This window comes from Shinella sp. WSC3-e, from assembly GCF_945994535.1.
Lineage (GTDB): Bacteria > Pseudomonadota > Alphaproteobacteria > Rhizobiales > Rhizobiaceae > Shinella > Shinella yambaruensis.
The window spans coordinates 674,616-730,918 of record NZ_OZ000531.1 but is presented as its reverse complement, the minus strand read 5'-3'; the positions used below and the strand labels follow the sequence as shown (position 1 = coordinate 730,918).

General features: G+C 66.5%; 53 protein-coding genes (2 of these 53 cut by a window edge). 40 read left to right on the top strand and 13 right to left on the bottom strand.

Annotated elements, in window-relative coordinates; translation table 11 throughout:
• The 10 genes from AABF56_RS26565 to AABF56_RS26520 all read left to right on the top strand — a co-directional run.
• Window positions 1-858: the 3' portion of a glycosyltransferase gene (locus AABF56_RS26565; RefSeq protein ID WP_272808070.1), read on the top strand. 63 nt of this gene lie to the left of the window's left edge; the window shows 858 of its 921 coding nt (coding positions 64-921); the start codon falls outside the window, past its left edge; it ends in the stop codon at window positions 856-858.
• Window positions 858-2,066: a glycosyltransferase family 4 protein gene (locus AABF56_RS26560; RefSeq protein WP_272808071.1), complete on the top strand. Its 1,209-nt coding sequence runs from the start codon at window positions 858-860 to the stop codon at window positions 2,064-2,066. The genes AABF56_RS26565 and AABF56_RS26560 overlap by 1 nt, the downstream gene beginning before the upstream one ends.
• The gene (locus AABF56_RS26555) at window positions 2,063-3,385 is read left to right on the top strand and encodes a hypothetical protein (RefSeq protein ID WP_272808072.1); all 1,323 of its coding nucleotides are present in this window, start codon (window positions 2,063-2,065) and stop codon (window positions 3,383-3,385) included. Before AABF56_RS26560 ends, AABF56_RS26555 begins: the two co-directional genes overlap by 4 nt.
• A gap of 88 nt (window positions 3,386-3,473) precedes the next feature.
• Complete coding sequence (locus tag AABF56_RS26550) at window positions 3,474-4,781, top strand: nucleotide sugar dehydrogenase (protein WP_244766082.1); 1,308 nt, start codon at window positions 3,474-3,476, stop codon at window positions 4,779-4,781.
• Complete coding sequence (locus AABF56_RS26545) at window positions 4,762-6,015, top strand: glycosyltransferase family 4 protein (RefSeq protein ID WP_272808073.1); 1,254 nt, start codon at window positions 4,762-4,764, stop codon at window positions 6,013-6,015. Before AABF56_RS26550 ends, AABF56_RS26545 begins: the two co-directional genes overlap by 20 nt.
• The gene (locus AABF56_RS26540) at window positions 6,012-7,973 is read left to right on the top strand and encodes an alginate lyase family protein (RefSeq protein WP_272808074.1); all 1,962 of its coding nucleotides are present in this window, start codon (window positions 6,012-6,014) and stop codon (window positions 7,971-7,973) included. Before AABF56_RS26545 ends, AABF56_RS26540 begins: the two co-directional genes overlap by 4 nt.
• Window positions 7,970-9,232, top strand: coding sequence for a glycoside hydrolase family 5 protein (locus AABF56_RS26535; protein WP_272808075.1), 1,263 nt, complete (start codon window positions 7,970-7,972; stop codon window positions 9,230-9,232). Before AABF56_RS26540 ends, AABF56_RS26535 begins: the two co-directional genes overlap by 4 nt.
• Before the next feature lie 81 nt (window positions 9,233-9,313).
• Window positions 9,314-10,633, top strand: a complete 1,320-nt coding sequence (locus tag AABF56_RS26530; RefSeq protein WP_336314400.1) for an O-antigen ligase family protein — start codon at window positions 9,314-9,316, stop codon at window positions 10,631-10,633.
• Window positions 10,634-10,716: 83 nt separating this feature from the next.
• On the top strand, window positions 10,717-12,219 hold the full coding sequence (locus AABF56_RS26525) for a GumC family protein (RefSeq protein WP_272808077.1): 1,503 nt from the start codon (window positions 10,717-10,719) through the stop codon (window positions 12,217-12,219).
• A gap of 146 nt (window positions 12,220-12,365) precedes the next feature.
• On the top strand, window positions 12,366-13,211 hold the full coding sequence (locus AABF56_RS26520) for a hypothetical protein (RefSeq protein WP_244766088.1): 846 nt from the start codon (window positions 12,366-12,368) through the stop codon (window positions 13,209-13,211).
• Between the two features lie 103 nt (window positions 13,212-13,314).
• Here AABF56_RS26520 and AABF56_RS26515 read toward each other — a convergent pair whose 3' ends face one another.
• Complete coding sequence (locus AABF56_RS26515) at window positions 13,315-14,157, bottom strand: MurR/RpiR family transcriptional regulator (protein WP_272808078.1); 843 nt, start codon at window positions 14,155-14,157, stop codon at window positions 13,315-13,317.
• A 159-nt stretch (window positions 14,158-14,316) separates the two neighbouring features.
• Between AABF56_RS26515 and AABF56_RS26510 the strand changes: the two genes are divergently transcribed.
• Both AABF56_RS26510 and AABF56_RS26505 read left to right on the top strand, forming a co-directional pair.
• The gene (locus AABF56_RS26510) at window positions 14,317-15,774 is read left to right on the top strand and encodes an MFS transporter (protein ID WP_272808079.1); all 1,458 of its coding nucleotides are present in this window, start codon (window positions 14,317-14,319) and stop codon (window positions 15,772-15,774) included.
• 7 nt (window positions 15,775-15,781) lie between these two features.
• A complete protein-coding gene (locus AABF56_RS26505; RefSeq protein WP_272808080.1) occupies window positions 15,782-16,465 on the top strand; it encodes an aspartate/glutamate racemase family protein in 684 nt (227 codons plus the stop codon).
• A gap of 53 nt (window positions 16,466-16,518) precedes the next feature.
• Here AABF56_RS26505 and pncB read toward each other — a convergent pair whose 3' ends face one another.
• Complete coding sequence (gene pncB, locus AABF56_RS26500; RefSeq protein WP_272808081.1) at window positions 16,519-17,823, bottom strand: nicotinate phosphoribosyltransferase; 1,305 nt, start codon at window positions 17,821-17,823, stop codon at window positions 16,519-16,521.
• Between the two features lie 609 nt (window positions 17,824-18,432).
• Between pncB and AABF56_RS26495 the strand changes: the two genes are divergently transcribed.
• From AABF56_RS26495 to AABF56_RS26435, 13 genes are all read left to right on the top strand, one after another.
• Window positions 18,433-18,687 (top strand): acyl carrier protein, encoded by a 255-nt coding sequence (locus tag AABF56_RS26495; RefSeq protein ID WP_244766093.1) that lies wholly within the window; start codon window positions 18,433-18,435, stop codon window positions 18,685-18,687.
• Window positions 18,684-19,856 carry an acyl-CoA dehydrogenase family protein gene (locus tag AABF56_RS26490; RefSeq protein WP_244766094.1) on the top strand — a complete coding sequence of 391 codons (1,173 nt, stop codon included), beginning with the start codon at window positions 18,684-18,686 and terminating at the stop codon, window positions 19,854-19,856. Before AABF56_RS26495 ends, AABF56_RS26490 begins: the two co-directional genes overlap by 4 nt.
• A gap of 4 nt (window positions 19,857-19,860) precedes the next feature.
• Window positions 19,861-20,775 (top strand): amino acid--[acyl-carrier-protein] ligase, encoded by a 915-nt coding sequence (locus AABF56_RS26485; RefSeq protein ID WP_244766095.1) that lies wholly within the window; start codon window positions 19,861-19,863, stop codon window positions 20,773-20,775.
• A gap of 2 nt (window positions 20,776-20,777) precedes the next feature.
• Window positions 20,778-21,746, top strand: coding sequence for a DUF1839 family protein (locus tag AABF56_RS26480; RefSeq protein ID WP_272808082.1), 969 nt, complete (start codon window positions 20,778-20,780; stop codon window positions 21,744-21,746).
• On the top strand, window positions 21,746-24,205 hold the full coding sequence (locus AABF56_RS26475) for a glycoside hydrolase family 2 protein (RefSeq protein WP_272808083.1): 2,460 nt from the start codon (window positions 21,746-21,748) through the stop codon (window positions 24,203-24,205). Before AABF56_RS26480 ends, AABF56_RS26475 begins: the two co-directional genes overlap by 1 nt.
• A gap of 198 nt (window positions 24,206-24,403) precedes the next feature.
• A complete protein-coding gene (locus tag AABF56_RS26470) occupies window positions 24,404-25,186 on the top strand; it encodes an ABC transporter substrate-binding protein (protein ID WP_443021190.1) in 783 nt (260 codons plus the stop codon).
• A 74-nt stretch (window positions 25,187-25,260) separates the two neighbouring features.
• Window positions 25,261-25,911: an amino acid ABC transporter permease gene (locus AABF56_RS26465; protein ID WP_272808085.1), complete on the top strand. Its 651-nt coding sequence runs from the start codon at window positions 25,261-25,263 to the stop codon at window positions 25,909-25,911.
• 2 nt (window positions 25,912-25,913) lie between these two features.
• On the top strand, window positions 25,914-26,573 hold the full coding sequence (locus AABF56_RS26460; protein ID WP_272808086.1) for an amino acid ABC transporter permease: 660 nt from the start codon (window positions 25,914-25,916) through the stop codon (window positions 26,571-26,573).
• A gap of 14 nt (window positions 26,574-26,587) precedes the next feature.
• Complete coding sequence (locus AABF56_RS26455; RefSeq protein WP_445190518.1) at window positions 26,588-27,334, top strand: amino acid ABC transporter ATP-binding protein; 747 nt, start codon at window positions 26,588-26,590, stop codon at window positions 27,332-27,334.
• A gap of 46 nt (window positions 27,335-27,380) precedes the next feature.
• Window positions 27,381-28,751 (top strand): aminotransferase family protein, encoded by a 1,371-nt coding sequence (locus tag AABF56_RS26450; protein ID WP_272808088.1) that lies wholly within the window; start codon window positions 27,381-27,383, stop codon window positions 28,749-28,751.
• 9 nt (window positions 28,752-28,760) lie between these two features.
• Window positions 28,761-29,690, top strand: a complete 930-nt coding sequence (locus AABF56_RS26445; protein ID WP_272808089.1) for a 3-keto-5-aminohexanoate cleavage protein — start codon at window positions 28,761-28,763, stop codon at window positions 29,688-29,690.
• 9 nt (window positions 29,691-29,699) lie between these two features.
• The gene (locus AABF56_RS26440) at window positions 29,700-30,191 is read left to right on the top strand and encodes a GNAT family N-acetyltransferase (protein WP_272808090.1); all 492 of its coding nucleotides are present in this window, start codon (window positions 29,700-29,702) and stop codon (window positions 30,189-30,191) included.
• The gene (locus AABF56_RS26435) at window positions 30,188-31,216 is read left to right on the top strand and encodes a histone deacetylase family protein (protein WP_272808091.1); all 1,029 of its coding nucleotides are present in this window, start codon (window positions 30,188-30,190) and stop codon (window positions 31,214-31,216) included. Before AABF56_RS26440 ends, AABF56_RS26435 begins: the two co-directional genes overlap by 4 nt.
• 98 nt (window positions 31,217-31,314) lie before the next feature.
• Here the strand turns inward: AABF56_RS26435 and AABF56_RS26430 are convergent, their stop codons facing one another.
• A complete protein-coding gene (locus AABF56_RS26430) occupies window positions 31,315-32,271 on the bottom strand; it encodes a LysR family transcriptional regulator (RefSeq protein ID WP_272808092.1) in 957 nt (318 codons plus the stop codon).
• 89 nt (window positions 32,272-32,360) lie between these two features.
• On the opposite strand from AABF56_RS26430, the gene AABF56_RS26425 reads away from it, so the two are divergent.
• Window positions 32,361-32,798, top strand: coding sequence for an acyl-CoA thioesterase (locus AABF56_RS26425; protein WP_272808093.1), 438 nt, complete (start codon window positions 32,361-32,363; stop codon window positions 32,796-32,798).
• A gap of 19 nt (window positions 32,799-32,817) precedes the next feature.
• Here AABF56_RS26425 and AABF56_RS26420 read toward each other — a convergent pair whose 3' ends face one another.
• Window positions 32,818-33,792 carry a threonine ammonia-lyase gene (locus tag AABF56_RS26420; protein WP_272808094.1) on the bottom strand — a complete coding sequence of 325 codons (975 nt, stop codon included), beginning with the start codon at window positions 33,790-33,792 and terminating at the stop codon, window positions 32,818-32,820.
• A gap of 508 nt (window positions 33,793-34,300) precedes the next feature.
• Between AABF56_RS26420 and AABF56_RS26415 the strand changes: the two genes are divergently transcribed.
• Both AABF56_RS26415 and AABF56_RS26410 read left to right on the top strand, forming a co-directional pair.
• Window positions 34,301-34,837, top strand: coding sequence for an NUDIX hydrolase (locus AABF56_RS26415; protein WP_272808095.1), 537 nt, complete (start codon window positions 34,301-34,303; stop codon window positions 34,835-34,837).
• A gap of 211 nt (window positions 34,838-35,048) precedes the next feature.
• A complete protein-coding gene (locus AABF56_RS26410) occupies window positions 35,049-35,255 on the top strand; it encodes a hypothetical protein (protein WP_244766108.1) in 207 nt (68 codons plus the stop codon).
• A gap of 188 nt (window positions 35,256-35,443) precedes the next feature.
• Here the strand turns inward: AABF56_RS26410 and AABF56_RS26405 are convergent, their stop codons facing one another.
• Window positions 35,444-35,611, bottom strand: a complete 168-nt coding sequence (locus AABF56_RS26405; RefSeq protein WP_272808096.1) for a hypothetical protein — start codon at window positions 35,609-35,611, stop codon at window positions 35,444-35,446.
• Window positions 35,612-35,719: 108 nt separating this feature from the next.
• Window positions 35,720-36,406: a GntR family transcriptional regulator gene (locus tag AABF56_RS26400; RefSeq protein WP_244766110.1), complete on the bottom strand. Its 687-nt coding sequence runs from the start codon at window positions 36,404-36,406 to the stop codon at window positions 35,720-35,722.
• A gap of 257 nt (window positions 36,407-36,663) precedes the next feature.
• Between AABF56_RS26400 and AABF56_RS26395 the strand changes: the two genes are divergently transcribed.
• From AABF56_RS26395 to AABF56_RS26365, 7 genes are all read left to right on the top strand, one after another.
• On the top strand, window positions 36,664-37,764 hold the full coding sequence (locus AABF56_RS26395; protein WP_443021182.1) for an ABC transporter ATP-binding protein: 1,101 nt from the start codon (window positions 36,664-36,666) through the stop codon (window positions 37,762-37,764).
• Window positions 37,765-37,766: 2 nt separating this feature from the next.
• The gene (locus AABF56_RS26390; protein ID WP_244766111.1) at window positions 37,767-38,690 is read left to right on the top strand and encodes an ABC transporter permease; all 924 of its coding nucleotides are present in this window, start codon (window positions 37,767-37,769) and stop codon (window positions 38,688-38,690) included.
• Window positions 38,683-39,486 carry an ABC transporter permease gene (locus AABF56_RS26385; RefSeq protein ID WP_244766112.1) on the top strand — a complete coding sequence of 268 codons (804 nt, stop codon included), beginning with the start codon at window positions 38,683-38,685 and terminating at the stop codon, window positions 39,484-39,486. Before AABF56_RS26390 ends, AABF56_RS26385 begins: the two co-directional genes overlap by 8 nt.
• Window positions 39,487-39,521: 35 nt before the next feature.
• On the top strand, window positions 39,522-40,562 hold the full coding sequence (locus AABF56_RS26380; protein WP_272808097.1) for an ABC transporter substrate-binding protein: 1,041 nt from the start codon (window positions 39,522-39,524) through the stop codon (window positions 40,560-40,562).
• A gap of 78 nt (window positions 40,563-40,640) precedes the next feature.
• A complete protein-coding gene (locus AABF56_RS26375) occupies window positions 40,641-41,822 on the top strand; it encodes a serine hydrolase domain-containing protein (protein ID WP_272808098.1) in 1,182 nt (393 codons plus the stop codon).
• Between the two features lie 20 nt (window positions 41,823-41,842).
• A complete protein-coding gene (locus AABF56_RS26370) occupies window positions 41,843-43,513 on the top strand; it encodes an amidohydrolase (protein WP_272808099.1) in 1,671 nt (556 codons plus the stop codon).
• Window positions 43,514-44,290: 777 nt separating this feature from the next.
• Window positions 44,291-44,575, top strand: a complete 285-nt coding sequence (locus AABF56_RS26365; protein ID WP_244766116.1) for a GIY-YIG nuclease family protein — start codon at window positions 44,291-44,293, stop codon at window positions 44,573-44,575.
• 164 nt (window positions 44,576-44,739) lie between these two features.
• Here AABF56_RS26365 and AABF56_RS26360 read toward each other — a convergent pair whose 3' ends face one another.
• The 6 genes from AABF56_RS26360 to speB form a co-directional block, all read right to left on the bottom strand.
• Complete coding sequence (locus AABF56_RS26360; protein WP_244766117.1) at window positions 44,740-45,522, bottom strand: carbon-nitrogen hydrolase family protein; 783 nt, start codon at window positions 45,520-45,522, stop codon at window positions 44,740-44,742.
• 64 nt (window positions 45,523-45,586) lie between these two features.
• Window positions 45,587-46,384 carry an ABC transporter permease gene (locus AABF56_RS26355; protein ID WP_244766118.1) on the bottom strand — a complete coding sequence of 266 codons (798 nt, stop codon included), beginning with the start codon at window positions 46,382-46,384 and terminating at the stop codon, window positions 45,587-45,589.
• The gene (locus tag AABF56_RS26350) at window positions 46,381-47,235 is read right to left on the bottom strand and encodes an ABC transporter permease (protein WP_272808100.1); all 855 of its coding nucleotides are present in this window, start codon (window positions 47,233-47,235) and stop codon (window positions 46,381-46,383) included. Before AABF56_RS26350 ends, AABF56_RS26355 begins: the two co-directional genes overlap by 4 nt.
• On the bottom strand, window positions 47,232-48,266 hold the full coding sequence (locus AABF56_RS26345) for an ABC transporter ATP-binding protein (protein ID WP_272808101.1): 1,035 nt from the start codon (window positions 48,264-48,266) through the stop codon (window positions 47,232-47,234). The genes AABF56_RS26350 and AABF56_RS26345 overlap by 4 nt, the downstream gene beginning before the upstream one ends.
• 78 nt (window positions 48,267-48,344) lie before the next feature.
• A complete protein-coding gene (locus AABF56_RS26340) occupies window positions 48,345-49,433 on the bottom strand; it encodes an ABC transporter substrate-binding protein (RefSeq protein ID WP_443021192.1) in 1,089 nt (362 codons plus the stop codon).
• Between the two features lie 68 nt (window positions 49,434-49,501).
• On the bottom strand, window positions 49,502-50,554 hold the full coding sequence (gene speB, locus AABF56_RS26335) for an agmatinase (protein ID WP_244766121.1): 1,053 nt from the start codon (window positions 50,552-50,554) through the stop codon (window positions 49,502-49,504).
• A gap of 184 nt (window positions 50,555-50,738) precedes the next feature.
• On the opposite strand from speB, the gene AABF56_RS26330 reads away from it, so the two are divergent.
• The 5 genes from AABF56_RS26330 to cueR all read left to right on the top strand — a co-directional run bounded on the left by AABF56_RS26330 (window position 50,739) and on the right by cueR (window position 56,235).
• A complete protein-coding gene (locus AABF56_RS26330; RefSeq protein ID WP_272808102.1) occupies window positions 50,739-51,755 on the top strand; it encodes a LysR substrate-binding domain-containing protein in 1,017 nt (338 codons plus the stop codon).
• A gap of 16 nt (window positions 51,756-51,771) precedes the next feature.
• The gene (locus tag AABF56_RS26325; protein ID WP_272808103.1) at window positions 51,772-52,944 is read left to right on the top strand and encodes an aminotransferase; all 1,173 of its coding nucleotides are present in this window, start codon (window positions 51,772-51,774) and stop codon (window positions 52,942-52,944) included.
• A 113-nt stretch (window positions 52,945-53,057) separates the two neighbouring features.
• A complete protein-coding gene (locus tag AABF56_RS26320; protein ID WP_272808104.1) occupies window positions 53,058-53,273 on the top strand; it encodes a heavy-metal-associated domain-containing protein in 216 nt (71 codons plus the stop codon).
• A gap of 74 nt (window positions 53,274-53,347) precedes the next feature.
• Window positions 53,348-55,828 (top strand): heavy metal translocating P-type ATPase, encoded by a 2,481-nt coding sequence (locus AABF56_RS26315; protein WP_272808105.1) that lies wholly within the window; start codon window positions 53,348-53,350, stop codon window positions 55,826-55,828.
• Window positions 55,825-56,235, top strand: coding sequence for a Cu(I)-responsive transcriptional regulator (cueR, locus tag AABF56_RS26310; RefSeq protein WP_244766126.1), 411 nt, complete (start codon window positions 55,825-55,827; stop codon window positions 56,233-56,235). Before AABF56_RS26315 ends, cueR begins: the two co-directional genes overlap by 4 nt.
• A 1-nt stretch (window position 56,236) precedes the next feature.
• Here cueR and AABF56_RS26305 read toward each other — a convergent pair whose 3' ends face one another.
• Window positions 56,237-56,303, bottom strand: partial view of a YybH family protein gene (locus AABF56_RS26305; RefSeq protein ID WP_272808106.1) — the 3' end only. 326 nt of this gene lie beyond the right edge of the window; only the last 67 of its 393 coding nucleotides appear in the window; its start codon lies beyond the right edge, outside the window; its stop codon occupies window positions 56,237-56,239.

The following is a 56,303-nucleotide window of genomic DNA, read 5'->3' as shown; positions in this document are numbered from 1 at the left end:
GCATCCGTCTACGCCCAGCGCCTTGCCGACGGGCACGCCTTCGAGATGATCGTCGTCGACAACACGCCGGACGCGAACGCGCGAGCCTGGGTGGAGAGCCTGTCGGGCCTCGAACCGCCGTTGCGCTACGTCCACGAGGCACGAAGCGGCATTTCCCATGCGCGAAACGCCGGGGTGGCCGCCGCGAAGGGCCAGTTCATCGCCTTCATCGACGACGACGAGACCGCCGAGCCCGACTGGCTGGCGAACCTCCACCGCGCGCTGCTCGCCCATGAGGCCGACATGGGCACCGGGCCCGTCCTGCCGGTCTTCGAGAACAAGCCGGCGCTCGGCTGGGACCCCACGCCCTTCTTCTTCGGAAAGCGCGAGGCCATGGCGACCGGCGGCCAGCTGCAGGCCGCGCGCACGGGCAACATCATGCTGCGCGTCGCCACCTGCTTCGACGGCACCCCGCCCTTCGACCCGCGCCTCGGCCGGTCCGGCGGCGAGGACACGGAATTCACCCATGGCCTCTACCGCAAGGGGCGCAAGATCATCTGGGTGGCGGATGCGACCGTGCACGAGTTCTGGCCGCAGTCGAAGGCGTCGCTGCCGGCGTTCCTGCGCCGCAAGCTCGTCACCGCGCGCAACACGACCCATGTGAGGATCGCCTGGGCGCCGCGGCCGGTGTCGACCTTCCTCGCGGTTGCGGTGAAGGCGCTTGCCCAGCTCGTCGTCTTTTCGCCGCTCGCGGCGGCGAGCTATCCGTTCAGCCGCCAGTTCTATGCACGCAACGCCATGCAGGTCATGTCGGCGCTGGGCAAGCTGACGTTCTGGCAGAGGGCCGGCTATTACGGACGGAGCGGAGGGGGGACGTGATGCTGCAGAAACCCGCAAAACCCTATCGCGTGGCGATCTTCCACCAGGGCTGCGTTCCCGTCTACCGGCGGGGCTTCTACGTGCGGCTGGCCGAGACCTCCCGCAACCAGTATGTCGTCTTCCACGGCAAGCCGCCGTCCAACACCTCGCTGCAAGTGGCCAAGCCGCCGTTTCCCTTCGCCAATGTCGAAGTCGGCACCGTGGAGCTGCGGCTGAAAAAGGCGCTGCTGATCTGGCAGGCGGCGGTCTCGCGCTATGTGAAGGGGCGGTTCGACGGCGTCGTCATCGGCCACGAGTTCAAGTTCCTGTCGAGCTTCGCCATCCTCGCGCTTGCCAAGCTGCGCAGGCGGCCGGTCTTCTGGTGGGGCTTCGGCTACCGCAAGGCCTACGGCTCGTGGGAGGAGGGCGGCGCGCGGCCTCCGCTCAAGGACCGGATCGCCCGCTGGGCCGCCGACCGCCTCGCGCGGCTTGGCGACGGCTACCTCGCCTATACCGAGAAGGGGCGTGAACATCTCCTGTCGATCGGCGTGCCCGCCGACCGGATCCAGGTCGTGCGCAACACGATCGACGTCGAAGAGCAGATCGTGCTCGCCGACAGGGCCGCAGCGTGCGACGACGCCGGGATCCGCGCCGAGTTCGGCCTGCGGCCGGGTTCCGACGTGCTGCTCTATGTCGGCCGTCTCGTGCCACGCAAGGAGGTGGACAGCCTGGTGCGTTTCGCCGTCGCCTCTCCCGAGGTGGACGGGCGGCCGGTGGACGTGCTGGTGATCGGCGACGGCGAGGAGCGCGCCAGGCTCGAGGCGCTTGCCGGCGGGGCGCGCAACATCCGCTTCGCCGGGGCGATCGACCCGTCCGACCTGCGCATCGCCAAGGCCATGAAGCTCTGCCGCGCGGTCGTCATCCCCGGTTATCTCGGCCTTGCCATCAACCATGCCTTCGCCCATGGCCGCCCCATCATCACGCGCAAGCACGACTTCCACAGCCCCGAGATCGAATATCTGACGGAGGGCGAGGACAGCCTGCTGATCGCCGGCGACGAGGCCGATTTCCACAAGGGGCTCGCGGCTTTCCTTGCCGCGCCGGAGGAACAGCAACGCCTTGCGGCAAACGCCGCCGCCCGGCGCGAAACCCTGAGGATGGACTACATGGTCAAGGCCTATGACGATTTCATAAGCCGTGTCGTGGCGAACGCGGACAACGGCCGATGACGAACGCGATCGCCAAGCTCAGGATGGCGTCCCTCGGGGATGCATTGGTTCGCCGCTTCCCGCCGCTCTATCACGCCTATCGGCGGGAGCTTGCCGCTTTCGACGACAGCGATATCGACGGCCGCAGGGCGCTCCAGCAGCGCCTCGTGGAGCGGACCCTCGCGGCTGCCTCCGGCCTGCCCGGTTATGCGGCCTGGCGGGGCAAATCCCTCGATGCCCATCCCCTCCTGACGAAGGAGATGCTGCGCTCGGGTCCCAACCGCTACCGCTCCTCGTCCGGTTTCCTGACCACGGCGGCGGCGACCAGCGGCTCGTCCGGCATTCCGCTCGCCATCAAGCGCAGTTTCGCCTCCGTCGTGTTCGAGCAGGCGGCGATCGACCATGTGGTCGCGCTCGCCGGCGGCGACTTCCGGCGCGACAGGATCGCCGTGCTGCGCGGCGAGGCCATCAAGGACCCGTCCGACCGGACGCCGCCCTACTGGCGCGTGGAGCGCGGCGGGCGGATCCTGAACTTCTCCGTCGCCCATCTGAACACCGCCACGGCGGAAACCTTCTTTGCCGCGCTGAAGGAATTTTCGCCGAGCGTCATCTGGGCCTATCCCTCGGCGCTCGACATGCTTGCCGCCTGCATGGAGCGCCGGGGCTGGCGGCTCGACGTGCCGGTCGTGCTGACCTCTTCCGAGGTGCTGACGGACGAGCTGCGCGCGCGGGCGGAACGGCTCTTCGGCGCCTGCGTCGCCGATTATTACGGCCAGGCCGAGCGGGTCTGCTTCGCCTATGCGTTGAAGGCGTCGGCCTACCGGTTTATGCCGGCCTATGGCCGCGTGGAACTGCAGCCGGCGGAAGGCGAGGGCGGCGGACGCTTTCGCATCGTCGCGACCAATCTGCGCAACGAAGCGCAGCCGCTGCTGCGCTACGACACCGGGGACATCGCGATCGCTGCGGACGCCGCCGACGCGCAGGGCGCCGAAGGGGTGGCGCTCGGCATGCGGCCCTTCGCCCGCATCGAGGGGCGCGAAAGCGACTATCTGATCGCCCCCGACGGCAGCCGGCTGATCGGCATGAACCACATTCCGCGCTCCATCGACGGCCTCGTGCAGATGCAGCTGCGCCAGACCGACCCGGACCGCGTGCTGGTTCTCGCCGTTGCCGAGGGGCCTGCGGACGAGACGCTGAAGGCGGCGATCGCCGCGAAGTTCGCGCCGCGCCTGCCCGGGACGATGCGGGTGGAAATCCGCTTCTGCGAGGCGATCGCGCGGGAGAAAAGCGGGAAAATGCCGCTCGTGGTGCGTGAAGCCGGCCTTCACGCGCCGGGATAGGGTATCCGAAAGGTTTTGCCGCTAGGACGCAGGTCCGGCAGCGGCGTTCGTCATCACGCCGGCAAACGGCACCATTTCAGAGGTTCGCATGAAGATTTCGCTATTTGGCCTTGGTTATGTCGGAGCCGTGACGGCAGCCTGCCTTTCGCGGGACGGACATGACGTCATCGGCGTCGACAACCAGCAGCTCAAGGTCGATATCATCAACAGCGGCAACTCGCCCGTCGTCGAGGAGGGCGTCGGCGAACTGATCCGCGCCGGCATCGAGAACGGCCGGCTGCGCGCGACCACCGATGTCGACGAGGCGGTGCGCGCCACGGACATGTCGCTGATCTGCGTCGGCACGCCGAGCCGCAAGAACGGCTCGCTCGACACCGATATCGTCGTGCGCGTCTGCCAGGAGATCGGCGCCGCCGTCGCGCGCAAGAAGCGCCCGCATACGGTCGTCATCCGCTCAACGGTCCTGCCGGGCACGATGCGCAACCTCATCATCCCGACCCTGCGCCAGCATGCCGGCGAGGATGCCGCGCTCTCCATCGGCAACAACCCGGAATTCCTGCGTGAGGCCAGCGCGGTCTTCGACTACGACAACCCGCCGAAGATCGTCGCCGGCGGCGAGACCGAAGCCGTGGCGGCAACGATCGCCTCGATCTATGACGGCATCGAGGCGCCCCGCTTCCTGACCTCCGTCGACGTGGCCGAGCTGGTCAAATATGCCGACAATGCCTGGCACGCCGTCAAGGTGGCCTTCGGCAACGAGATCGGCAATATCGGCAAGGCCGTCGGCGTCGACAGCCACGAGGTCATGAAGATCTTCTGCAAGGACGAGAAGCTCAACATCTCGCCGCGCTACCTGATGCCGGGCTTCGCCTTCGGCGGGTCGTGCCTGCCGAAGGACGTTAGGGCGCTCTCCTACAAGGGCCGCGAGCTGGACCTGGAGCTGCCGCTGCTCAACAGCCTGCTGCGCTCGAACGACGAACAGGTCACCCGCGCCTTCAACGAGATCATGGCCCATGGCCGGCGCAAGATCTCCATCTTCGGCATCAGCTTCAAATCCGGCACGGACGACCTGCGCGAAAGCCCGCTGGTGACGCTGGTGGAGCGCCTGCTCGGCAAGGGGATGGATATCCTCATCTATGACCGCTTCGTCAATTTCGCCCGGCTCTACGGCGCCAACCGCGATCACATCCTGAACGTCATCCCGCATATCTCGTCGATCCTCGTCGATGATTTCGACCGGGTCGCGGCGCACGGCGACGTGCTGATCGTCGGCAACGCCGATCCGGAATTCGAGAGCCTTCCTGCACGAATGCGCCCCGACCAGCGGCTCTACGACCTCGTGCGACTGAAGAATGTGAACGAGCTGGAGGACCGCTATGAAGGTGTTAACTGGTAAGGAGGTCGAGGCCGCGGTCGACCGGCCGTTCGACCGGCGCGTGCTCATCATCGTGGAAAACCTGCCCGTGCCCTTCGACCGCCGCGTCTGGTCGGAGGCGACGACGCTTCGCGCCGCCGGCTACGCGGTTTCGGTCATCTGCCCCACCGGCAAGGGTTTCGAGGCGCTTTACGAGGAGCGGGAGGGCGTCCACATCTATCGCCACCCGCTGCCGATCGACGCGCGTGGCGCGCTCGGCTACCTGCGGGAATATTCCTCCGCGCTTTTCCATGAAGCGCGACTGGCCTTCAAGATCCGCCGCCGGCACGGGTTCCATGTGATCCACGGCTGCAACCCGCCGGACCTGATCTTCCTCATCGCCTGGCTCTTCCGGCCGTTCGGCGTGAAGTTCCTGTTCGACCATCACGACATCTGCCCGGAACTCTTCGAGGCGAAGTTCGGCAAGCGCGGCTTCCTGCACCGCGTGACGCGCTTCTTCGAACGGCTGACCTTCCGCTCGGCCACGGTCTCCATCGCCACCAACGAATCCTACCGCGAGATCGCCATGCGGCGGGGCGGGATGGCGGCGGACGACGTGTTCGTGGTGCGCTCGGGGCCGAAGATGGAAAAGCTCCAGATCCGTCCGCCGAAAGAGGAACTGAAGAAGGGCTTTGCTTTTCTCGTCGGCTATGTCGGGGTCATCGGGCAGCAGGAGGGCATGGATCTGCTCGTCGAGGCCGTCGACCACATCGTCAACACGCTGCACCGCACGGACATCCATTTCGGCATCGTCGGCGGCGGCCCGGAGCTGCCGACGATCATCGAGGCCGTGGAGAAACGCGGCCTGTCGCGCTATTTCACCTTCACGGGCCGCGCGCCCGACGACATCATGCTCGACATGCTGAACACCGCGGACGTCTGCATCAATCCCGACCGCGTCACGCCGATGAACGACCTTTCCACCATGAACAAGATCCTCGAATACATGGCGCTGAAAAAGCCCATCGTGCAGTTCGAGACGCGGGAAGGGCGGGTGTCGGCGGGCGAATCCTCGCTCTATGCGAAGCCCGACGACGTGCGGGACTTCGGCGAAAGGATCGTGGCGCTGCTCGACGATCCCGGACGGCGCGAGGCCATGGGCGAACTCGGGCGCAAGCGCATCCTCACCTCCTTCTCCTGGGAGCATTCGGCGCCGGTGCTGCTCGCCGCCTACGAGCGCCTGTTCGAGAAGATCGGCGCGAAGGCCGGGCGATGACGGCCGGCCGCCTTTCGAGCCGCCTCGCCTGGTATGCCCGGCGCCTGTCCGCCATGTCCACGGCGGAAGTGGCGCACCGGGTCGGCGAGCTGGCGAGGAAACGGTCCGCCCGGCTGGCGCAACCGGGCTGGGCGCGCTTCGATGTGGGGGACGGGCCGCTCCCCGTCTTTCCCGTCGCCATCGATCCCGCCTTGGCCGATGCTGATCTGCTTGCGCGCTGGGACCGTGTCGCGGAGCTGGCGATGGCCCGGCGGCACCCTTTCCTCGGGCGGGAATGGCCGCCGGCAGGCGAAGCCTCGCTCTGGCATTTCGATCCGTGCTCGCGCCGGGAATGGCCGAGGGACCGCTATTGCTTCGACATCAACTACCGGCATAGCGATGTCTATGGCGATGTGAAATATGTCTGGGAGATCAACCGGCTGCAATATCTGCAGCCGATCGCAGCGCTTGCCGCGCGCACGGGCCGGGCGGAGCTCGGCGCGTTCGTGTCGGACGAGATCGCGGGCTGGATCGCCGACAATCCGCCCTTCCACGGCATCAACTGGCCGTCCGGCATCGAGCTGGCCCTGCGCGCCATCAGCGTGCTTGTCGCGACACGGCTGGTCGGCGACGACGCCTTTTCCCCGGCCGCCCGCCGTTCCATCCGCGCCTTCCTCGCCGCGACCGGCGCCTGGCTCCGGCGCTATCCGTCCCGGTTCTCCTCGGCAAACAACCACCTGATCGCGGAGGCCGTCGGCCTCTATGTCATCGCCACGGCGTGCCCCGACCTGCCGGCGGCGAAGAGCTGGCGCGCCTATGCCCGCCGCGTGCTGGCGGAGGAGGCCGACCGCCAGTTCCATGCCGATGGCATCGGCGCCGAGCAATCGCCGACCTACACCGCCTTCACGCTGGAGCTCTACCTGACGGCCGCGCGCGTGGGGCAGGCCGCGGACGATCCGCTGCCGCAGGCCGTGCTGCAAAAGCTCGCCGCCGTCGGCGAGGCGCTCACCTGGTTCATGGACGAAAACGGCGCGGTGCCGCGCATCGGCGACGACGACGAGGGCCGCGTGATCGTCAGCGATCCCGAGGCGGACCGGCACTATGTCGCCTCCGTCGTCTCGGCGGCGGCGGCGGTCTGCGATCGGCCGGACATCGCCCCGCCGGCCGCGCCGCCGCACCTGCGCGATCTCGTCTTCGGTCGCCGCCTGGCGCCGGTGAAGGGCGTGGGCGTGCGCACCTTCCCGGAGGGCGGCTACACGGTGCTGCGCGACCGGGTGCACGGGCGGCAGCTGGTTCTTGCCATGGATCACGGGCCGCTCGGCTTCCTGTCGATCGCCGCGCACGGCCATGCCGATACGCTGGCCGTCTGGCTCGACTACGGCGGCAAGGCGCTGCTTGCGGATGCCGGAACCTATCTTTATCACGCCGGCGGCGCCTGGCGCGATGCCTTCCGGGGTACGCCCCTGCACAACACGCTGTCGATCGGCGGCGAAAGCTCCAGCCTGGTCTCGGGCGCCTTCAACTGGAAGACCAAGGCGCAGGCCCGCGGGCTTGCGGTCGACGAGCGCCTCGATGCCTTTTCCTGCGCCGCCGCCCATGACGGCTACCGCGCGCGCTTCGGCGTTGCGCATGCCCGCCTGCTGCGGCGCCTCTCCGCCGACACGTTCCATATCGAGGACCGGCTCGACGGTGCGGCGGCGCCGACCGAGACCGTCGCGATTTCCTTCCTGTCGGGGGAGGGCATCGACATCCGGGCGACCGACCGGCCCGGCACCTTCGACTTCGTGGCCGACGGCCTGCCGCTGATGCGGCTTGCCGGGCCGCAAGGCTGGGCGGCCACGCTGGAGAGCGGACGGGAGGCCGGGCGGCTCGGCTGGCGTTCGCCGTGCTTCGGCGTGAAGGTGCCCTCCGCCCAACTGGTGTTCCGCGGTTCGGCGCCGCCCGGCGGAACGATGCGCACGGAAATGAGGCTGCTGTGAAACGTCTTTGCTCTCTCGCCCTGCTGGCCGTCCTGCTTTTCGGCGCGGCAACCGCGACGCTGGCGGCGGATGCGCCGGCCTTTCGGCGGGGGATCAATCTCGCCCGGCTGCACAGCCTGCCGATGGACGATCCTGAGGTTCCCGGGGCGTTCCTCTGGCCGCCCTTCCAGGGGCCGCTTGCCCGGATCGACGATGCGGAGCTCCATCGCCTGCGGGCCGTCGGTTTCGATTTCGTCCGCCTGCCGGTGGCACCCGCCCCTTTCCTTGCCGTGACGGAAGCCGAACGGCGCCTGCTCATCGACGCGCTCTACGATACGGTGCGGCGGTTGCAGGCCGCCGGTTTCGGCGTCCTCGTCGATGCGCATCCCAATCATTTCGATCCGAACTGGTCGGCGCCGAGGATCCTTGCGGATGCCGACGGCGCGGCGTTCCGCGCCTATGGCGAATGGCTGAAGCAACTCGCCCGCTATCTGCGCGACCTGCCGGCGGACAAGACGGCACTCGGGTTGATGAACGAGCCCCAGGAAGACTGCCGGCTGACGACAGCCAACGAATGGACGCGGATGCAACCATTGCTCTATGCGGCCGTTCGCGAGATCGCGCCGGATCTCGCGCTGGTCCTGACGACGGGATGCTGGTCCTCGCCCGACGCACTGCCCCATCTGGAGATGGAGCCGTATGACGCCAATACGCTGGTCGACGTGCACTATTATCGACCCTATCCCTTCACGCACCAGGGCCTTCCCTTCGCCAATGCGCCGCTGCGCCACATGTCCGGTCTCGCCTATCCCGGCGTCGGCGCCGACAAGGCCGTTGCGCTTGCCCGCACGAAACAGCTCATCGCGGCGCGCCAGCGCGCCGGCGTCGATGTGCCGGACGACACGCTCAAGCAGGCGAGGGGCGTGATCGCGAACTATTATGACGATCCGCCGCTGGTGGACGACGCCTATGTCCAGGGCCATTTTGCCGCCATGCGGCAATGGGTCGACGCGCAGAAGATCGCGCCGTCGCGGCTGATCATCGGCGAATTCGGGGTCGCCCGCCAGCCGGAGGGCCTGCCGGAAATCCCGGGCCGTATCCTCTGGCTGGAGCATGTCCGCAAGGCCGCCGAAGCGAACGGCTTCGGCTGGGCCCTTTGGGACTACAACGCGGGCGACGGCTATCCCGGTTTCGGGTTGGTTTTTGACAATGAATCACGCAAGATCGATCCGGATGTGATACAGGCGCTCGGCCTCGACCGAAGCGGACTGCACAACTAGAGCCATTCCGGCAAAAGCGCGTTCGGCACTTTCGCGTCCGGGTGGCACGCTCCGCAACGCGCGAGGGTCAGGTTGAGCGAAGTGGTGGAAAACGGGATAGCCGTCACGCGCGAGCGGTCGCGTTCCGATGGCCTGCTCGGCTGGGTCCCGGCGATCGCGGTCGGCTATGCAACGATCCTCATGCCCCTTCTCGTGTTCCGCACGGCGCCCGCCGTCGATGACCCGGCGACGGCTGCGGCGTCGAGCTCCAACCTCCTGAACCAGGTCTTCTGGCTCCTCCTTCTCGGCTCGATCGCGGTGGCCTTCCGTCACCGGCTCGCGCGGCTGGAGGAGGCCCTGAAACAGCCGCTCGTGGTGATCGTCGGCCTCTATATGGTGCTCGCCTTCGCCAGTATCCTCTGGTCGCCGGTGCCATCCATCGCGTTCCGCCGGGCCACGCTGCAGTTCATCGTGGTCGCCGCCCTCGTGCTCCCGGCCTTCCTCGTGGAGGATCGCAGGGCCCAGATCGACCGCCTCATGGCGGTCTTCTTCGTCACCATCGCCCTCAATCTCGTCGCCGTGCTGCTGCTGCCGGCGGGCAGGCTCGGCCATCAGGGCATCTACACGCACAAGAACGAACTCGGCCTCATCGTCGCCTACGGGTTCATCTTTTGCCTTTATGGCATGATGCGGCTCGGCGGCCTCGGCCGGTTCGTCGCGGCCGGCCTGGCGGCGGCCGCCGTGCTGGAACTCGTCGTCAGCAAGTCCAAGACCTCGCTCGGCCTTGCGCTCCTCATCCCGCTCCTTGCCCTCGCGGTGGTGGCGGCCAGCCGGTTCCTGCGCATCAACGCGCTGTTTCCGCTTTTCTTCGGCCTGCTCGCCTGCCTCTTCGTCGGCCTGTTCGTCACCAACCTGGTGGATTTCAGCTTCGCCGATCTCTCCATGCTGCTCTTTGACGACACGACCTTCACCGGACGCACCATCATCTGGGATTTCCTCGGCGACGTGATCAGCCGCAGGCCGGTGCTCGGGCAGGGCTACGGTTCGTTCTGGGATATCGGCCCGGGATCGATCGTTCTGACCGAAGCCCCGGGTTTCGTCGCCGTCCTGTTGCAAGGGCACAACGGCTATGTCGATGTCACGGTGGAGCTCGGCCTGGCGGGGCTGCTGGTGCTGGTCGCCTTCCTTGCCTGCGTTCTCTACAATGTCTGCCGTGCGCCCAACGACCGGCGCTCCGGTATCGCGGAAGCCTGGCTCTTCATGTCGATCGTGATCGTCACCCTGTGCCACAACCTTCTGGAGAGCAGCTGGTTTCGCGGTTATTCCGTCGTGTGGATGCTCTTTCTGCTCGTGGGCGCTTGGGCGCAGGCCGGCCGCCGGGGCGAGGGGGAGCCGCCGGTCCGGATTTTGAAGCTTCGTTAACCATAATGAATTAAGTCAGGAAGAAATTCGCGCGTGCGCCGCCGGAACGGCGTGGTGCGGCATAACCTCAACCGAGCGGGTCGATGACGAACGCCTCCATTGAAAACCGAGACGGCGACGGGATGATCGACCCCTGGGCGATTGCGCGCAAACTGTATCAGCGCCTGCCCGTCATCGCGCTCGTCGCGATCCTCGCCGTGGGGCTGACGGCCGCCTATGTCTTCACCGTCCCGCCGATCTACACGGCCTGGACGCGGATCGTCGTGGATCCGAGCAGCCGCAAGCCTTTCGAGGACGCCAACGCGCCTTCGCTGGTCGGAAGCGAGGCGCTCGGCCTCGACACCCAGCTCCTGATCGTCTCGTCCGCCGCGGTGCTGGAGCCCGTGGTGACCGAGTACAAGCTCGTCGAGGACCCCGAATTCGCGAAGGAGGCGGCTGCGGACACGCCCGAGCGGCGCGTGGGCAAGGTCACGGAAGCGCTTGCAAAAGCCATGACCGTCTCGCGCGAGGGCGCGACCTACATCATCTCGATCGGGGTCAAATCGCAAAGCGCGCAGAAATCCGCCGACCTCTCGCAGGCCGTGGCAAAATCCTACCTGCGCGAACAGCAGCAGTTCCAGTTGAATTCCTCCCGGCAGCTTGCGGAGCAGATCGACAGCCGCCTGATCGGCCTGCGCGAGCGCGTGCGGGAGGCGGAGGAAAAGGTGCAGCAGTTTCGCGCCGAAAAGCGGCTGCAAAGCGCGGTGGACGGAACCCTGCTCGTCGGCCAGGAACTCGGCGGCCTGAACACGCAGCTCGTCGAGGCCCGCAGTGCGCTTGCCAGCGCCACGGCGGCCAATGAGGAGATCCAGCGCTACTTCAAGCGGGAGGTGGCACCGACGGCCCTCGGCGAGGTCGTCAATTCTCCGCGTGTCACGCAGTTGCTCGAGGAATATTCCCGCGCCGTGCGCAGCGAGGCGTCGCTTGCCGCGGCGCTGTTGCCGCAACATCCCTCGCTGCTGCGGGCCAAGGCCGAGGTGGCCCGTATCTCGTCGCTGGTCCGCAGCGAGATCCAGGCGATCGGCGAGGGCAAGAAGGTGGAGCTGGACGTCGCCCGCCAGCGCGTCGCCAATCTCGAGCGCCAGATGGAAACGCTGCGGACATCCTCCAATGTCAGCGATCAGGACCTGATCGTCCTGCGGGAGCTGGAGACGGAGGCGAAATCCACCCGTGCGGTCTATGAGAACGTGCTGGGCCGGGCGAAGGAGGTGGCCAATCTGGAGCAGATCACCATGCCTGTCGCCCGTATCATCAGTCAGGCGCAGCCGCCCGAATATCCGTCCTGGCCGCGAAAGAAGATCCTGCTCGCTCTGGCCGGATTCGTCGGCTGTGCGCTGGGCGTCCTGCTGGTCGTGGTCGCTGAAGTCTGGCGCCAGCTTCGCGTCCGGTATTCGGCGCCCGCCCCGGTAGTCGACAGCGAGGTTCCTGCCAGCGAAAGCGCGGCGGCGGACGATCTCAAGCCCGCGGACGTGTTCCAGGCGGTCCCGAGGCGGCGCATCGTCTATTCCGGTTCTCCAAAGGTATCGACCGGCCATCCCAAGCGTTAGCCCAGGCCCTCCAGCCGGCCTGCCCTATTCGCGTTCACATTGTCGTCATCAGCCGGATAAACCCCGGCTGTGCTGGCCGGGTTTACGCTTTCAGAAGGTATCGCCTCTAGAACCGTCTTGTATGGAACCGGTTGCCAATACAGGACATGTTGAAGCTTCGCGCCATAGATGAGGGCCGGCTGGAGGCCGCCGCGAAACTTCTGGTGAAGGGGTTTCCTTCCCGTTCGCTCGCCTTCTGGCAGCACGGGCTGCGCAGGCTGGCCGCCCACAACAGGACCATGGGCCAGCCTTCGGTCGGCACCTTCCTGATGGCGGAGGAAAGGCCCGTCGGCATTCTGCTGACCATCCCCCGGCACGATACGCTGACGGGGCGCCGGATCGTCAATCTCTCGAGCTGGTATGTGGAGGAAAGTCACCGCTGGTCCGCCGTGCGCCTGATCGTCGCGGCGCTCGCGGACAAGCAGGCGATCTACACGGACCTGACGCCGACCGACGTGGCCGCCGATGTCAACGCTCGCCTCGGCTTTCGCTCGTTCGATATCAAGGTGCTTCTCCTTGCCCTGCCGTGGACTGCCATCGTCGGCCGGAAGCGCGACAGGCTCGTCCCGTTCGAGGCGGTGCCGCCCGGCGCCATCGCCGAGGCGCTGATGCCGGATATGCGCAAGCACCGCGATCTCGGCTGCATCGTGACGACGATCGAGGCCGGCGGACGCTATCATCCGGTGGTCCTCGACGTGACCGTGCGCAAGCGCGTTCCCCTCGCGCGCGTCGTCTTTGCCGAAAGCATGGACCTCGTCGCCAACAACCTGGCCGCGCTTGCGCGCCTGCTGGTTCTGCGCGGCGTGCCCTTGCTGGCGCTGCAGGTGGAAAAGGACAGGCACATCCCGCACGCCTGGGTCTGGAAACGTGGCCTTTGTTACCAGGTCAAGGGCGAATGGGACGAGCGGGTCATCAACGAGCTCTATTCCGAACGCGTGCTGCTGAAGGTCTGAAGCGTTACGACCTTCCGGCTTCGCTTCCCGCACGTCGACTCTTTGTTTTTCGCAGGCCGCTATCGCAAAACCACTGCACTTTTGCGCGGCGCGCTCCAGCCGCCTATAGCTCTTCCAGCGTATCGCCGAAGCGCTCGATGCCGCGCAGGCGCGTGCGGCCGGCAGCGCCGGCGCGTTCGATGGCGCGCGTCGTGATCAGGTGGCAGACCGCCATGACCGAGACGTGGTTGAACAGCGGCCCGGGCGCCAGCGTCTGACATCGGAAGTGCCAGGTGGCGCTCGCCCGGTGGGTGACGCCTTCGTCCGTCAGGTAGAGCAGCTTCGCGCCGCTCTTCTCGATCGCCGACAGGATCGTCTCCATCTGCGCCACGCGGCGGCGCAGGCCGAAGACGATCGCCACGTCCCGGTCGGTCACGCTGACGAGATGTTCGCCGAGCGTTTGGCCCGCACCGGGAATGGCGACGATGTTCTCCACCACCTGCGTCATCTGCCATTGCAGGTATTCGGCAAAGGCGTGGCTGCTGCGAAAGCCCAGCACCCAGGTCTTGCGTGCGCCAAGGATCGCGTCGGCGATCGCATCCACCTGCGCGTCGGTGATCGTGGAAAACGTGCCTTCGAGATTGGCGATGCCCTGCGCGACATGGGCGCCGACGGATTGGGCGCCGGCGGCATCCGAGGAGGTGGACAGGAACAGGCGCGAGCCGGTCTCCCGCTCGTCGCGCGCATGGCGGCGCGCCTCCTCGTAGCTCTCATAGCCGAGGCGGCGGACGAAACGCGTCACGGTTGCATTGGAGACCTGCGCGAGCTTGGCCAGTTCCGAGGCGGAATAGCTGGCGAGCTCGCCGGGGAAGTCGCAGACGAATTCGCCGAGCCGCCGTTCGGCCGGGTGCAGGCCATCGAGCGCGTCACGCACGCGAAACAGGAACGAACGATCCGTAGAGCTCATCTGAGCCATCCCTTTCACTTCGAAATCAAGCTTGTAACGCACTTGCCGGACTTCGCAAGAATGCCGTGCGGGATGCGGCGCAAAGTTTCTTGAAAAACAGATTTCATATGTGTATTATAAGAAAATTGATTTTCATGCTGATGCCAAGAGGAGGAGACTATGGCAGCAGAAGGTATGGTGCAGTCCGGCACGTCATCGCCGGCCATCCGGCAACTGGAGGGCGCGCTCACCCGCATCGGGGTGACGCGCGCGCACAAGCAGATCATCGCGCTGGTGCTGATCGGCTGCCTGTTCGACAGTTTCGAACAGAACACGATCGGCGTGTCCGGCCCGCTCCTGAGGGAGCACTGGGGCCTGACGGGCACGGATATCGGCCTCCTGAACACGATCACGTTCGGCAGTGCGGCCATCGGCCGGCTGCTTTCGGGCATCCTCGGCGACCGCTACGGCCGCCGTGTCATGCTGACCGTCAACCTGCTGCTGTTCTCGCTGGGTTCGGCGGCCTGCGCGCTGGCGCCGGACTTCATGTTCCTGTGCATCGCCCGCGCCATTGTCGGCTTCGGCGTCGGCGGCGAGATTTCCACCGCCGTCACCATGCTGTCGGAATTCTGCTCGCCGAAGTTCCGCGGAACGGCGGCCGGGCTCGTCAATGTCGGCGCGGGCGGTTTCGGCAACTTCCTTGCCCCCGTCTACGGCCTGATGATCTTCAGCATCTTCCCGGGCGAGGACAGCTGGCGCTGGCTCTTCGCCTCGCTGGCGCTGCCGGCGCTGCTGGTCGTCTTCTATCGTCGCTACGTGCCGGAAACGCCGCGTTTCCTTGCCGCGCAGGGCCGGATCGACGAGGCGAACAAGGTGCTCTCGGTGCTGGAATCCGGCTCGCTCCGGCCGAAGAACCTCGTGGTGCGCGAATATCTCTCGAAGGAGAACGAACAGGATGCGCCCCGCGCCAAGGGCGCCTGGAAGGAGCTGTTCCGCGCGCCGTTCCTCGGCCGCATCGTGCCGGTGTCCATCGCCATCCTGATGAGCTACGGCGCGCAGCTTTCCGTCCTGACGCTGATGCCGGTCATCTTCGTCTCGATGGGCTACACGCTGCAGGGCAGCCTGCTCTACAGCATGATCATCCAGAGCGGCAGCGTGCTCGGCGCCATCGCGGCCTCGATGTTCGGCTACTACTTCCCGCGCAAGCGCGTCCTGACCGTCGGTGCCATCTGCGCCTGCCTTGCCGCGCTCGCCATCATGTATCTCGGCACCACCATCCATCTGGTGCTGTTCTTCGGCGCGCTCTTCCAGTTCTTCGTGCTTCTCTTGAACACGTCGATCTGGATCTATGCGCCGGAACTCTTCCCGACCCGCATCCGCGCCTTCGGTGTCGCCTTCATCCTGGCGACGGGTTCGGCCGCCGGGTCCTTCGTGCCGACCATTTCGGGTGCCCTGTTCGACAGCTACGGCATGGGCGGCGTGTTCGGCCTTGCCGCGGCCATGTACGCCATCTTCGCCATCTGCATCCGCCTCGGGCCGGAAACCTACGGCATGTCGATGGAAGACATCACGCAGCGGGCGGACACCGCCACGGCAAGCGACAACCTCGTCGCAGAGCCCGCCAAAGCAGGAGCTTGAAGAGAGCATGACCCCGCATATCCTGTTGATCAATCCCAACAGCTCCGAGGCCACAAGCGAGATGATGCACGCCATCGCGCTGGCCTCCGCGGCGGGGCGGCTGGTGGTGAAGACCGTCACCGCGCGCCGCGCCCCGGGCATGATCGTCACCCCCGGGCAGCTGGCCGCCTCCGCCGCCGAAGTGGTGGAGCTCGGCACCGCGCACGGGCGGGATTGCGCGGGGATCATCGTCAGCGCCTTCGGCGATCCCGGCCTTGCCGAGCTTCGCCGCAAGGTCGCCGTCCCCGTGGTCGGCATCTGCGAGGCCTCGATGATCGAGGCCTCGCAGGGCGGCCGCGCCTTTTCCGTCGCCACTTCGACGCCCGACCTGGTCGAGGCCATCGACCAGCGGGCGCACGATCTCGGCCTTGCCCATCTCTACCGGGGCATCCGCTGCACCGAGGGCGACCCCGTCGCCCTTGCCGCCGATCCGGCGCTTCTCAGCGAGTCGCTGGCCGGGGCGGTACGGGCCTGCATCGAGGAGGACGGCGCCGAAGCCGTCATCATCGGCGGCGGCCCGCTCGGCCAGGCGGCCGAAAAGCTCCGCCCGCGCTTCGACCAGCCCGTGCTCGGGCCGATCCCCTCGGCGGTGGAACGCATCATCGGACTCATCGGCAAGGCCGGCGACGCGCCGCAGGCGATGGAAAGCTGAATCCATTCCAGCAAAATTGCACAGCGGTTTTGCGTCCGGAATTGCGTTGAACCCTAGACCTCGACCGGCCGGGCATGCTCGGCCTTCGTACCGAAAACCCGGCGATACCGCTCGATTTCGGCGGGATCGCCGGTTGCTTTCAGGGGATTGTCCGAAAGCTTGACCGCCGGCCGGCCATTGGCGCTCGTCACCTTGCAGACGAGCGAGATCGGGTCGAGCCCCGTCCCGCCATCCGGATCGCAGCCGCGGAAATCGTTGGTGAGGTTGGTGCCCCAGCCGAAGCTCATGCGCACGCGGCCGTGGAAGTGCCGGTACGTTTCCTCGATCGTGTCGACATCCATGCCGTCGGAGAAGATCAGCAGCTTTTCCCGCGGATCGCGGCCCTTGTCCTGCCACCAGCGGATGATCTGCTCGCCGCCGGCGATCGGCGGGGCGCTATCCGGGCGGAAACCGGTCCAGTCCGCCACCCAGTCCGGCGCCTCGGCGAGGAAGGCGGTGGTGCCGAAGGCGTCGGGCAGGGCGATGAGGAGATTGCCGTTATAATGCTGCCGCCATTCCTCCAGCACCTGGTAGGGCGCGGCGGCGAGCGCCGTATCGCCCTCGGCCAGCGCGGCGGCGACCATCGGCAGCTCGTGCGCGTTGGTGCCGATCGCCTCGAGATCGGCATCCATGGCGAGCAGCACGTTGGAGGTGCCGATGAAGCGCTCGCCGAGCCCTTCCTTCAGCGCTTCCACGCACCAGCGCTGCCAGAGGAAACCATGCCGGCGGCGGGTGCCGAAATCGGAGATGACGAGATCCGGCAGGTGCCGCAGCCGCTCCACCTTCTCCCACAGGCGGGCCTTGGCGCGGGCATAGAGCACGTCGAGCGCAAAAAGCCCCTTGTCGCGCATTGCCGCGCGCGATTTCAGCTCGTTGATGATGACGAGCGCCGGAATCTCCCACATGGTGGTGTGCGTCCACGGTCCCTCGAAATGCAGCTCATACTGCCCGTCCACCTTGCGCAGATCGTAGTCGGGCAGGCGGAAGGCGGCGAGCCAGGCGATGAAATCCGGCCCGAACATGCGCGCCTTGCCGTAAAAACTGTTGCCTGCCAGCCAGATCAGTTCCTTCTTGGTGAAACGCAGGCTGCGGGCATGGTCGAGTTGCGCCCGCAGTTCCTCCTCGTCGATGATCTCGGCGAGTCGCACGGTCTTCGTCCGGTTGATCAGCGAGAAGGTCGCCTCGACATCCGGATGCAGGTGGCGGATCATCTGCAGCATCAGCAGCTTGTAGAAATCCGTGTCGAGCAGGCTGCGCACGATGGGATCGAGCCGGAAATTGTGGTCGTAGGTGCGGGTCGCGAAATCGGTGACGGCCATCCGGCTCCTCCTGAACGATGCTGGACACGGGTATAGCCCACCCGCGACCTCCTCGGAAAGCGCCTGTCGTTTGGCGGGCCGAACCTGATGGTGTCGCTGCCGATGTGCGGGGAGGGGATCACACCCCGTCTGCAACGCATGATTGGTGGCAGGGGCATCTTGTGCTTGGTGCTTGATAGGGCGGTCCAAAACGTGATTGCGCGATGTCGGGCGGAGGACGCGTTGCCGAAGACGTTTGGCATCATCGCATCCGCACGATCCTGCCGGCAACGCCCGGCGTCGGGCTGTGCTTCCGGCATGTTTTCGGTTCCTTCGGCATTCTTGGCTGCACGTTCTGCGTTTATGGTTAGCGGAGCTTTTACGGCGCCCGGACGCACCATTTCGAAACACCCGGATCTGTCCGCAATGCCTTGAGAAACCGGGCTTATTCTCGCCTTGTTCATGAAGCGCCGCAATGGCACGTCCCGTCTCGATCCATGCATCTCGCCGGCTTCACGAAATCTTATCCATGTCCTTTCAGTCGATCTTATCAACCGTCGGTTATGCCTCTTCGGAACGATAAGCCAAGAGCCCGCTGTCCGGCCGGCATTGAAAACGACGGAGAAGACCATGAAGCAGAAGATTCGTGATATCCTGACGAAACACGGCGGCCTGCCGACGCCGGTCGACCAGCTCGCGGATGATGCCGATCTCTACGCGGCCGGTCTCTCCTCCTTCGCCTCCGTGCAGGTGATGCTCGGCATCGAGGATGCCTTCGACGTCGAATTCCCCGACAATCTGCTGAATCGCAAGTCCTTCCAGAGCATCGACGCGATCACGCGGGCGGTGGCCGGCCTTGTCGGCAATGCGGAGGCGGCCGAATGACCGTCACCGTCGGGAAGGGGCTCGCGGAGCGCGCCGAGCGCGTCTCCGCCGTGGCCGCAGCGCATGCCGACGACGTGGACGCCAAGGGCCGCTTCCCGCGGGAGGCCGTCGAGGCGATGATCGCCGAACGGCTGCTCTCCATCCAGGTGCCCGTCGCGCTCGGCGGCGAGGATGCTTCGATCTCGGAGATCGCCGAGGTCTGTTCGGTGCTCGGCCAGGCCTGCTCGGCCGCCGCCATGGTCTTCGCCATGCACCACATCAAGCTGTCGAGCCTCGTCTCGCACGGCGCCGGCGATGCCTGGCACAGCGCCTTCATGCGCCGCATTTGCGACGAGCAGCTTCTCCTTGCCTCCGCGACGACCGAGGGCGGCATCGGCGGGAACCTGCGCAACAGCATCTGCGCCATCGAGATCGACGGCGACACCTGCCGCCTCACCAAGGACGCGACCGTCATCTCCTACGGCGCGCATGCAGACGCGATCCTCATCACCTCGCGTGCCCATGCGGACGCCGCCTCGACCGACCAGGTCATGACCGTCTTCACCAGGGACCAGTACACGCTGGAGCAGACCCATGTATGGGACACACTCGGCATGCGCGGCACCTGCTCGGACGGCTGGCTCTTCAAGGGGGAGGCGCCGAAGGCGCAGATCCTGCCCAAGCCGTTCGCCGAGATCGCCGCGCAGTCGATGCTCGCAACCTCGCACCTTCTCTGGAGCGCCGTCTGGTACGGCATCGCCGTCAACGCCGTCGCCCGCGCGCAGGCCTTCGTCCGCGCCGCCGCCCGCAAGAGCCCCGGCGTGACGCCGCCCGGCGCGCTGCGTCTTGCGGAGGCCTCCAACCTTCTCCAGCTCGTGAAATCCAACACGATCGCCGGCCTCAAGGAATACGAAGCCGCCAAGGCGGATCCGGACCGGCTCTCCTCCATGGGCTTCGCCGTCGCGATGAACAATGTGAAGATCGCCTCCTCCGAGACGATCCTCGCGATCATCAACCAGGCCATGCTGATCTGCGGCATCATGGGCTACAAGAACGGCACGCCCTTCAGCCTCGGCCGGCACCTGCGCGACGCGCATTCCGCCCAGCTGATGATCTCCAACGACCGCATCCTCGGCAACACGTCGAACCTCCTGCTTGTGCACAAGCAGGACACCAGCCTGATCGGGTGACACCATGGATATGCAGACTTCTCTTCTCGACCGGCTCTTCGATTCGGGCCTGCTCATCGATACCGGCGTCGAAGGCCTCTATGGCCGCAGCGGGGCCTTCGAGGACGTCATCGCCCGCTTCGAGCGGCTGATCGACGCCTATGGCGGCGCCGACGGCGCGGAAGCGATGCGCTTTCCGCCGGGCATGAACCGTGCGCATTTCGAGACCTCCGGCTACATGAAGAGCTTTCCGCAGCTCGCCGGCACCGTGCACAGCTTCTGCGGCGGCGAACTCGACCATATGAGCCTCCTGCAATGCATGGAGGTCGGCGGCGACTGGACGAAGGACCAGAAGGCGACCGACATCGTGCTGACGCCGGCCGCGTGCTATCCGCTCTATCCGACGATCGCCAAGCGCGGCCGCCTGCCGGCCAAGGGCGGGCTCTACGATCTCCAGTCCTACTGCTTCCGCCATGAGCCCTCGAACGACCCGGCCCGTCAGCAGCTCTTCCGCATGCGCGAATATGTCTGCATGGGCACGCAGGAACATGTGACGACCTTCCGCCAGACCTGGATGGACCGTGGCCTCGAAATGATGGAAAAGGTCGGCCTCGATGTCACGATCGACGTGGCCAACGACCCGTTCTTCGGCCGCGCCGGCCGCATGCTCGCCAACAACCAGCGCGACCAGAACCTCAAGTTCGAGCTGCTCATTCCGGTGACCTCGGCCGCCAAGCCGACCGCCTGCATGAGCTTCAACTACCATCAGGACGCCTTCGGCGCGAAATGGGGCCTCAATCTCGAGAACGGCGACGTCGCGCACACCGCCTGCGTCGGCTTCGGCCTGGAGCGCATCGCGCTCGCCCTCTTCGCCCGCCACGGCCTCGACATCGCCGCCTGGCCGGAAGCCGTCCGCAAGACGCTCGGATATCGGGACTGAGCATGGCCGCCGTCTTCCCCGGGGCCGACCCCGAGACCTGGCGGCCGCACGCGCTGCACGACGCGGAGCGCATGTGGCCGGAGACGAATTGCTACGTCGACCTCTGGATCGAGGTGCTGAACGCCTTCGGCGCCGCACCCGAGGCGATGCTCGGCTTCTCCCTGACCCAGGATTTCGAGAGCGACCAGTTCACCTTCTTCAAGGTCCCGCTGGAAGACCTCGAAAGCCTGTACGGCATCCGCTGCACGGAACTCGCCATCTTCGACAGGGTTGAGACCCATGTCGCAACGCAGATCGCGCGCGGCCGCCTCTGCCTCGTCGAGATGGACAGCTTTTACATGCCGGACACCCGCGGCGTCGCCTATGGCCAGGAGCATGGCAAGACGACGGTGGCGATCAACCGGCTGGACCCTGAAGGAAAGCGGCTCGATTATTTCCACAATGCCGGCTTCTTCCGGCTGGAGGGGGAAGACTTCGACGGCCTGTTCCATCTCAATGACGGCCCCGACGACCTGCCTTTCCTGCCCTATGCGGAATTCGCCAAGTTCCCGGAAAAGCGGCCGGACGAAATCCATCTGCGCCGCGAGGCGAAACGCCTGCTTGCCGCGCATTTCGCCCGCCGCCCGGCGGAAAACCCGGTGGCCGCCTTCGCGACGCTCTTTCCGAGCCAGGTGGAAGCGGTGGCCGATCGTCCCTTCGGTTTCTTCCACAAATATGCCTTCAACACGCTGCGCCAGCTCGGCGCCAATTTCGAGCTTGCCGGCAGCCATCTCGACTGGATCGCCCCGGACGGCAGGCTCGCGGAGGCCGCCGATGCCGCCCGGAAAATCTCCGAGACGGCGAAGTCCGTGCAGTTCCAGCTCGCCCGCGCCGTGACGCGCCGCAGGTTCGATCCGCTGGCGAGCGCGCTCGATCCGGCTGTCGAGGCCTGGGACCGGCTGATGGCAACACTCGCCGCCCGCATCGGCTGATGGAGGACCGGATGCCTGCGATCGGAAGGCCCCTCTCCGGCGGCTGGCGCATGGTGCTGACGCCGGCCGGCGCCGCCGCGGACCCGGCGGCGCTCGAAAGCCTTTCCGGTTTCATCGAGGCTCCCGTGCCGGGCACGGTCGCCGGGGCGCTGGAGCGCGCCGGCCGCTTCGACCGCACGGCGCCTGACCCGCTCGACCATCTCGATGCCTGGTACGTGCTCGACCTCGCCGGCGAGGCGCCGGGCGACGCCGTGCTGCATTTCGACGGTCTCGCCACGATCGCCGAAGTCTGGTGGAACGGCGCGCTCGTCCTGTCCTCCGACAGCATGTTCGTGCGCCACAACCTCCCTGTCATGCTCGCCGGCAACGACCGCCTCGCGCTCTGCTTCCGCGCGCTGAAGCCGCATCTGGAGAAACGCGGTCCGCGTGCGCGCTGGCGGCCGCAGATGATCACGCCGCAGGGCCTGCGCCTCGTGCGCACCACCCTGCTCGGCCGCATGCCGGGCTGGTGCCCCGAAGTCCACGCCGCCGGCCCCTGGCGGCCCGTCCGCCTCTCGCGGCCCATGCCGGCCTTGCCGGGCGACGTCCAGCTGGCCGCCCGCCTCGACGAAGACGGCGCCGGCCGGCTCGATGTGCGTTTTTCTCTCGACGGAACGGCTCCGCCCATCCTCGAATGCGCCGGGGTCACCGCCGTGGCCGTGCCCGACGGCGAGGGCCGGTTCCGCGCAAGCCTTGCCATTCCCCGTGTCGAGGCCTGGTGGCCGCGCAGTCATGGCCGGCCGGCGCTGCATGAGGTGGCCTTGATTGCGGGCGGACAGCGCCATGCGGTCGGCCGCACCGGCTTCCGCCGCATCACGATCGATCGTGGCGCGGATGGCCGGGATTTCGCGCTCTCCGTCAACGGCGTGAAGATTTTCTGCCGCGGTGCGGTGTGGACCAGTGCCGACATCGTCGACCTGCCGGGCGATCGCGCACGATACGCGCCGCTGTTGCGGCTGGCGGCCGAGGCTGGCATGAACATGCTGCGCATCGGCGGCACCATGGCTTATGAGACGCCGGATTTCTTCGCGCTTTGCGACGAACTCGGCCTGATGGTCTGGCAGGATTTCCAGTTCGCCAATTTCGATTACCCGGTGAGCGATCCGGCCTTTGCCGACAAGGTGCGGAAGGAAGCCGTCCAGTTCCTCGAGGCGACAGCCGCCTCGCCGTCGCTTGCCGTTCTGTGCGGCGGCAGCGAGATCGACCAGCAGGCGGCGATGCTCGGCCTGCCGGAAGCGGCCTGGGCCGGGCCGCTGACCCGGGAGATCCTGCCCTCCGTCGCCGCGGCCTGTCGGCCCGATGTGCCTTATGTGGAGAACTCCCCGGGCGGCGGCGCCATGCCCTTCTCGCCGAATGCCGGCGTCACGCACTACTATGGCGTCGGCGCCTATTGCCGGCCTCTGGAGGACGCGCGCCGCGCGGCGGTCCGTTTTTCCGCCGAAAGCCTCGCCTTCGCCAATGTGCCGGAACAGGCGACGCTCGACGCACACCTGCCGGTGCCCGCCGTGCATGACCCGCGCTGGAAAGCCCGTGTGCCGAGAGATCGCGGCGCCTCCTGGGATTTCGAGGATGTGCGCGATCACTATCTCGGCCTGCTCTACGGCCTTGAACCGGCGCGGCTGCGCCGCGAGAATCCGGCCCGTTACCTCGATCTTTCGCGCGCCGTCGTCGGCGAGGTGATGGAGGCGACCTTTGCCGAATGGCGCCGCGCGGAAAGCCCATGCAACGGCGCGCTGGTCTGGACCTTCCAGGATCTCCTGCCCGGCGCCGGCTGGGGCATCGTCGACGCGACGGGCCTGCCGAAATCCGTCTGGCACGCGCTGCGCCGCGCCTTCCGGCCATTGCAGATCACGCTCAGCGACGAAGGCACGAACGGGCTCGACATACACGTGCTGAACGACGGGCCGGACGAACGGCAGCTGGTGCTGGAGCTTTCCTGCCTGCGCCACGGCCGGCAGCCGGTCGTCTCCGGCCGCAGGGAGATGACGCTTTCCCCGCATTCCGCCGAGACGCTGCCGGCAACCGCGCTCTTCGGCGCCTTCCTCGACACGACCTACGCCTTCCGCTTCGGCCCGCCATCCCATGACGTGACGGTCGGACGGCTCGTCGATGCGGGCGGGACCACCGTCGCGGAAGCCTTCCATTTTCCCCGCGGCCGCGCGGAGGCGATCTCTCCCGCCGTCCTGACGGCAGTCCTCCGGCAGGATGCGGAAGGCTGGCTGCTCGACCTCTCGGCCGACCGCTTCGCCCAGTCGGTCGCCATCGAGATCGACGGCTTCCTGCCGGCCGACAACTGGTTCCATCTGGCGCCGGGCGGCGTGAGAAGCGTCCGTCTTCTGCCTTGCGCCGGCACCGACCCCCTGGCGCGGCCGAACGGCACTGTCCGCGGCATCGGCGCCGAGGCCGTCATATCCATCTGAGCCTTCGAACGGGCGGCCGTTCCTGCTGCGCGCCCGCGCCAAGGCTATCGCGACCGGCATGCCGATCGAATCATTCTTGGTTTCTATGAAGTGCATTTCATATATCTATTTGCGAAATGCATCGGCTTGCCGGCATATTTTCCTTGAGGGCGTCATTGCTCCGGCGGTGATCCTGCACCAACAAGGGGAACAATCATGTTGAAGACCATCCTGTCCTATGCCGTGGCCACGGGCCTTGCCTTTTCCGTTCTCGGGACGCCGCTTGCCGCGAGCGCCGACGATCTCGAGACCATCAAGGCCGCGGGCGAATTCAAGTTCGCCAACAGCGGCGCCTATCCGCCCTTCAGCTTCGTCGACGACAGCAACCAGACAGTCGGCTTCGACGTCGATATCGGCAACGAGATCGCCAAGCGCCTTGGCGTGAAGGGCGCCGGCGTCAGTACCGCCTGGGACGGCATCATCGCCGGCCTGCTTGCCGGCAAGTACGATTCCGTCATCGGCAGCATGACCATCACCCCGGAGCGCGAAAAGGCCGTCGATTTCGTCGGTCCCTATTACAAGTCGGGCCGCGGCGTCTTCGTCACCGAGGGGTCCGAGATCAGGTCGATCGACGACCTCAAGGACAAGACCATCGGCGTGACGCTCGGCGAGACCCACGAGAAATGGGCGCGCGAGCGCGGCGGCTGGGAGATCCGCACCTACAAGGGCCTGCCGGAACTCTTCCTCGAATTGAAGGCCGGCCGCATCCAGGCGATGATCGTCGATGCCGTGCCGGTGTCAATCGCCGTCAAGGAGACGGGCGAGAAGGTCGCCAAGCTCGACGTGCCGGAATTCGCCGGGACCGAGGACAAGATCGGCATCGCCATCCGCAAGGGCAATCCGGAGCTGAAGGCCGCCATGCAGAAGGCGCTCGACGACATGATGGCCGACGGCACCTACGAGGCCATCGCCATGAAGTGGGTCGGCGCGGACATCCGCTGATCTCTCCCCGCCCATGAAAGGGCCGGCCCGGCAGGAGACTGCCGGCCGGCTGACCGATCGTCGAGGATCCGGCAATGGATATCGCACTCATCGGCCGCATTTTCCCAGTCTTCGTCCAGGCGGCCTGGACGACCGTCGAGCTCTCACTGCTGTCGCTTACCCTCGGCCTTGCCGTGGCGGCGCTTGTCGCTATGCTCCGCCTCTCGCATGTCGCGGCCCTGCGCTTTGCCGGCGCGGCCTATGTCAGCGTCTTTCGCGGCACGCCGGCGCTCATCCAGATCTTCCTGCTCTATTTCGGCGGACCGCAGGTCGGCATCCAGCTCGACCCCTTCGCCGCGGGCGCCATCGCGCTCGGCCTCAACATCGCGGCCTATATGGCCGAGTCGATCCGCGGCGGCGTGCTCTCGGTCGATCGCGGGCAGATGGAGGCGGCGCGCTCGCTCGGTTTCGGCGAGGGCCAGTCCATGCGCTGGATCGTGCTGCCGCAGGCCGCCAAGCTGATGATCCGCCCGCTCGGCGTCAATGCCGTGGCGCTGGTCAAGGGCACGGCGCTCGTCGCCACCATCTCGGTGGTGGAGCTCACCTATACGGCGCAGCGCTTCATCGGCTCCACCTACAAGCCGTTCGAGATCTTCGCGGTGACGGCGGTGCTCTACATGATCATGGTCTACGGCCTGACGCTCCTCGTCGACCGTCTCGACCGCGCCTATGCCGGGGAGGCGTGAAGATGCAGGGTCTCGATTTCAGCATCGTCCCCGAATACTGGCCGCTGATCGGCAAGGGCCTGTGGTGGACCGTCGTCATCTCCACCGCCTCCGCCGTGCTCAGCGTTCTCGCCGGCATCGGCTTTGCCCTTCTCGTGCTCTATGCTTCGCCGGTCGTGCGCTATCCGGTGCGCCTCTTCATGTGGCTCTTCATGGGCACGCCGCTGCTCCTGCAGCTCTTCCTCATCTATTTCGGCCTCGTGCAGATCGGCATCGACATTCCGGCCATCTGGTCGGGCATCGTCGCCCTCAGCCTGCATTTCGCCGTCTACAATGCCGACATCTTTCGCGCCGGTATCGCCTCGCTCGACAGGGGGCAGACGGAGGCGGCGCGCTCGCTCGGCTTCGGCGCCTGGCGGACGCGGATCTACATCGTCGTGCCGCAGGCAGTGCGCAATACGGTGCCCGCCGTCGGCAACATGATGATCGCGCTCCTGAAGCAATCCTCCATCGTCTCGATGATCGGCATCGCCGAACTGGTGCACAGCGCCCAGCTCGTCATCAGCGAGACCTACCGGCCCTTCGAATTCTACCTGACGGCCGCCGCCCTCTATTATGGTCTCAATCTCATCCTCGAAGCGGTCCTCAGGGGGATCGAACGGAAAGTGGAGCTTTCGCGATGAACGATACCCGTCCGATGATCGAGGTGCGCGGCGCCAGAAAGTTCTTCGGGCCGCTGGAGGTGCTGAAGGGCATCGATTTCAGCGTGGCGCGCGGCCAGATCGTCGCGGTCATCGGCCCGAGCGGTTCGGGCAAGAGCACGCTGCTGCGCTCGATCAACCATCTCGAAACGCTCGACGGCGGCGAGGTATGGCTCGATGGCGTGCAGGTAAATCAAAAGCTTGACCGCCGTTTCTTCGAGCGGCACATCAACGGCGTGCGCCAGCAGATGGGCATGGTGTTCCAGCACTTCAACCTCTTCCCGCACCTGAGCGTCGCGGAAAACATCACCATCGCCCCGATCAAGCTGAAGGGCATGGCGAAGGCCGAGGCGCGGGCGCTCGCCCTGAAGATGCTCGACAAGGTGGGCCTTGCCGACAAGATCGACGCCTTCCCGGCGCGCCTTTCGGGCGGGCAGAAGCAGCGCGTTGCGATCGCGCGGGCGCTCGCCATGCAGCCGAAGGTCATGCTCTTCGACGAGGCGACCTCGGCGCTTGACCCGGAGCTGGTGGACGAGGTCAACCTCGTCATGAAGCAGCTTGCGAGCGAGCACATGACCATGGTCATCGTCACGCACGAGATGCGTTTTGCCGCCGAAGTCGCCGACCGGGTGATCTTCATGGCAGACGGCGCCGTGGTGGAGGAGGGCAGCCCGGCCGAGCTCTTCCGCAATCCGAAGCAGGAGCGCACCCGCAGCTTCCTGAAGAAATTCCTCAACGGCTAGGATTTCCCGGCCGCTGAAAACCGCATCCTCCTGTCATGGATCGATCATGAGCCAGCACCTGACCGCGACGGGCGAACGCCCGGCATCCCACCTCTTCTACCAGTCCCGCATGCGTCGGCCGCTCGCCGACCGGGCAGAGGGCATCTACATCTGGGACGAACATGGCCGGAAGGTCATCGACGGGTCCAGCGGGGCGATGGTCGTCAATATCGGCCATTCCAACCGCAACGTGCTCGACGCCATGAAGCGCCAGATGGACAAGGCGACCTTCGCCTACCGCCTGCATTTCGAGAACCAGCCGGCGGAAGACCTGGCACGCCGCCTTTCCGGCTACATGCCGGAGGGCCTCGACCGGGTGTTCTTCGTTTCCGGCGGCTCGGAGGCGGTGGAATCCTGCCTGAAGCTCGCCCGGCAATGGGCGCTCGCCACCGACCAGCCGGAGCGCTGGAAGGTGATCTCGCGCTTCCCCTCCTATCACGGCTCGACCCTCGGCGCGCTCGCCGTCACCGGTTATGACGCGCTGAAGAAACCCTTCCTGCCGATGCTGCGCGACATGCCGCACATCAAGGCACCCACCGCCTATCTCGACCGCGACAACTTCTCGATGGAGGAGCGCGGCATCCGCTATGCCGACATGCTGGAGGAGAAGATCCTGGAGGAGGGGGCGGAAAGCGTGCTCGCCTTCATCATGGAGCCGATCGGCGGCGCTTCCACCGGTGCGCTCGTCGCGCCCGACAGCTACTATCCGCGCATCCGCGAGATCTGTGACAAGTACGGCATCCTGCTGGTCCACGACGAGGTGATGAGCGGGGCCGGCCGCACCGGCCGCTATCTCGGCGGCGACCATTGGAATTGCCGGCCCGATATCGTCGCCCTCTCCAAGGGCCTCGGCGCCGGCTATTGCCCGCTCGGCGCGATGATCGCCCATTCGCGGCTGGTGAAGCCGGTGCTCGACCGCGGCGGCTTCGCCCATGGCTACACCTATGCCGGCAACCCGCTTGCCTGCGCCGCCGGCCTTGCCGTGCTCGAAGAGATCGAGCGGCAGGATCTGCTCGGCAACGCCACCCGCATCGGCGCGCTTCTGAAGGCCGAACTGGAGGGCCTTGCCGAACGCTACCCGTTCATCGGCGACGTGCGCGGCAAGGGCCTGCTGCTCGCGGCCGAATTCGTCTCCGACCGCAAGACCATGACGCCGTTGCCCAAGGCATTGGAGGCGCACCAGCGCGTCGTCGACATCGCCTATGAGCGCGGCCTCATCATCTATTCGCGCCGCACGCGCGGCGGCGTCGAGGGCGACCATTTCCTCGTCTGCCCGCCGATGATCACCACCGAGGCTCAGGTCGGCGAGATCGTGACGATCCTCGATGCGACGCTGGCGCAGCTTGCCGGCGAGCTTTCGCTGCCGGTCGGCAGATAGGAGCCGGCCATGAAATCGAACAAGGTTATCATCACCTGCGCGGTGACGGGCTCGGTGCACACGCCCTCCATGTCGCCCCATCTGCCCTACAAGCCCGAGGACATCGCGTCCGAGGCGATCGCGGCGGCGGAGGCGGGCGCCTCTATCCTGCACCTGCACGCCCGCGACCCGGAAGACGGTCGCCCGACGGCCGACCCGAAGGTTTTCATGCGCTTCCTGCCGGTCATCAAGCAGGCGAGCGATGCGGTGATCAACATCACCACCGGCGGCTCCTCCGTCATGACGCTGGAGGACCGGCTGGCGGCGGCGCTCGCCGCCGAGCCGGAAATGTGCTCGCTCAACATGGGCTCGATGAATTTCGGCCTCTACCCGATGCTCGACCGGCCGCGGGCATGGAAACATGCCTGGGAGCCCGAGCTCCTGGAGGCGACGCGCGGCACGATCTTCCGCAACACCTTCGCCGATATCGAGACGGTCCTCAAACGCCTCGGCGAAGGCTGCGGCACGCGTTTCGAGTTCGAATGCTACGATGTCGGGCATCTCTACACGCTCGCCCATTTCCGCGACCGCGGGCTCGTTCCCGGCACGCCCTTCATGCAGTTCGTCTTCGGCGTGCTCGGCGGCATCGGCGCGGATCCGGAAAACCTCGTCCATATGAAGCGCATCGCCGACAAGCTGTTCGGCGAGGATTACCGCTTCTCGGTGCTTGCCGCCGGGCGCAGGCAGATGCCGATGATCACCATGGCGGCGACCATGGGCGGCAGCGTGCGCGTCGGCCTGGAGGACAGCCTTTTCGACGGCCGCGCGCTTGCGGCCTCGAATGCCGATCAGGTACGACGCATCCGTGCGATCCTCGAGGGCCTTTCGCTGGAGGTCGCGACGCCGGACGAGGCGCGCGCCATGCTCGGCCTCAAGGGCGGCGATCGCGTCGCATTCTGAGGAGGGGACATGCAGGACGACATCACGATCCGGCCGGCCGTCGCGGATGACGCGGAGACCATCCACGCGGCCCTGAAGACGATGGCCGTGGACATGGGCGCCGAGGCGAAGTTCGTCTCCACCGTCGAGGACGTGCGCCGCCACGGCTTTGGCGAAACGCCGGCCTTCGAGGTGCTGATCGCCGAGGCGGGGGCGGCGTTTGCCGGCCTGTGCCTGAGCTTTCCGAGCTTTTCCACCTGGATGGGCGAGCCCGGCCTCTATGTTCAGGACCTCTTCGTCGCCGATGCCTTTCGCGGACGGCGGATCGCCGAGCGGCTTTTGCGCGCCACCGCGCGGCGCGGCTGGGCGCGCGGCGCCCATTACATGCGCCTGTCGGTCGATGTGGACAATCTCCGCGCGCAGGGCCTCTACGATCGCCTCGGGATCCGCCATTCCCGCAGCGAGCAGATCCACATGATCAAGGGCGCGGATTTCGACGCATTCGCCGAGGGAGAGCCATGAAGACCTTTTTTGCCGAAGAACAGAAACGCCACGATCCGAGCTTCTTCCTCTCCAGCGGCGCGCCGCAACCGAACCCGGAGCAGCCGGAACGCGTCGAGCGCCTGCTGGCCGGCGCGCGGGCGGCGGGCATGGCGATCGTGCGGCCGAAGGACCACGGCCTCGCGCCGGTCTCCGCCGTGCACACGCCGGAATACATCGATTTCCTGGGCCGCATCCACGAGCGCTGGCAGCGCATCGAGGGCGCCTCGGCCGAGGTCATCCCCAACATCCACCCGATCGCCCGCACCGGCAGTTACCCCGCCTCGGCGGTCGGACAGGCCGGCTATCACATGGCCGATACGTCCTGCCCGATCTCCGAGCATACCTTCGAGAGCGCGCGCTGGAGCGCCTCCACCGCCGTTTCCGCCGCCGAGGCCGTCATGGCCGGCGAGAGGTGGTCCTATGCCCTCTGCCGCCCGCCGGGCCACCACGCCTTCCGGGATGTCGCCGGCGGCTTCTGCTTCTTCAACAATTCCGGCATCGCCGCCCAGCACCTGCTGCGGCAGGCAAAACGCGTCGCCATCCTCGATGTCGACCTGCACCACGGCAACGGCACGCAGGGCATGTTCTACGAGCGCGCCGACGTGCTGACGGTCTCGATCCATGCCGATCCGGTGCGCTTCTACCCCTTCTTCTGGGGCCATGCCGACGAGCGGGGGGAGGGGCTTGGCCTCGGCTACAATCTCAACCTGCCGCTGCCGCGCAGATCCGGCGACGACGTCTATCTGGAGGCGCTGGCCGCCGCCATCCGCCGGGTCGAGGCCTTCTCGCCCGACGCGCTCGTCGTGGCGCTCGGCCTGGATGCCTTCGAAAAGGATCCGTTCGGTGGCCTCTCGGTCTCGACGCCGGGTTTTGCGCGCATCGCGGAAGTGATCGGGGCGCTGCGCCTGCCGACGGTCATCGTGCAGGAGGGCGGTTATCTCTGCGACGCGCTTGGCGACAACCTGACGGCCTTCCTTGCCGGTTTCGGTGCGAGAAACGGCTAGGGCAATTCCAGCAGAAGTGCGAAGCGGTTTTGCGTCCGGAATTGCGTGAAAACAAACAGATAGAGCGTTTTCTCGATTCGGGGAAAAGCGGAAATGCTCTATGCGGGATAGGTCCTTTGCGCGAAGGGTATCGTGGCGATCGCCTGGCGCAGTTCGGCAAGCAGGATCGTCTCGGCGCGGCTGCGGCGGGCCGTGCCGTCATAGACGAGGTGCACGTCGATGACCGGCGGATCCTCATAGGGCGGCAGGCGCCAGAGGCGGCCGGCGCGCACGTCCTCCACCACCACATGGATCGGCAGCGGCCCGAAGCCGAAGCCGGCGATGATCAGCCGCTTGACCTCCTCCAGATGCGAGGAAGTGCCGACGGTCTGGCCCTCGAACCCCTCCTGCTGGCGCAGCAGCGCGACGGGCCAGAGCGCGCCGGACATCTGGTCCGTCTTGAAGGAGACGTAGGGCTCCTGGCGCAGCGCCTGCAGCGGCAGGTCCGCCACGCCGAACAGCGGATGCCGCGCGCCGCAGAAATAGCCGAAACTCTCCCGGTAGAGCACGTCGTATTCGAGCTTCGGATGCCGCTCCTGCATCAGGCAGACGCCGAAACCGGCATCGCGGTTGAGTACGGCGGCCATCACCTCCTGGCTGGAGGCGACGGAGAGCGACAGCGTGACCTGCGGAAAGGTCGTATGGAAGCCGGCCAGCACCTCGTCGAGGAACGGGCAGACGACATGGCTTGCCAGCGCGATCTCGATATGGCCGGTAAGGTCGCCGGGCTGCTCCTCCATCTGCTGCGGCAGCCCGGAAACGATCTCGAACAGCGCGATGCATTCGCTGAACAGCCGCTGCCCGGCCGGTGTGACGGCGAAATGCGAGGCGTTCCGCTCGACGAGCCGGCAGCCCATATGGGTCTCCAGCCGCTTCAGCGCATTGCTGACGGTCGGCTGTTTCAGGGAGAGCTTTTCGCCCGCCGCCGTCAGTCCGCGCTCCTGCACGATGACCATGAAGGTCCTGAGCAGGTTCCAGTCGATTTCCCAGACGAAACGCCGTCTTTGCCGCGCCATGTGCATTTCCCGGAGTTATGCTTCGGGCGGCAACTATTGCATGGGCCTATCGGGCGTCAAAGGGTTCAACCGGACAAAGGAGATCCGCCATGCCGCTTCTGACCTATCAGGGCGTCGTCTATCCCGCGCAGTGCGATGCGATGGGGCATATGAACGTGCAATATTACATCGCGGCCTTCGACCAGGCGTTCTGGCATCTCATCGCCGCGGCCGGCTATTCGGCGACGTGGATTGCCGAGCGGCAGGAGGGCTGGGCGGACCGCCGCTACGAGATCGACTTCCGCCGGGAGCTGCCGGTCGGCAGCCTGTTCGAGGTCCGCAGCGCCGTCGTGAAGGTCGGGCGCACCTCGCTCACCACCCGCCACCGGCTGACGAACAAGGCGGACGACCAGCTTTATGCCGAGCTTGTCGCCGTCTCGGTCTATTTCGACCTCGCGCGACGGGAGGCCCGCCCCCTGCCGGAGGTGCTTCTGAGCGGGGTTCGCCCCCTTGCCGAGACGGATAGGGATGGCCCTGACGGCGTATAGCTGAAGGACGGCCGCGCCCTCAGCCGAAGCGCCGGAGCGCCGCGGCGAACAGGTCCGTATCGACATTGCCGCCGGAGGTCACGGCAATCACGGCATCGCCTTCGATCGCGGCGCCGTGGAACAGCGCCGCCGCAAGGGCGACGGCTCCGCCGGGTTCCACGACGATCTTCAGCCGCTTGAAGGCGAGCGCCATGGCGCGCAGCACCTCCTCCTCCGTCACGGCGATGCCGGACCCGGCCAGGCGCTGCAGAATGGGAAAGGTGATCCTGCCCGGTTCCGGCGTGACGATCGCGTCGCAGATCGAGCCCGTCATCGTGGCGTTCCGCACGATCTTTCCGGCCGCCAGCGAGCGCGTGGTGTCGTCGAAACCTTCCGGCTCGCAGGGGCGCACGGTGAAGCCCGGCGCGGTGGCCTCGAGGGCAAGGGCGATGCCCGAACTGAGCCCGCCGCCGCCGCAGGGCACCAGCACCTCGGCTGTCGTTATGCCTTCCTCTTCCGTCTGCTCCGCGATTTCGAGGCCGGTCGTGCCCTGGCCGGCGATGACCAGCGGCTCGTCGAAGGGCCGGATCAGCGTCAGGCCGCGCTCTTCGGACAGCCGCGCGCCGATGGCGTCCCGGTCTTCCGTGCCGCGGTCGTAGAGAACGACCTCGGCCCCGAAGGCGCGGGTGTTCTCGATTTTCAGCTTCGGCGCGTCGGAGGGCATGATGATGACGGACGGAACGCCGTGCCGCGTGGCGGCGAGGGCAACGCCCTGGGCATGATTCCCCGACGAGAAGGCGATCACGCCGCGCTTGCGCACCTCCGGCACCAGCCCCGAAAGGGCGGACCAGCCGCCACGGAACTTGAAGGAGCCGGTGTGCTGCAGGCATTCCGCCTTCACGAGGACGCGCCGCCCCGCCATCTCCTCCAGGAAGGGCGAGGACAAGAGCGGCGTCCGCCGGGCATGGCCCTGCAGGCGGGATCTGGCGGCGACGATCATTTCGATGGATGTCATGGAGCGGGCTTTCGGCTGATGCGGTACCCGTTTCATAGAATGCCGCCGCACGCTTGAGAATGTCCGTTCTTGTCATGGTGACAGGAGCGTCCGCGCCTCGAACGGCACCATGCAGCAGAAGGACGCACCCTCTTGAAATTGCCGCATTGAACGGCCAATTGCAGGTCATGTGCATGGAAACGTCCGTCAGAATTTCGAGGCTTCGCGATCAAGCGCGCTCCCTGACCCGGAGCCGGCTGTCTTGACCCTGTAACGCCGCCGCAGATCCCGCCGCTCCGGGAACCCACACGATCCAACAGTGCGGTTCATATCGTCTCGCCCTTGCGGCGTTCCGATGGAGCATATCCATGTCCTTGCCTCACGCCCCCAGAATCTGCCTCACCTGCGACCGGCATCTCCCGCGCGCGGCCAGCCGCTGCCCCTGGTGCAGGGCGCCCGTTCTCGTGCGTGCCGCCTCCGGCGTCCGCCGCACGGCAGCGTTCTTGCGGCCCGGCGGGGGGAGGGGATGATGAGCGGCGCAACGTGTACCAGCGCCCCTGCCGCGCAGGCCGGCGGTCCCGACGAATTGCAGCAGGTCGGGGTGCTTCCCTGGCGTCTTCGACGCGACGGCGAGCCGAAGATATTGCTCATCACCTCGCGCAGGCGAGGGCGATGGATCGTGCCCAAGGGATGGCCGATGCGGGGGCGTTCGGCGGTCGCTGCGGCGTCCCGGGAGGCCTTCGAGGAGGCCGGCGTCATCGGCGATATCTCGCCTTCGCCCGTGACCTTCTACCGCTACATGAAGGCGCTGGACGACGGCTCGGAAGTTCCCTGCCACGTCACGGTGTTCGGCATGAAGGTGCGCGGCACGCTGAGCCATTGGCGCGAGAAGGGGCAAAGGCAGCGCCGCTGGTTCTCCCTCGCCGCGGCGGCCGACCGGCTCGGCGACGCGGAGCTTGCCGCCTTCGTGAGGACGCTCGATGGCGCGCCGGAGGCGCTGCGACCGTTCGGCTCGTTTGGCGGGCGGAAAGATTCGCCCGGCGAACCGCGGGCCGGTAGACGGTGAGGTAGCGCGATGGTTTCGCCACGCCCGGCCCGCCGCGTTGCGCGACGTCCTTTCCGCAGGACCGCCGCCGACTGCTGACGGCCTGGCGCTGCTGACTGCGAATGCAAGAGCGGCGCCAGGATGTCGCCTCCCGACCCAAGATGAAAACCTGTCGAGCAAGGCCGGCCGCATCCCTGCGCCGCCGCCTGCTCCTATTCGGAAAGAGCCAGACATGCGCTTTCGATACAGCCATACATTCCCCATCAGTGGCCCGAACAAGCTGCCCCGTTTCAAGCAATGGGCGGCCGAGAACCTGCCGGGCATCGCCTTCTCCCTGCCGCCGCAGGTTCCGGTGAAGAGCACGGCCCTGACGGTGCGCCTGCAATCCATCGAGGATCGCAACGCGCTGACGGAAAAGCTGGTCGGCGCCAGCTTCTAGCGGCATGAGAGGCGGCGAACGATGGCCTTGGCGGCATCGTTCGCCGCCTCTCTTCCTCAAGCGTCCGGTCATGTTGCCGCGGAGGCCAAGGATGTGCACCGATGGTTCCATAATTCAGCTTATGCGACTTCCATATGCTGCCGGGCGGGATCGAGAATGGCGCGGCCGAGTGGAAAAAAGCGGAAATGCTAGACGGACTGCGGGGCGATGAACTGGTAGTAGGCCCAGACGAGCGCGACTGCGACGAGGACGGCGATCCAGATCAGGCCCTTCTTCGGTGGCGGCGCCTTCGGCTTGTTCTTGTCGTCCTGCTGCGGCTTCCGGCGTTCGAATTTCAGAACATTGTTCTCGTTCATGGCATCCTCCGGTGCGCAGGCGTGGCGGTCGCCGAGAGCTTTACCGGCGATTTGCCCCTTTCGGCAAGCGCCCCCGAGGAAGATCATGGATGGGGTCGTCCGGCGGGGTCACACCGCCCTTCCCCCGACGCCCATCTGCTCGAAATGCTTGTGGCCGAGATGGCCCGTGCCGTCGCGGATGTCCGCGGCGATCGCGGCCTTGAGCGCCTCGGGGTTGCGCGCGACGATGGCGGCGAGCGCCTCGGCGTGGCGGTCGATCTGGTAGGTGGTCGACAGGGTCTCGCCCGCCCGGCGCATGAAGGGGGCAAGGCGCAGCCAGAGGGATTCGATCAGCGGCAGCATCACCGTGCCGGGCCGTGCCTCGTAGAGGCAGCGGTGGAAGTCGAAATTCGCCTCTACGAGGCGGCCGAAATCGCGCCGCGCCAGCGCCTCGTCGGCCTGCTGGTCGAAGGCGCGGAGGCGGGCGAGCCGCGCCTCGTCGATGAAGGGCATGGCGCGTTCGGCGGCCCGGGTTTCGAGCGCGATCCGCGCCTCCAGCACCTCCTCGAAGCGCTGCGGATCGAGATCCGGCACGCGGACGCGGCGATTGTCGAGCAGTTCCAGCGCCCCGTCGGCGACCAGCCTGTGCAGCGCCTCGCGCACCGGCATGGCGCTGACGCCGAGGGTTTCGGCCAGCCCGTTGATCGTCACCGGATCGCCCGGCTCGAACTGGCCCGTCATCACGGCCCGCCGCAGCACGCGGTAGACCCATTGCTTGGCGGATTCGGACGCTTCGCGACCGGCTGCAACCAGCATGCTGAAACCCTCCCGTCTGTCGACCCGGTCTATGCCGGCTTATCGTCTCCGGGCTGAATTTTGCGGCCCTTGCACGCAGGGCGGATAAAGTCGCAAAGCTCAAAATGGCCCTTTACAGATTTGATCAAATTATGATTTGTTGTGATCATAAGCAAGTCAAGCCTATCACATAAGAGCCGTGATCAGCGGCCGGACAGAGGACAGCCGGCGCTCTGGGCGGAGGAAGCTCGGGACGCCGGACGATAAACGGGGAACCGATGACTGAGACCCGAACGACCGCGGCCCATGGCGGCGCCATCGGCATGCATGGCATCAAGAAATGGTTCGGCAATTTCCAGGCCGTCGACGACGTGACGCTGGATATCCGGTCGAACGAGTTCTTCACCCTTCTCGGCCCGTCCGGCTGCGGCAAGACCACGCTCCTGCGCATGATCGCCGGCTTCGAGCTGCCGACCGAAGGACAGGTCCTGCTCGACGGGGTGGACATTTCCAGCCTTCTGCCGAACCAGCGGCCGGTCAACACGGTCTTCCAGAATTACGCTCTCTTCCCGCACCTGACGGTGGCCGAGAACATCGGCTTCGGCCTCAAGATGCTCGGCAAGCCCCGGTCGGAAATCGACAGCGTCGTCAATGACATGCTGAAGCTTGTTCATCTGGAAGGACGCGGCGGCAACCCGGTCACGCAGCTTTCCGGCGGCCAGCAGCAGCGCGTGGCGCTCGCCAGGGCACTGGCGCCGCGGCCGAAGGTACTCCTGCTCGACGAGCCGCTTTCCGCGCTCGACCTGAAATTGCGCAAGTCCATGCAGATGGAGTTGAAGCGCCTCCAGACCGAAACCGGCATCACCTTCGTCTTCGTCACGCACGACCAGGAGGAAGCGCTCACCATGTCCGACCGCATCGCCGTCATGTCGACGGGCACGGTGCGCCAGGTGGGCTCGCCCTGGGACATCTACGACCGCCCGGCCGAGCGTTTCGTGGCCGACTTCATCGGCGAGACGAATTTTCTGGAAGCCGAGGTCGTCGCGGTTTCCGGCGACCGGGCGCGCGTGCGGCTCTCCTCCGGCACGGAGATCCCGGCGACCTTCCCGGCGGACGTGACGCCGGGCGGCAAGGTGACGGTCGTCATCCGTCCCGAACATGCCCAGGTCGGAGCCCCCTCGCCCGCCTCGGTGCTGCGCGGCATCATCCGCGAGATCGTCTATCTCGGCACGGACACGCATTTCCACATCCGCCTCGAGGACGGCACGACCTTCACCGTGCGCCAGCAGAATGCCCGCAGCGGGTCCTGTGGCTTTTCCAAGGACGAAGCGGTCGGCATCAACCTCAGCGACGACGTCGCCCAGATCCTGAGGGACTGACGATGAGCGGCGCACAGGAAGCCGCTCTGGCGGCGCAGAAACAGGATATCCGCTCCCGCTGGCTGCTCAGCGCGCCGGCCCTGCTCATCATCTTCTTTGCGGCCGTCGGCCCGCTGCTCGTGATGCTGCTCTACTCCTTCATGGCGAAGGGCGACTACGGCGACGTCAGGTTCGGGGAGTTCTCGCTCGAGGGCTGGGTCTCGGTCTTCTTCCAGCGCGACATATTCGACGATACGCTCGGCCTTGCGGATGCGCATCTGTCGATCATCTGGCGCTCGCTCCAGCTGTCGTTCTTCACGACGCTCCTCACCCTGATCCTCGGTTTTCCGACCGCCTATTTCATCGCGACGCGTCCGCCGCACACCCGCGAGATCTGGGTCTTCCTCGTCACGATCCCGTTCTGGACCAACCTCCTGATCCGCACCTTCGCCATGCAGCAGGTCATCCGCAACGAGGGCCTCCTGAACAATGCCCTGATCTGGCTCGGCGTGATCGATTCGCCCCTGCAGATCATGTATACGGACACGGCCAACCTGCTCGGCATGACCTATGTCTACCTGCCGCTCATGGTGCTGCCGCTCTATGCCTCGATCGAGAAGCTCGACTTCCGGCTGGTGGAGGCGGGATACGATCTCTATGCGAGCCGCCTGCAGGTCCTGCGCCGCATCGTGATCCCGCTGGTCAAGCCCGGCATCATCGCCGGCTCCATCCTCGTCTTCATCCCGTCGCTCGGCGCCTATGTCATTCCGCGCGTGCTTGGCGGCGGCAAGAACATGATGCTCGGCAACCTCATCGAGATGCAGTTCGGCTCGGGCCGCAACTGGCCGCTCGGCGCCGCCATGTCGATCACCCTGATGGCCCTGGTGATGGTCGCGCTGATCTTCTACGTGCGCAACGCCTCGCGCGGAGGTTCGAGCCATGTTTAAGTCGCATTTCGACATCCGCTCGCAGCCCGGCTTCGGGTTCATCACCCTCTTCACCTTCTTCGCGCTCTACCTGCCGATCGCCGCGCTGGTCATCTACTCCTTCAACGGCGCGGAATCCCTGTCGCGCTGGGATGGGTTCTCCGCGCGCTGGTTCGTTGCGGCCTGGCAGAACGCGGCCGTTCAGGACGCGGCCATCCGGTCGCTGATCATCGCGATCTGGGCGGCCTTCCTCGCCACGATCGCCGCCACCATGGCGGCCCTTGCGACGACACGCACGACGCCCTATCGCGGCCTCACCTTCAAATATGCGCTGATCAACCAGCCGCTCATGGTGCCGGAGATCGTCACGGCCGTGGCGCTGCTCATCGTCTTCTCGCGCATCAAGGTCTGGACCGGCTATTCGGGCCTCGGCTACCTGGTCGTCGCGCACACCGCCTTCTGCATCCCCTTCGCCTACCTGCCCATCCGCGCCCGGCTGGAGAGCATGGACCTGACGCTGGAGCGGGCGGCGGCCGACCTCTACGCCACGCGCTGGCAGACCTTCCGGCACGTGACCCTGCCCCTGCTGCGCCCGGCGGTCATCGCCGGCTTCATGCTGGCTTTCGTCATCTCGCTGGACGACGTCGTCATCACGGAATTCGTGAAATCCGGCGGACAGGACACCCTGCCGACCTATATGCTGGGACAGCTCCGGCGCGAGACGACACCCGAGATCAATGCCATCGCCACGGTCTTCCTGGCGCTTTCGACGGCGCTCGTCGTGGTCTTCTTCTTCATCAACCGGAAAAAACAGTGATCATCTCGACGAACAACGACAGAGAGGAACAGAGAATGAAAACGAATTGGATGACGACGACAGCGACGGCGGCGATTGCCATGCTGTTCGCGGCGAATGCCGCTTCGGCGGCCGGCCAGCTCAACATCTACAACTGGGGCGACTACACCAATCCGGAACTGATCAAGAAGTTCGAGGAGAAGTTCGACGTCAAGGTCACGGTCACCGACTACGATTCGAACGACACGGCGCTCGCCAAGGTCCGCGCCGGCGGCCACGGCTTCGATGTCGTCGTGCCCTCGGCGAACTACGTGCAGATCTGGATCAAGGAAGGCCTGCTGCAGGAAGCCCGGCCGGACCAGATGGAGAACTTCAAGAATGTCGACGAGCGCTGGGTCGACGTGCCGTGGGATCCGGGCCGCCACTATACCGTTCCGTGGCAGTGGGGTCTGACCGGCATCGGCGTCAACACCTCGGTCTACAAGGGCGACATCAACACCTCGGCGATCTTCCTCGATCCGCCGGAGGAGCTGGCCGGCAAGATCAACGTGGCGCCGGAGATGAACGACGTCCTCTTCGCCACCATCAAGTATTTCGGCGGCGACTGGTGCACGACGGACAAGGACGTCCTGCGCAAGGTCCGCGACAAGCTCGTCGAGGCGAAGACCAAATGGCTCGCCATGGACTACAGCGTGACGGAGAAGCTGCCGGCCGGCGACTATGCGGCCGTCTACTACTGGAACGGCGCCATCATGCGCTCGCGCATCAAGAACGCGGACATCAAGTTCGGCTATCCGAAGGAGGGTTTCCCCTACTTCATGGACAGCGTCGCGCTCCTCAAGGACGCGAAGAACGCCGAGAACGCCAAGCTGTTCATGAACTTCATCATGGATCCGGAGAATGCGGCCCTGATCTCCGCCTTCGCCAAGTATTCCAACGGCATCAAGGGTTCGGAAAAGTTCCTGCCGGCGGAAATGCAGGATGCGCCGGAACTGGTCGTGCCGGCTGAATTCCAGCCCGCGGGCGAGTTCCTCGCCAGCTGCGAGCCGGACGTGCAGCAGCTTTATACCAGGATCTGGACCGAACTGCAGAAGTAAGCGGCAAGGCCGCAAGGAAACGAGGACGGCCGTACGCGGGAGGGCCTGGCGCCTTCCCGCGCTTCGGTCGGATATGCCATGATCAAGACATTCAAGGACAGGCACGGCTTTGCCCGTGCGGACATCACGCTCGCCAACTGGCGCACCGCGCCCTATAGCCGCTGGACCTTCCAGAATGTCCGCGATCTCGTGCCGACGGCGGTGATCGCGGCCGAGGTGCCGGCCGCCGAAGTGCCGCTCGCCAGCGACGCCTTTCTCGATGCGGCGATGGAGACCGGCCTTGCAGGCGCCCCGAGCGCCCGCGCCTTCCTCGACTTCGCCCATACGGACGCCTTCGTGATGATGCGCCGGGGCGAGGTCGTCGCGGAATATTATGCCCCGCATGCCGACCCGGATGCGCCGCATCTCGTCTTCTCCATCTCGAAGTCGCTGACGGCCGTCATCTCCGGCATCCTGGAGGCCGAGGGGCTGATCGATCCCGACCGCCCGGTGACGGACTATCTGCCGGAGGCCAAGGGCAGCGTCTATGGCGACTGCACCTATCGCGACGTGCTCGACATGCGCGTCAGCCTCGATTTCGAGGAAGCCTATCTCGACCCGCACGGCGCCTTCGCGCGCTATCGCCGCGCCATGCTGTGGAACCCGCCGGAACCGGACATCGCGCCGGAGACGCTCGCCTCTTTCCTCATCACCCTGCAGAAGGCCGAGCGGCCGCATGGCGGGCCGTTCTACTATGCCTCGCCGAATGCCGACCTGCTCGGCGTCGTCATCGAGCGCGTCACGGGCGCGCGTTTTGCCGACCTCGCCTCCGATCTCCTCTGGAAGCCGATGGGCGCGAAGGGCAATGCCGATATCACGGTGGACGCGATCGGCACGCCGCGCACCGCGGGCGGTGTCTCCATGACGGCGCGCGACCTTGCCCGCCTCGGCGAACTGCTGCGGAACCACGGCGTGCGCAACGGCCGGCAGATCGTGCCGGAAGGCTGGATCCGCGACATGCAGGAGAACGGCGACCGCGAAGCCTGGCGAGAGGGCCGCAATGTCGACCTGCCGAACGGGCGCTACCGCAGCCAATGGTATCAGTCGGGCGAGGCCGACGGCGCCTTCTGCGCGATCGGCATCCATGGCCAGTGGCTCTATGTCGATCCGAGCACCGAGACCGTCATCGTCAAACTCTCCTCCCAGCCGGAACCGCTGGGCGACGAGGAGAACCAGGACATCTTCACCTTCTTCCGGGCGCTCTGCCGCCGGGCAATCTGAACGCGATTCGAGGACACGCCATGCAGACGGAAGCGAGCTTCATCATCCGCAATGCGCGGGTGCTGACGATGGACGCGGCGAACCCGCGGGCGAACGCGGTTGCCATTGCCGGAAACCGCATCCTGGCCGTCGGCCCGGAAGCCGAGATCGACGCCTTTTCCGGACCCGACACCCATGTGATCGACGCCGGGGGCGGCACGGTGCTGCCCGGCTTCAACGAAGCGCATATGCACATCTTCGGCGGTTCGGCCGAGCTCAGCGAACTGTCGCTGGCCGGCGTCAAGGGGTTTGACGCGCTGGAGAAGGCGGTGAAGGCCTATGCGGCCGAACATCCCGAGCGCCGGCTCCTCATCGCGCAGCAGGCCGATTACACGATCCTGTCCGACGACGAGCGCATGACGCGCCATCATCTCGACCGCATCCTGCCGGATCGGGCGCTGCTGATCGTCGCGCCCGACCACCACACGGCCTGGGCCAACACGACGGCCCTCACGATGGGCGGCATCCTGGAGGGCCGGGACGTCGGCGTCGGCAACGAGATCGTCATGGGCGAGGACGGCCTTGCGAGCGGGGAGCTGCGCGAGAGCAACGCAATCCGCCCCATTTCCGCCTTCGGCGAGACCGGCGGGCGGGAAATGCTCGGCGTCGGCACCGGTGGCGACCCGGAGCACGTGACGGCGGAAGAGCGCGCGGGCGACATCGAGGTCATCAAGCGGGGCCTTGCCTATGTCGCCTCGCTCGGCATCACCTCGCTGCAGAACATGGACGGCAGCCTCTACCAGCTCGAAATGCTCGACGAGATCGAGCGCACGGTGGGCCTGCCGGTGCGCGTGCGCATGCCCTTCCACATGAAGAACTTCATGCCGCTCTCGGACCTCGAGACGAAGGCCGCCGCCTGGCGCGAGCGTTTCAACACGGACCGCCTGCGCTGCGATTTCGTCAAGCTCTTCATGGACGGCGTGACGGAATCGGGCACTGCCGTCTTCATCGACGACTACACGCACCAGCCGGGCTGGAAGGGCGAGCCGCTGTTCTCGCAGGACCATTTCGACAGCATCGCCATCGCCGCCGACAGGCTCGGCCTGCCGGTCGCGGTGCACGCCATCGGCGACGGCGCCGTGCGCATGGTGCTGAACGGCTACGAGGCCGCCATCAAGGCGAACGGAAAGCGCGACAGCCGCAACCGCATCGAGCATATCGAGGTCGTGCATCCCGACGATATTCCCCGCTTCAAGGAACTGGGCACCGTCGCCTCGATGCAGCCGACCCATCCGCCGGGCAGCGCCGACCTGCCGGTCGAGCCCTACCTCTCCTATATCGGCGAGGACCGCTGGCCCCATGCCTTTGCCTGGCGCACGCTGGTCGATGCCGGGGCTGAGATCGTCTTCGCCACGGACTGGCCGGTCTCCCCGCTCGATCCGATGCACTGCATCGAATGCGCCATGACGCGCGGCCTGTGGAAGGAGGGCCTGAAGGACCAGCGGCTTTCGCTTGCCGAGACGCTGGCCGCCTATACCAAGAACGGTGCCTGGGTCGAGTTCATGGAAGACCGCAAGGGCATGTTGAAGCCGGGGTATCTCGCGGATATCGTCGTGCTGTCCGGCAATGTCGAGGCCGCGGACCATGCGAACCTCGCCGCGATCCGGCCCGTCACGACTATGTGCGACGGCCGCATCACCTATCAGGCCTGAAGGTGGTCGGGCCGAGGCCGCGATAAGGGCAACAGAGCAACCCACGCGGCGGAATTTCCGCCCGTGGCTTTGTCAAGGAGCATTCGGACGGGGCGCTGGAGGCTGCCTCGACTGAATGTTTGTATGCGGCACCGTCCAGCGCCCCGTTCGGCGGTTTTTGCCCGCGACTTCGGCCTCTCTGCGATGGCGGGGTGCGTGGGAACGGTGGCGCGCCCTTCCGAAGAATGGGTCATGCACGCCCTCAGGGTCACGGTGCCGCAGCCACGACTGCCGGTCGGCACCGTCTTCCACTGCGCCATGCGAGCGGGGAAGCCCCCGGACGCCGCATGGTGCAGCCGCCATGTTGTGTGCCACACAGGCACGCCCGGCGACGTGATCGGGGCAAAACGGCGGTCCGGTCCGACGCCCCGCCATTTCCCCCGTTTCGCCGGAGGGAGACCATTTTCCGCGCGCCCGGTGCGTCAAGGTGTGCGTCGCCCCCTCACGCCCCGCGCCGACCCCGCCTCGCCGCAACGCCTTGCGGTGTATCCGCGGCGGGATGGGAGATTGTAGGCACGGGGTTGAGGGGTGGGGAAAATGCGGGACGTGTTTTTTGGCGGCGAGGACGTGCGGTGGGGCGTGGGTCCTCGGGTCAAGCCCGAGGATGACGGAGAGGAGGAGAGGTTGCCAGCCCCTTGGCCGGTGCGGCATCCGGCTCCCTTGCTTCAGCCCTAATCCTCTCTTCTTTCGTCATCCTCGGGCTTGACCCGAGGATCCATAATCGCCGACATTTCCCGTATGACGGGATATGTCTATATCGTCACCAACCAAAGGAACGGCACGCTCTATATCGGCGTGACGGCCGACCTTGAACGGCGCATTCATGAACACCGGGAGAAGGTCACGCCTGGATTCTCCTCGAAATATGATTGCGTTCGCCTGGTCTGGTATGAAGAGCATGACAGCATCGGCACGGCCATTCAGCGGGAGAAATCGCTGAAACGCTGGTATCGGCAATGGAAAGTCGAATTGATCGAGGCGATGAATCCGGATTGGCGGGATTTGTACCTGGAACTTTGGTGAGGCGTGCCGTGAAGGTGGATCCTCGGGTCGAGCCCGAGGATGACAACAAAAGAGAGGTTTGAGGCTGAAACGAGGGTGCCGAATGCCGCGCCATCAATGGCTGGGGCAACCTCTCCTCCCCACCGTCATCCTCGGGCTTGACCCGAGGATCCACTCGGGCACCGTCAACCCTGCCGGGCGAGATCCACGAGATAGGTGTTTTCCGACCGCGACTTCGCGTAATCCTCGGGGCGGATTTCCGCGAAGAGCAGGGTTTCGCCCTCTGCCGAAGCTTCGGCGAGCAGCTTGCCGTCGGGCGCCGCGATGCGCGACAGGCCGGCATAGGTGAAACGGTCGTCGGCGCCGCAATGGTTGATGTAAGCGACGAAGACCTGGTTCTCGAAGGCGCGCACCTGGATCATGTGGCTGGCGATGAAGGTGCCGGACGAGCCCTTCGGCAGCGCCGTGGGCACGATGACGAGATCGGCGCCGGCCAGCGCGAGCCGCCGCACGTTCTCGGGAAACTCGACGTCGTAGCAGATCAGCATGCCGAGCCGGATGCCGCCGAGCTCCACCATGACGGAGGCCGGCGCGGCCGGGCGGAAGACGCCGCGTTCGTACTCGCCATAGAGATGGGACTTGCGATAGACGGCATTGGTGCCGATGCCATCGGTGAAGAGCGCGCTGTTGTAGACATGCGCTCCTTCCTGTTCGGCAAAGCCCGTGACGATGGCCAGCCCGTTGTCCCGCGCGATGGCGCCGAGCCGCCTCGCCACGTCGCCCGTCGCAGGCGAGGCCAGCCGGGCGAAGGCCGCCTCCCCTGCCCCGTAGCCGGTGACGGCAAGCTCCGGCACGACGAGCAGCTTGGCGCCACCCGCCGCCGCATCCGCGGCCGCTGCCGCGATGCGCTCGATATTGGCCTCGCCGTCGCCGGCAATGGCGTGCATCTGAAGGGCGGCGATCCGCATGCGGGCTCCTGTCTGGTTCTGTGCCGTTCCGCTCGGCTATAGTACACCTTCGCCGGACCGGCTGCTAATCCCGCGACGACATGGCGCCGAGCAGCTTCGGCAGGTCGCCGAAGCGCGCGACGAGGCCGAAGATGGTGGCGGCGATGGCGACGAAGAGGATCGTGACCGAGGCCATGGTCGGCGTATAGCCGTAGCGCAAGGCGTTGAAGATCTTGATCGGCAGCGTCTCCATCGTGAAGCCGATCGTCATGTAGGCAACGATATATTCGTTGAGCGACAGGACGAAGGCGAAGGCATAGCCGGAGATCAGATAGGGCAGGATCAGCGGCAGGACCACCGTGCGGAAGATCGTGCGGTCGTCGGCGCCCATCGTGGCGGCCGCTTCCACCAGCGAGCGGTCGATGGAAGAGAAGCCGAGCGACAGCGTCACCAGCGGCAGCGTCACGAAGAAGATCGCATGGCTGATCACCGCGGTCGCCGGTTGGCCGTAGAACCCGGTCGTCGCCCAGAAGGTGAGCAGGCCGAGCGCCGTGATGACCGGCGGCAGCGTGAAGGGCGCGATGCCGAGCAGCTGGAAGATGTTCGCCCAGGGGGCATGGCGCCGCCAGAGGAACCAGGCGAGCGGCAGGGCGATGAGAAGCGCCACCGCCGCCGAGAGGGCGGCCAGCGTGATCGAGGCGAAGAGGGCGCTGCGCCATTCGCTGTTGGTGAAGATCTCGCCGTACCAGCCGAGCGAAAAGCCCTGCGGCGGGAAGGCCAGCGTCTGCTTCTCGTTGACCGAGACGCCGGCGACCACGATGATCGGCAGCGAGAGGAAGAGGCCGACGAGGCCGAAATAGACCTTCTGCAGCAGCGCGTTCATGCGGCTTCTCCCTTGCGGCCGGCATAGACCGTGAGTGCGACGAGGCCGAGCGTGACGAGCACCAGGAACACGGCCATGGCGGCGGCGAACGGCATGTTCGACTGGTAGATCGCCTGGTCGGTGATCAGCACAGAGAGGGTCCAGTGCTGCGGCCGGCCGAGGATCTGCGGCAGCAGGTAGGAGCCGAGCGCGAAGATGAAGACCATGATCAGCGTGGCGACGATGGTGTTGCGCAGTGCCGGCACGACGACGGTGAAGAAGGATTTCATCGGCGAGGCGCCGAGCGTGCGCGCCGCCTCCGTCAGGGTCGGGTCAAGACGGACGAGGGCGGGATAGAGCACCAGCACCGTATAGGGCAGCGCCTGGTAGACCATGGCGGTCAGCACCGCGCCGAAGCTCGGATTGAGCGCCACCGCCTCGTTCATGATGCCGAGCATGACGAGGAGATTGGTGATGCCGGCGGTGCGCGAGAACAGCGTCGACCAGGCAAAGCCGATGATGACTTCCGACAGCGACAGGATGGACAGCAGCGCCACCAGCCAGAGCACCTGGGTCTTCCGCTTGGCGCGCGAGAGGAGATAGGTGAAGGGCACGGCGAGCACGACGCAGCAGATGGCGACCATCACCGCCAGGAACAGCGAGAAGCCGAGCACCTTGCCGAAGAACAGGCTCAGGAAGCGGGCATAGTTGTCGAAGACGAAATCGGGCGAATAGAAGCCCGCCGGATCGCGGCGGAAGAAGGAGACGGCGATCATCGTCGCGAAGGGCACGACGAAGAAGACGATCAGCATGCCCGCGGGGAAGAACAGCGGGCCGTAGTCGGCGAGTTTTTGCGGAGGCTCGCGTCTCATGACTTCAGCACCACGCAATCGGCCGGGTTGAGCTTCAGGCCGACGGTCTGGCCGACGGCGACATCCGGCCGCGCATTCGGCATGGAGACGGCGACGACCTGCTTGCCGGCGGCTTCCACGAAGGTCTCGATCGTGCCGCCGAGATCGCGCACGAAGGTGACGGTGCCGGAGATCGGCGCATTGCCGGGCGCGGTGAGGTGCACGTCCTCCGGGCGCACCGAGAGGATGCCGGATTCAAGGCCCACCGGGATGGCAAGGCCGGGGATCGAGGCGCCGAGCACGCTGGCGCCGGTGCCGTCCGCGGAAAAATCGATGAGGTTCGTCATGCCGATGAAATCGGCGACGAAGGTGTCGGCCGGACGGCGGTAGATCTCCACCGGCGGGGCGGCCTGGCGGATCTCGCCGCCGTTCATCACGACGACCGTGTCGGCCATGGTCATCGCCTCGCGCTGGTCGTGGGTGACGACGATGGTGGTGATGCCGAGGCGCTGCTGGAGCTGGCGCAGCTCCACCTGCATGGCCTCGCGCAGCTTGGCGTCGAGCGCGGAAAGCGGTTCGTCGAGCAGGAAGAGTTTCGGCGAGATGGCGAGCGCGCGGGCGATGGCGACGCGCTGGCGCTGGCCGCCGGAGAGCTTTGCGACCGGCCGGTCGGCGTAGCCAGCAAGGTGGATCATCGCGAGCAGCTCGTCGACGCGCTTCTTCTGTTCTTCCTTGCTCGCGCCGCGGATGCGCAGCGAATAGGCGATGTTCTCGCCGACCGTCAGGTGCGGGAAGAGCGCCAGCGACTGGAAGACCATGCCGAGATCGCGCTTGTGGGTGGGAACATTGGTGATGTCCTTGCCGTCGAGCCTGATCGCGCCGCTGGTCGGAAGGTCGAGGCCGGCGACCATGCGCATCAAGGTCGTCTTGCCGCAGCCGGAAGGGCCGAGGAGGCAGACGAAGGTGCCGTGCGGCACGGTCAGCTCGACATTCTTGACGGCGGTGAAGGTGCCGAACTGCTTGACGATATTCTGGAGGGTCAATCCGGACATTGGGGCTCCGCTCGGCTTACGGTTTGGGGCCGGCCGGCTGATGCTTCAGCCGGCCGGTCGAATTGTGGACGGCGCGGCTCAGCCGGCGATCATTTCCGTCCATTTCTGGTTCAGCCAGTCGGCCTTGGACGTGTAGAGGTCGTAGCGCGGGATGATCGGCTCGATGTCCGAGGAGACCGCGGCGAATTCCTCGACCGTCAGGTCGAGAAGGTCGCGCTTGACGGTCGGGGCGGTGCCGACCTTGCGCGACAGCAGCGACTGGATCTGCGGCTGGCACATGTAGTTGATGAAGGTATGGGCCTCCTCGACCTTCTCCGAGGCGCGCGACAGCGCCCAGCAGCCGGAATCCATGATGCCGCCTTCCTGCGGGAAGGTGGAGCGGACCGGCTGGCCGTCTGCGGCGGCAAGGCCCGTCACGTCGTGGTAATACTGGCCCATCGGGATTTCGCCCGACTTCAGCGACTGCTCGAACTGCGCCTCGTCGCGATACCACAGGCGCACGTTCGGCTTGACCTCGGCGAGCTTCTCGAAGGCCTTGACGAGGCCTTCCTCGGTGTCGAGCGCGTTGGTGCCGCCGAAATGGGTCTTGGCCGTCACTTCGAGCAGGAAGGAGTTGGAGACGAGCGCGAGCAGGCCGAGCTTGTCGGCGTTCGCCGGATCCCACAGCGCGTTCCAGGAGGTCGGGGCTTCCTTGTAGACGTCCGTGTTGGTGACGAGCGTGATGTACCAGGCGACGGCGCCGATGCCGGCGACGCGGCCATCCGGATACTTGTTGACGAAATGGTCGATGAGGTTCGTCGCGTTCGGGATCTTGGCCGTGTCGAGGGCGGCCCAGAGCTCGGTCGACTGGCCCTTCAGCATGGCGACCTGCGACATCATCGAGACGTCGGCCGGCGCCTGGCCCGCCTTGGCGGCCTGTTCGAGCTGCACGAGCCAGGCTTCGCCGGTCGGCTCGGCGACCGATTCGATGGCGATGCCCGTTTCCTTGGTGAAATCGGCAAAGATGTTCTTGTCGAAGGAATCCTTGAAGTAGCCGCCATAGACGCCGACCTTCAGCGACTTGTCCTGGGCGCGCAGCACGGCCGGCATGGCGAGCAGCGAGGCGCCGGCGACGCCGGCGCCCAGCACCGCGCGGCGGCTGACATTGGTCTTGAGGATGTCACGCATCGTCATCTTTCTCCTGTTAGGCCGGCCGATCGGTCCGGCCGGTGCGTTCCCGTTGTTGCTATTGTATGTCAGGCGGTCCGGGCCACGGAAGGGCTGAAAACCATCAGGCTCAGAATTTCGAACAGTACCTGTGCGCCGGCATGGGCGGTATTGGTCGTCGCGTCGTATTGCGGGGCGACCTCCACGACGTCGCCGCCGACGAGATTGATGCCCTTGAGGCCGCGGATCAGCTCCAGCACCTCGCGGCTCGTCAGGCCGCCGATCTCCGGCGTGCCGGTGCCGGGCGCGAAGCTCGGGTCGAGGCTGTCGATGTCGAAGGAGAGATAGGTCGGCCCGTCGCCGACGATTTCCTTCGCCTTCTCGATGATGGCCGGGATGCCGAGGCCGCTCACCTCTTCGGCATGGATGACGGTCATGCCGGATTCGTAGGAGAACTCCCAGAGATATTCCGACGAGCCGCGGATGCCGATCTGGATCGTGCGCGTCGGGTCGAGCACGCCGTCGAGCACGGCGTTGCGGAACGGGCCGCCATGGTGGAACTTCGTCTGGTCGAAGGCGCCGCCCGTGTCGCAATGGGCGTCGATATGGATCATGCCGACCGGCTGCTTCTTCCCGACGGCCTTCATGATCGGATGGGTGATCGAGTGATCGCCGCCGACGGCGAGCGGGATCACGCCGGCATCGACGATCTGGTTGAAGCGCTTCTCGATGTCGTCATGGCTGAGTTCGAGGCGGTAGCGGCTCTGGAAGGGCACGTCGCCGATATCGGCCACGCGCAGCTCCTGCACCGGGGCGCAGTCGAGGACGTGGTTGTAGGGGCCGATGCGCTCGATGGCGCGCATGGCGCGCGGCCCGAAGCGCGAGCCGGGGCGGTTGGTGACGCCGAGATCCATCGGCACGCCGGTGATGGCGACCTGGAGGTTGCCGAAATCCGGGTTCTCCGCATCGACCGGCATGTAGGGCGCGGAGAGGAAGGTCGGCACGCCGGCATAGGGCGCAAGGCGCGAACCGCTCTTGGTGAAGATCTTGTCGGCAACCTTGCGGAAGGCGGGGTCGAACAGTTCGCCGCCGTGGCTTGCGCCGTATTTTGCCTTGAGTTCGTCGAGTTTGCTGTCGGCCATGGTCTCTACCTCACCTTTCGGAAATGCGGGCAGACCGGGGGGCCGGAGCAGATGCGAGCCAAGTGATGTTCCCCCGGGGCTTTGCCCTCGTTCTTCATAGTATCGTAACAAAACGACTGGAAAAGCAATTGACATTGTTATAGCAGTTTGCGTGAGAAAAACTCACATACTGGAACCGCTCCTCATGGCCTCGCGCCTGCCGCCGCTCAATCCGCTCCGCGCCTTCGAGGCGACCGCCCGCCGGGGCGCGGTTTCGGCTGCCGCGCGGGAACTGAACGTCACCCATGGCGCGGTCAGCCATCAGATCCGGGCGCTGGAGGATTCGCTCGGCACCGCGCTTTTCGAGCGCGGCGGCAAGCGGCTGAAGCTGACGCCGCAGGGCGCGCTGCTGCTGCCGGCCGTCACCAACGCCTTCGGCGAGATCGCCGCGGCAACAGCCCTGATGAAGCAGCCGGAAACCCGCGGCGACCTCACCGTGACCTGCGTGCCGGCCTTGCTTTCGCTCTGGCTCATCCCGCGCCTCAATACCTTCACCGACCAGTTTCCCGGCGTGCGCGTCACGCTGATCGCCTCCAACGATCCGGACAATCTGCGTTCGCTCGATACGGATGTCAGCGTGCTTTACGGCGACGGCAACTGGCCGGACTGCTGGACACGGCTCTGGTCGCACCTCAAGCTCTTTCCCATCGCCAGCCCCACCCTGCTCAACAGCCGGCCGTTGCGCTCGGTGCGCGACCTTTCCGACCACACGCTGTTCCACGGCGACGACGGGCGCGAATGGAGCACCTGGCTGGCGGCGGCGGATGCGGTCGACGTTGTGCGCGGGCGCCAGCATTTCATGAGCGATGCCCGCCTTTCCACCGAGGCGGCGCTGCACGGCCAGGGCGTCGCCCTCGGCGACACGATCACCGCCAGCAACCTGATCGCCCGCGGCGAACTCGTCGTGCCCTTCGACCTGACGGTGCCGGCGAACGACGCCTTCTATGTCGCCTGCCGGCAGTCGGTGCGCCAGGCGCCGATCGTCAAGGTGTTCATCGACTGGCTCTTCGCCTCGCTCGAGGAGAGCCTGCCCGAGCCGCAGACCTCCGCCCGCATGATCCTGCGCGGCCGTGGCGGCCGCGCGGCGGACCTCCATCACCCGATCGCGGCTCCGGCCAAGCGCCGCTCCGCCTCCAACCCCCAGCGCAAGACCCGCGCCTGACCTCTACGGAAAGACCATGCCCCGCTTCAACCCGCTCGTCGAAACCCTCGCCGCCCCGCCGATCCCGTCCGTCTTCGCCTGGGGCAATGCCTATGACGGCCGCAGCGGCCCGATGATCGACCTGTCGCAGGCCGTGCCCGGCTATCCGCCGCATCCCGACATGCTGCGCCTGCTCGGCGAATATGCCGCCTCGCGCGCCTATACGGGCTATGGGCCGATCGAGGGCGAGGACAGTCTGCGGAAGGCCTATGCGCAGCATGTGGCGGAAACCTACGGCGCCGCGATCACCGCCGGCAACATCCATGTCACCGCCGGCTGCAACCAGGCCTTCATCTGTGCGGCCATGGCGATCGCCGGCGCGGGCGATGCCGTGCTGATGACCGATCCCTACTATTTCAACCAGGAAACGACGCTCGCCATGCTGGGCATCAAGACCCGGTTTGCCGCCTGCGATCCCGCCAACGGGTTCCTGCCGGATGTCGAGGCGCTGGCTTCCGCCATCACGCCGGACGTGCGCGCCGTCGCGCTCGTCTCGCCGAACAACCCGACCGGCGCGGTCTATCCGGCGGACCTGCTGGCGAAGATCTACGACCTCTGTGCCGCGCGCGGCATCTGGCTCATCCTCGACGAGACCTATCGCGACTTCCTGCCGTTGGGCGCCGGGCGGCCGCACGCCCTGTTCGACCGGCCGGGCTGGGAAGACACGCTGATCGGCCTCTACAGCTTCTCGAAATCCTTCTGCATTCCCGGCCATCGCCTCGGTGCGATCACGGCGGGTGCCGGCGTGGTCGAGCAGGTGGCGAAGATCATGGACAACCTGCAGATCTGCCCGCCGCGCTCCGCCCAGGCCGCGGTCGCCACGGCCCTGCCGCTTCTGGCAGGCTGGCGCGAGGAGAACCGCCAGGAAATCGCCCGGCGGGTCGAGGGGCTGCTTTCCACGATGGCCGAGGTCCCGGCCTGGCGCGTCGGCGCGGTCGGCGCCTATTTCGCCTTCATCGGCCATCCCTTCGGCGATACGCCTTCCGCCCGCGTGGCGGAGAAGCTTGCCAAGGAGGCCGGCATCCTCTGCCTGCCCGGAAGCTATTTCGGCGCGGGGCAGGACGGATATCTCCGCTTCGCCTTCGCCAATGCGGATGTGGCGACGATCACCTTGCTGAAGGACCGCCTGGCGCGATTCGCCCTGGATTGAAGGAGCGGCCCGCTCTTTCGCCCCTTTGAGGTTGAGCACCGCCCGCAAAAATGCGGCTTGACCTTGCCATGTGGGAACGTCCCAGCATGCGAAGGCAAATCAGGAGACCCTTCATGAATGACGATGCCCCCCTCGCCTTCACCGTTTCGGACATGACCTGCGGTCACTGCGTCCGGACGATCACCGGCGCCGTCCTTGCGGCCTATCCGGCCGCCAAGGTCGAGATCGACCTCGGTGCAAGGCGCGTTTCGGTGGAAAATGCCGGCGACCGGGCTGCCGTCGCCGCCCTCATCGCGGCGGAAGGCTATTCGCCGGTCGATGCCGCCTGAGCGACAAAAAGCCGCTTGACCTTGACATGATGGGAAGGTGCACGATCTGTCCGACATAGGATGAAAGGTGCACCATGCTCACCACGGCAGACCGGCAGACGATCAAGCTTTCCATCTCGGACATGACGTGCGCGTCCTGCGTGCGCCGGGTCGAAAAGGCCATCGAGAAGGTGCCGGGCGTGTCCGGCGCCGCCGTCAACCTTGCGACGGAGAAGGCCGACGTGACCTTCACCGGCCCGCCGGATGCGGCCGCGGTGGCCGAGGCGGTGCGCAAGGCGGGATACGGCGTTTCGGAAGAGGTGCTGGAATTTCCCGTCGAGGGCATGACCTGCGCCTCCTGCATCGGCCGGGTGGAACGGGCGCTGAAGGCTGTCCCGGGCGTCCTGGAGGCGACGGCGAACCTTGCGCAGGAGCGCGTCCGCGTCCGGTTCCTCAAGGGGGCCGTCGCCTTCGAGGACCTTGCCGCCGCCATCGACCGGGCGGGCTACAAGGCGGTGCGCGAAACGGCCGAAACGCCCGCGGAGGAAGACCGCCGGGCCGCCGAGGCGAAAATCCTGCGGCGCGACCTCGTGATCGCCGCGGTCCTGACGGCGCCGCTCTTCGTCATGGAGATGGGCGCGCACGCCATCCCCGCCTTCGGCCACACCATCCACGAAACGCTCGGCATGCAGACGAGCCGCGTCATCCAGTTCGTGCTGGCGACGCTGGTGCTTGCCGGGCCGGGGCTGCGCTTCTTCCGCAAGGGCATTCCGAGCCTCCTGCGCCTGGCGCCGGACATGAACTCGCTCGTCGTCATCGGCACCGCCGCCGCCTGGAGCTTTTCCACCGTCGCGACCTTCGCCCCCGGCCTCCTGCCGGGCGGCACGGCCAATGTCTATTTCGAGGCCGCCGCCGTCATCGTGACCCTCATCCTCGCCGGCCGATATCTGGAAGCGCGGGCCAAGGGGCGCACGGGCGAGGCCATCCGGCACCTTGCCGGGCTGCGCGCCACGTCGGCGCGCGTGCTGCGCGACGGCAAGGCCGAGGACGTGCCGCTGGGGGACGTCGTTCCCGGCGATATCGTGCTGGTGCGGCCGGGCGAGAAGGTGCCGGTCGACGGCAAGGTGACGGAGGGGCTGTCCTATATCGACGAATCCATGATCACCGGCGAGCCGATGCCCGTCGCCCGCACGACCGGCGACACGGTGACCGGCGGCACGGTCAACACGACCGGTTCGCTGACCTTCCGCGCCACCCGCGTCGGTGCCGATACGGTGCTCTCGCAGATCATCCGCATGGTCGAGGATGCGCAGGCGGCGAAACTGCCGATCCAGGCGCTCGTCGACCGCGTGACGCAATGGTTCGTGCCGGCCGTCATGGCCATCGCGCTCCTGACCTTCGGCCTCTGGCTCGCCCTCGGCCCGAGCCCCGTTCTCGCCCATGCGCTGGTCAATGCCGTCGCGGTGCTGATCATCGCCTGCCCCTGCGCCATGGGGCTCGCGACGCCGACCTCCATCATCACCGGCACGGGGCGTGCCGCCGAACTCGGCGTGCTCTTCCGGCAGGGCACGGCCTTGCAGACGCTCGAAGGCACCGACATCGTCGCCGTCGACAAGACCGGGACGCTGACGCTCGGCCATCCGACGCTGACGGAGATCGTGCCGGCGGACGGGTTCGTCCGCGAGGAGGTGCTGGCCCTGGTCGCGGCCGCGGAGGTGCATTCGGAGCATCCCATCGCCGCGGCCATCCATGAGGGGGCGGTGGTCGAGGGCATCGACCTTGCGGCGGCCAGCGGCTTCGTGGCGATTTCCGGCCAGGGCTTCTCCGCCACGGTCTCCGGCCGCACGGTGGAGGCGGGCTCCGTCGGCTTCATGCGCTCGCTCGGGCTCGACGTCGCCCCCTTCGCCGCCCATGCCGAGCGGCTGGCCGCCGACGGCGCCTCGCCGCTCTACGCCGCCATCGACGGCCGGCTGGCCGCCCTTTTCGCCGTCACCGACCCGGTCAAGCCGACGACGAAGGAGGCGATCGCCGCGCTGAAGCAGCTCGGCATCGAGGTGGCGATGATCACCGGCGACAACCGCCGCACCGCCGAGGCCGTGGCGGAGAAGCTCGGCATCGACCGGGTGATGGCCGAGGTGCTGCCGGACGGCAAGGTGGCCGCCGTGCGCGCGCTTTCGGCCGACGGCGGCAGGAAGGTCGCCTTCGTCGGCGACGGCATCAACGACGCGCCGGCCCTTGCCGCGGCCGACACGGGCATCGCGATCGGCACGGGCACGGATGTCGCCATCGAAAGCGCCGACGTGGTGCTGATGGCCGGCGACATGCGCGGGGTGGCGGCGGGCATTGCGATCTCGCGGGCGACGATGCGCAACATCCGCGAAAACCTGTTCTGGGCCTTCGGCTACAATATCGCGCTCATTCCGGTCGCCGCGGGCCTGCTCTATCCGGCCTTCGGCATCCAGCTTTCGCCGGCGCTCGCCGCCGGCGCCATGGCGCTTTCCAGCGTGTTCGTCGTCTCGAATGCGCTGCGGCTGAAGCGCTTCCGTCCCGCGTTCGGCAAGGGAGATCGCGCATGAACATCGGCGAAGCGGCGGAGGCGACGGGCGTCACCGCCAAGATGATCCGGCACTACGAGCAGATCGGCCTCATCCGCGCCGCCGGCCGCACGGGCTCCGGCTACCGCGTCTATGGCCCGAAGGACCTCTCGACGCTCTCCTTCATCCGCCGGGCGCGCGACCTCGGCTTCTCCATCGCCCAGATCCGCGACCTCCTGGCGCTCTGGCAGGACCGCGCGCGCGCCTCCGGCGACGTCAAGCGCATCGCCAGCGAGCATGTCGCGGAAATGAAGGAAAAGATGCGCCTGCTGCAGGAGATGGTGCACACGCTGGAACACCTTTCCGCCCATTGCCACGGCGACGACCGGCCGGACTGCCCGATCCTCGAACAGCTTGCGACCGGCATGGCCGAGGAGAAATGTTGCTGATTCAGGCCGCGGGCGACAGGTGCTCGTGGACGGCGAGCCAGCGGCCGGAGGGGTCGCGGGAGAAGACG

Excerpts from the sequence above, each read along its gene's own strand:
- AABF56_RS26560 (WP_272808071.1), top strand. The coding sequence starts at position 858 with ATGCTGCAGAAACCCGCAAAACCCTATCGCGTGGCGATCTTCCACCAG.
- AABF56_RS26555 (WP_272808072.1), top strand. The coding sequence starts at position 2,063 with ATGACGAACGCGATCGCCAAGCTCAGGATGGCGTCCCTCGGGGATGCA.
- AABF56_RS26550 (WP_244766082.1), top strand. The coding sequence starts at position 3,474 with ATGAAGATTTCGCTATTTGGCCTTGGTTATGTCGGAGCCGTGACGGCA.
- AABF56_RS26545 (WP_272808073.1), top strand. The coding sequence starts at position 4,762 with ATGAAGGTGTTAACTGGTAAGGAGGTCGAGGCCGCGGTCGACCGGCCG.
- AABF56_RS26540 (WP_272808074.1), top strand. The coding sequence starts at position 6,012 with ATGACGGCCGGCCGCCTTTCGAGCCGCCTCGCCTGGTATGCCCGGCGC.
- AABF56_RS26525 (WP_272808077.1), top strand. The coding sequence starts at position 10,717 with ATGACGAACGCCTCCATTGAAAACCGAGACGGCGACGGGATGATCGAC.
- AABF56_RS26520 (WP_244766088.1), top strand. The coding sequence starts at position 12,366 with ATGTTGAAGCTTCGCGCCATAGATGAGGGCCGGCTGGAGGCCGCCGCG.
- AABF56_RS26515 (WP_272808078.1), bottom strand. The coding sequence starts at position 14,157 with ATGAGCTCTACGGATCGTTCGTTCCTGTTTCGCGTGCGTGACGCGCTC.
- AABF56_RS26510 (WP_272808079.1), top strand. The coding sequence starts at position 14,317 with ATGGCAGCAGAAGGTATGGTGCAGTCCGGCACGTCATCGCCGGCCATC.
- AABF56_RS26505 (WP_272808080.1), top strand. The coding sequence starts at position 15,782 with ATGACCCCGCATATCCTGTTGATCAATCCCAACAGCTCCGAGGCCACA.
- pncB (WP_272808081.1), bottom strand. The coding sequence starts at position 17,823 with ATGGCCGTCACCGATTTCGCGACCCGCACCTACGACCACAATTTCCGG.
- AABF56_RS26495 (WP_244766093.1), top strand. The coding sequence starts at position 18,433 with ATGAAGCAGAAGATTCGTGATATCCTGACGAAACACGGCGGCCTGCCG.
- AABF56_RS26490 (WP_244766094.1), top strand. The coding sequence starts at position 18,684 with ATGACCGTCACCGTCGGGAAGGGGCTCGCGGAGCGCGCCGAGCGCGTC.
- AABF56_RS26485 (WP_244766095.1), top strand. The coding sequence starts at position 19,861 with ATGGATATGCAGACTTCTCTTCTCGACCGGCTCTTCGATTCGGGCCTG.
- AABF56_RS26480 (WP_272808082.1), top strand. The coding sequence starts at position 20,778 with ATGGCCGCCGTCTTCCCCGGGGCCGACCCCGAGACCTGGCGGCCGCAC.
- AABF56_RS26475 (WP_272808083.1), top strand. The coding sequence starts at position 21,746 with ATGGAGGACCGGATGCCTGCGATCGGAAGGCCCCTCTCCGGCGGCTGG.
- AABF56_RS26465 (WP_272808085.1), top strand. The coding sequence starts at position 25,261 with ATGGATATCGCACTCATCGGCCGCATTTTCCCAGTCTTCGTCCAGGCG.
- AABF56_RS26460 (WP_272808086.1), top strand. The coding sequence starts at position 25,914 with ATGCAGGGTCTCGATTTCAGCATCGTCCCCGAATACTGGCCGCTGATC.
- AABF56_RS26455 (WP_445190518.1), top strand. The coding sequence starts at position 26,588 with ATGATCGAGGTGCGCGGCGCCAGAAAGTTCTTCGGGCCGCTGGAGGTG.
- AABF56_RS26450 (WP_272808088.1), top strand. The coding sequence starts at position 27,381 with ATGAGCCAGCACCTGACCGCGACGGGCGAACGCCCGGCATCCCACCTC.
- AABF56_RS26445 (WP_272808089.1), top strand. The coding sequence starts at position 28,761 with ATGAAATCGAACAAGGTTATCATCACCTGCGCGGTGACGGGCTCGGTG.
- AABF56_RS26440 (WP_272808090.1), top strand. The coding sequence starts at position 29,700 with ATGCAGGACGACATCACGATCCGGCCGGCCGTCGCGGATGACGCGGAG.
- AABF56_RS26435 (WP_272808091.1), top strand. The coding sequence starts at position 30,188 with ATGAAGACCTTTTTTGCCGAAGAACAGAAACGCCACGATCCGAGCTTC.
- AABF56_RS26430 (WP_272808092.1), bottom strand. The coding sequence starts at position 32,271 with ATGGCGCGGCAAAGACGGCGTTTCGTCTGGGAAATCGACTGGAACCTG.
- AABF56_RS26425 (WP_272808093.1), top strand. The coding sequence starts at position 32,361 with ATGCCGCTTCTGACCTATCAGGGCGTCGTCTATCCCGCGCAGTGCGAT.
- AABF56_RS26420 (WP_272808094.1), bottom strand. The coding sequence starts at position 33,792 with ATGACATCCATCGAAATGATCGTCGCCGCCAGATCCCGCCTGCAGGGC.
- AABF56_RS26415 (WP_272808095.1), top strand. The coding sequence starts at position 34,301 with ATGAGCGGCGCAACGTGTACCAGCGCCCCTGCCGCGCAGGCCGGCGGT.
- AABF56_RS26410 (WP_244766108.1), top strand. The coding sequence starts at position 35,049 with ATGCGCTTTCGATACAGCCATACATTCCCCATCAGTGGCCCGAACAAG.
- AABF56_RS26405 (WP_272808096.1), bottom strand. The coding sequence starts at position 35,611 with ATGAACGAGAACAATGTTCTGAAATTCGAACGCCGGAAGCCGCAGCAG.
- AABF56_RS26400 (WP_244766110.1), bottom strand. The coding sequence starts at position 36,406 with ATGCTGGTTGCAGCCGGTCGCGAAGCGTCCGAATCCGCCAAGCAATGG.
- AABF56_RS26395 (WP_443021182.1), top strand. The coding sequence starts at position 36,664 with ATGACTGAGACCCGAACGACCGCGGCCCATGGCGGCGCCATCGGCATG.
- AABF56_RS26390 (WP_244766111.1), top strand. The coding sequence starts at position 37,767 with ATGAGCGGCGCACAGGAAGCCGCTCTGGCGGCGCAGAAACAGGATATC.
- AABF56_RS26385 (WP_244766112.1), top strand. The coding sequence starts at position 38,683 with ATGTTTAAGTCGCATTTCGACATCCGCTCGCAGCCCGGCTTCGGGTTC.
- AABF56_RS26380 (WP_272808097.1), top strand. The coding sequence starts at position 39,522 with ATGAAAACGAATTGGATGACGACGACAGCGACGGCGGCGATTGCCATG.
- AABF56_RS26375 (WP_272808098.1), top strand. The coding sequence starts at position 40,641 with ATGATCAAGACATTCAAGGACAGGCACGGCTTTGCCCGTGCGGACATC.
- AABF56_RS26370 (WP_272808099.1), top strand. The coding sequence starts at position 41,843 with ATGCAGACGGAAGCGAGCTTCATCATCCGCAATGCGCGGGTGCTGACG.
- AABF56_RS26365 (WP_244766116.1), top strand. The coding sequence starts at position 44,291 with ATGACGGGATATGTCTATATCGTCACCAACCAAAGGAACGGCACGCTC.
- AABF56_RS26360 (WP_244766117.1), bottom strand. The coding sequence starts at position 45,522 with ATGCGGATCGCCGCCCTTCAGATGCACGCCATTGCCGGCGACGGCGAG.
- AABF56_RS26355 (WP_244766118.1), bottom strand. The coding sequence starts at position 46,384 with ATGAACGCGCTGCTGCAGAAGGTCTATTTCGGCCTCGTCGGCCTCTTC.
- AABF56_RS26350 (WP_272808100.1), bottom strand. The coding sequence starts at position 47,235 with ATGAGACGCGAGCCTCCGCAAAAACTCGCCGACTACGGCCCGCTGTTC.
- AABF56_RS26345 (WP_272808101.1), bottom strand. The coding sequence starts at position 48,266 with ATGTCCGGATTGACCCTCCAGAATATCGTCAAGCAGTTCGGCACCTTC.
- AABF56_RS26340 (WP_443021192.1), bottom strand. The coding sequence starts at position 49,433 with ATGCGTGACATCCTCAAGACCAATGTCAGCCGCCGCGCGGTGCTGGGC.
- speB (WP_244766121.1), bottom strand. The coding sequence starts at position 50,554 with ATGGCCGACAGCAAACTCGACGAACTCAAGGCAAAATACGGCGCAAGC.
- AABF56_RS26330 (WP_272808102.1), top strand. The coding sequence starts at position 50,739 with ATGGCCTCGCGCCTGCCGCCGCTCAATCCGCTCCGCGCCTTCGAGGCG.
- AABF56_RS26325 (WP_272808103.1), top strand. The coding sequence starts at position 51,772 with ATGCCCCGCTTCAACCCGCTCGTCGAAACCCTCGCCGCCCCGCCGATC.
- AABF56_RS26320 (WP_272808104.1), top strand. The coding sequence starts at position 53,058 with ATGAATGACGATGCCCCCCTCGCCTTCACCGTTTCGGACATGACCTGC.
- AABF56_RS26315 (WP_272808105.1), top strand. The coding sequence starts at position 53,348 with ATGCTCACCACGGCAGACCGGCAGACGATCAAGCTTTCCATCTCGGAC.
- cueR (WP_244766126.1), top strand. The coding sequence starts at position 55,825 with ATGAACATCGGCGAAGCGGCGGAGGCGACGGGCGTCACCGCCAAGATG.